General features: G+C 45.0%; 34 protein-coding genes and 1 pseudogene. 15 read left to right on the forward strand and 20 right to left on the reverse strand.

Going from position 1 to position 42,076, the window contains the following annotated elements; translation table 11 throughout:
- Nucleotides 1–106 precede the first annotated feature (106 nt).
- The 4 genes from udp to AB4209_RS20650 form a co-directional block, all read right to left on the reverse strand.
- Nucleotides 107–865 carry a uridine phosphorylase gene (udp, locus tag AB4209_RS20635; protein ID WP_017065292.1) on the reverse strand — a complete coding sequence of 253 codons (759 nt, stop codon included), beginning with the start codon at nucleotides 863–865 and terminating at the stop codon, nucleotides 107–109.
- A gap of 282 nt (nucleotides 866–1,147) precedes the next feature.
- On the reverse strand, nucleotides 1,148–3,505 hold the full coding sequence (locus tag AB4209_RS20640; protein WP_102429146.1) for a zinc/cadmium/mercury/lead-transporting ATPase: 2,358 nt from the start codon (nucleotides 3,503–3,505) through the stop codon (nucleotides 1,148–1,150).
- A gap of 153 nt (nucleotides 3,506–3,658) precedes the next feature.
- Complete coding sequence (locus tag AB4209_RS20645; RefSeq protein ID WP_017065289.1) at nucleotides 3,659–5,122, reverse strand: MATE family efflux transporter; 1,464 nt, start codon at nucleotides 5,120–5,122, stop codon at nucleotides 3,659–3,661.
- Nucleotides 5,123–5,301: 179 nt separating this feature from the next.
- On the reverse strand, nucleotides 5,302–5,718 hold the full coding sequence (locus tag AB4209_RS20650; protein ID WP_017060213.1) for a CBS domain-containing protein: 417 nt from the start codon (nucleotides 5,716–5,718) through the stop codon (nucleotides 5,302–5,304).
- A 302-nt stretch (nucleotides 5,719–6,020) separates the two neighbouring features.
- Here AB4209_RS20650 and AB4209_RS20655 point away from each other — a divergent pair, with 302 nt between their 5' ends.
- Both AB4209_RS20655 and AB4209_RS20660 read left to right on the forward strand, forming a co-directional pair.
- A complete protein-coding gene (locus AB4209_RS20655) occupies nucleotides 6,021–6,254 on the forward strand; it encodes a hypothetical protein (protein ID WP_017060212.1) in 234 nt (77 codons plus the stop codon).
- Nucleotides 6,255–6,421: 167 nt separating this feature from the next.
- Nucleotides 6,422–6,718, forward strand: a complete 297-nt coding sequence (locus AB4209_RS20660) for a hypothetical protein (protein ID WP_372057198.1) — start codon at nucleotides 6,422–6,424, stop codon at nucleotides 6,716–6,718.
- Nucleotides 6,719–6,815: 97 nt separating this feature from the next.
- On the opposite strand, the gene AB4209_RS20665 is transcribed toward AB4209_RS20660, so the two are convergent.
- Nucleotides 6,816–7,802 carry a glycosyl transferase family protein gene (locus tag AB4209_RS20665; protein ID WP_081324522.1) on the reverse strand — a complete coding sequence of 329 codons (987 nt, stop codon included), beginning with the start codon at nucleotides 7,800–7,802 and terminating at the stop codon, nucleotides 6,816–6,818.
- 167 nt (nucleotides 7,803–7,969) lie between these two features.
- On the opposite strand from AB4209_RS20665, the gene AB4209_RS20670 reads away from it, so the two are divergent.
- Together AB4209_RS20670 and AB4209_RS20675 are read left to right on the forward strand one after the other, a co-directional pair.
- Nucleotides 7,970–8,578 (forward strand): TetR/AcrR family transcriptional regulator, encoded by a 609-nt coding sequence (locus tag AB4209_RS20670; RefSeq protein ID WP_017065287.1) that lies wholly within the window; start codon nucleotides 7,970–7,972, stop codon nucleotides 8,576–8,578.
- 123 nt (nucleotides 8,579–8,701) lie between these two features.
- Nucleotides 8,702–9,196 (forward strand): peptidylprolyl isomerase, encoded by a 495-nt coding sequence (locus AB4209_RS20675; protein ID WP_372057173.1) that lies wholly within the window; start codon nucleotides 8,702–8,704, stop codon nucleotides 9,194–9,196.
- A gap of 130 nt (nucleotides 9,197–9,326) precedes the next feature.
- Here AB4209_RS20675 and AB4209_RS20680 read toward each other — a convergent pair.
- From AB4209_RS20680 to AB4209_RS20700, 5 genes and pseudogenes are all read right to left on the reverse strand, one after another.
- Nucleotides 9,327–9,443 (reverse strand): annotated as a pseudogene (locus AB4209_RS20680) (cytochrome c); the annotation flags it as partial.
- A gap of 42 nt (nucleotides 9,444–9,485) precedes the next feature.
- Nucleotides 9,486–10,352 (reverse strand): DMT family transporter, encoded by an 867-nt coding sequence (locus AB4209_RS20685; protein WP_017070442.1) that lies wholly within the window; start codon nucleotides 10,350–10,352, stop codon nucleotides 9,486–9,488.
- 109 nt (nucleotides 10,353–10,461) lie between these two features.
- The gene (locus tag AB4209_RS20690; RefSeq protein WP_017065285.1) at nucleotides 10,462–11,559 is read right to left on the reverse strand and encodes an alkene reductase; all 1,098 of its coding nucleotides are present in this window, start codon (nucleotides 11,557–11,559) and stop codon (nucleotides 10,462–10,464) included.
- Nucleotides 11,560–11,573: 14 nt separating this feature from the next.
- Nucleotides 11,574–11,951: a lactoylglutathione lyase gene (gene gloA / locus AB4209_RS20695; protein WP_017084654.1), complete on the reverse strand. Its 378-nt coding sequence runs from the start codon at nucleotides 11,949–11,951 to the stop codon at nucleotides 11,574–11,576.
- A 236-nt stretch (nucleotides 11,952–12,187) separates the two neighbouring features.
- The gene (locus tag AB4209_RS20700; RefSeq protein WP_371713183.1) at nucleotides 12,188–13,123 is read right to left on the reverse strand and encodes a LysR family transcriptional regulator; all 936 of its coding nucleotides are present in this window, start codon (nucleotides 13,121–13,123) and stop codon (nucleotides 12,188–12,190) included.
- Between the two features lie 157 nt (nucleotides 13,124–13,280).
- Here AB4209_RS20700 and AB4209_RS20705 point away from each other — a divergent pair, with 157 nt between their 5' ends.
- From AB4209_RS20705 to AB4209_RS20730, 6 genes are all read left to right on the forward strand, one after another.
- Nucleotides 13,281–14,531 carry an OmpP1/FadL family transporter gene (locus AB4209_RS20705; RefSeq protein ID WP_372057176.1) on the forward strand — a complete coding sequence of 417 codons (1,251 nt, stop codon included), beginning with the start codon at nucleotides 13,281–13,283 and terminating at the stop codon, nucleotides 14,529–14,531.
- Between the two features lie 674 nt (nucleotides 14,532–15,205).
- Nucleotides 15,206–16,117, forward strand: coding sequence for a hypothetical protein (locus AB4209_RS20710; RefSeq protein WP_372057178.1), 912 nt, complete (start codon nucleotides 15,206–15,208; stop codon nucleotides 16,115–16,117).
- 632 nt (nucleotides 16,118–16,749) lie between these two features.
- Nucleotides 16,750–17,376 carry a magnesium transporter gene (locus AB4209_RS20715; protein ID WP_136979437.1) on the forward strand — a complete coding sequence of 209 codons (627 nt, stop codon included), beginning with the start codon at nucleotides 16,750–16,752 and terminating at the stop codon, nucleotides 17,374–17,376.
- Nucleotides 17,376–18,365 carry an efflux RND transporter periplasmic adaptor subunit gene (locus AB4209_RS20720; RefSeq protein WP_065679596.1) on the forward strand — a complete coding sequence of 330 codons (990 nt, stop codon included), beginning with the start codon at nucleotides 17,376–17,378 and terminating at the stop codon, nucleotides 18,363–18,365. The genes AB4209_RS20715 and AB4209_RS20720 overlap by 1 nt, the downstream gene beginning before the upstream one ends.
- Nucleotides 18,366–18,694: 329 nt before the next feature.
- The gene (locus tag AB4209_RS20725) at nucleotides 18,695–20,671 is read left to right on the forward strand and encodes an alkyl sulfatase dimerization domain-containing protein (RefSeq protein WP_372057180.1); all 1,977 of its coding nucleotides are present in this window, start codon (nucleotides 18,695–18,697) and stop codon (nucleotides 20,669–20,671) included.
- Between the two features lie 194 nt (nucleotides 20,672–20,865).
- Complete coding sequence (locus AB4209_RS20730) at nucleotides 20,866–21,354, forward strand: hypothetical protein (RefSeq protein ID WP_050652302.1); 489 nt, start codon at nucleotides 20,866–20,868, stop codon at nucleotides 21,352–21,354.
- Nucleotides 21,355–21,431: 77 nt separating this feature from the next.
- On the opposite strand, the gene cyoE is transcribed toward AB4209_RS20730, so the two are convergent.
- The 7 genes from cyoE to AB4209_RS20765 all read right to left on the reverse strand — a co-directional run bounded on the left by cyoE (nucleotide 21,432) and on the right by AB4209_RS20765 (nucleotide 31,223).
- Entirely contained in the window at nucleotides 21,432–22,352 is a 921-nt protein-coding gene (cyoE, locus tag AB4209_RS20735; RefSeq protein ID WP_372057182.1) for a heme o synthase, read from the reverse strand.
- Nucleotides 22,313–22,624, reverse strand: coding sequence for a cytochrome o ubiquinol oxidase subunit IV (cyoD, locus tag AB4209_RS20740; protein WP_004736302.1), 312 nt, complete (start codon nucleotides 22,622–22,624; stop codon nucleotides 22,313–22,315). Before cyoD ends, cyoE begins: the two co-directional genes overlap by 40 nt.
- Nucleotides 22,624–23,259 (reverse strand): cytochrome o ubiquinol oxidase subunit III, encoded by a 636-nt coding sequence (gene cyoC / locus AB4209_RS20745; protein ID WP_080967339.1) that lies wholly within the window; start codon nucleotides 23,257–23,259, stop codon nucleotides 22,624–22,626. Before cyoC ends, cyoD begins: the two co-directional genes overlap by 1 nt.
- A complete protein-coding gene (cyoB, locus tag AB4209_RS20750) occupies nucleotides 23,231–25,306 on the reverse strand; it encodes a cytochrome o ubiquinol oxidase subunit I (RefSeq protein ID WP_372057184.1) in 2,076 nt (691 codons plus the stop codon). The genes cyoC and cyoB overlap by 29 nt, the downstream gene beginning before the upstream one ends.
- Before the next feature lie 5 nt (nucleotides 25,307–25,311).
- On the reverse strand, nucleotides 25,312–26,208 hold the full coding sequence (cyoA, locus tag AB4209_RS20755) for a ubiquinol oxidase subunit II (RefSeq protein ID WP_081324494.1): 897 nt from the start codon (nucleotides 26,206–26,208) through the stop codon (nucleotides 25,312–25,314).
- A 786-nt stretch (nucleotides 26,209–26,994) separates the two neighbouring features.
- A complete protein-coding gene (locus tag AB4209_RS20760; protein ID WP_372057186.1) occupies nucleotides 26,995–30,093 on the reverse strand; it encodes an efflux RND transporter permease subunit in 3,099 nt (1,032 codons plus the stop codon).
- An 8-nt stretch (nucleotides 30,094–30,101) separates the two neighbouring features.
- Nucleotides 30,102–31,223: an efflux RND transporter periplasmic adaptor subunit gene (locus AB4209_RS20765; protein WP_372057188.1), complete on the reverse strand. Its 1,122-nt coding sequence runs from the start codon at nucleotides 31,221–31,223 to the stop codon at nucleotides 30,102–30,104.
- A gap of 236 nt (nucleotides 31,224–31,459) precedes the next feature.
- Between AB4209_RS20765 and AB4209_RS20770 the strand changes: the two genes are divergently transcribed.
- Nucleotides 31,460–32,074 carry a TetR/AcrR family transcriptional regulator gene (locus AB4209_RS20770; protein ID WP_372057190.1) on the forward strand — a complete coding sequence of 205 codons (615 nt, stop codon included), beginning with the start codon at nucleotides 31,460–31,462 and terminating at the stop codon, nucleotides 32,072–32,074.
- Between the two features lie 94 nt (nucleotides 32,075–32,168).
- On the opposite strand, the gene AB4209_RS20775 is transcribed toward AB4209_RS20770, so the two are convergent.
- Entirely contained in the window at nucleotides 32,169–32,687 is a 519-nt protein-coding gene (locus tag AB4209_RS20775) for a lipocalin family protein (protein ID WP_017060193.1), read from the reverse strand.
- Nucleotides 32,688–33,007: 320 nt separating this feature from the next.
- Between AB4209_RS20775 and AB4209_RS20780 the strand changes: the two genes are divergently transcribed.
- Nucleotides 33,008–34,756 carry an amidohydrolase gene (locus tag AB4209_RS20780; RefSeq protein WP_372057192.1) on the forward strand — a complete coding sequence of 583 codons (1,749 nt, stop codon included), beginning with the start codon at nucleotides 33,008–33,010 and terminating at the stop codon, nucleotides 34,754–34,756.
- A 99-nt stretch (nucleotides 34,757–34,855) separates the two neighbouring features.
- On the opposite strand, the gene AB4209_RS20785 is transcribed toward AB4209_RS20780, so the two are convergent.
- Entirely contained in the window at nucleotides 34,856–35,344 is a 489-nt protein-coding gene (locus AB4209_RS20785) for a hypothetical protein (RefSeq protein ID WP_017068109.1), read from the reverse strand.
- A gap of 267 nt (nucleotides 35,345–35,611) precedes the next feature.
- Between AB4209_RS20785 and AB4209_RS20790 the strand changes: the two genes are divergently transcribed.
- Together AB4209_RS20790 and AB4209_RS20795 are read left to right on the forward strand one after the other, a co-directional pair.
- The gene (locus tag AB4209_RS20790; RefSeq protein WP_372057194.1) at nucleotides 35,612–36,874 is read left to right on the forward strand and encodes an amidohydrolase family protein; all 1,263 of its coding nucleotides are present in this window, start codon (nucleotides 35,612–35,614) and stop codon (nucleotides 36,872–36,874) included.
- A gap of 157 nt (nucleotides 36,875–37,031) precedes the next feature.
- Nucleotides 37,032–38,282, forward strand: coding sequence for a lipase family alpha/beta hydrolase (locus AB4209_RS20795; RefSeq protein WP_372057196.1), 1,251 nt, complete (start codon nucleotides 37,032–37,034; stop codon nucleotides 38,280–38,282).
- Between the two features lie 774 nt (nucleotides 38,283–39,056).
- Here AB4209_RS20795 and AB4209_RS20800 read toward each other — a convergent pair.
- Nucleotides 39,057–39,899, reverse strand: coding sequence for a hypothetical protein (locus AB4209_RS20800; RefSeq protein WP_017062424.1), 843 nt, complete (start codon nucleotides 39,897–39,899; stop codon nucleotides 39,057–39,059).
- Nucleotides 39,900–40,181: 282 nt separating this feature from the next.
- Between AB4209_RS20800 and AB4209_RS20805 the strand changes: the two genes are divergently transcribed.
- On the forward strand, nucleotides 40,182–41,735 hold the full coding sequence (locus AB4209_RS20805; RefSeq protein WP_017062426.1) for an amidohydrolase family protein: 1,554 nt from the start codon (nucleotides 40,182–40,184) through the stop codon (nucleotides 41,733–41,735).
- Nucleotides 41,736–42,076 lie beyond the last annotated feature (341 nt).

Below are 42,076 nucleotides of genomic sequence, written 5' to 3' on the forward strand. Positions count from 1 at the left end.
TGCTCGGCGCACCAAAAAAATGGCCGCATCATACGATGCGGCCATTTTCAAAATTTAATGTCACTTGAAGACTTAATGCTCTCTAAAACTCAGAGCACTTTAAGACTTAAAGCATTTTACGAGCGGCTTCTACAACCACTTTGATTGAACGTGCTTCTGTTACTTTTAGAGTGTCGTGATCAGGCGTCTCTTTTTGAGTACGGTTGATGATTACACCAGCAACACAACCTGCTTTCAGACCAGAACTTGCACACATAGTTAGCAGTGTTGCAGATTCCATCTCGAAGTTTAGAACGCCCATGTCTTGCCATTCTTGCATAGAGCCTTGGAAGCGCTTAACAACGCGACCAGAGAACGTGTCGTAACGCTCTTGACCTGGGTAGAACGTATCGCTTGATGCCGTTACGCCCATGTGAACTGTTGCACCTGATTCATCAACTGCCGCTTTCATTGCTGTTGCAACTTCAAAGTCAGCCACTGCTGGGAACTCCATAGGAGCAAAGTGTAGGCTAGCGCCGTCTAGACGAACAGAACCTGTAGAAACAATCATGTCACCCACGTTTACGTGAGGTTGGATAGCACCAGTCGTACCAACACGTAGGAAAGTGCGAACACCAAGTTGAGCAAGCTCTTCAACTGCGATAGAAGTCGATGGACCACCAATACCTGTTGAACATACAACAACTGGTTTGCCGTCTAGCTCTGCGCGGTAAAGCGTGTATTCACGGTGACTAGCAAGGAATACTGGGTTCTCCATCTCTTCTGCAATTTTTTGCACACGAGCAGGATCACCAGGGATGATCGCAAGAGTAGCACCGTTAAGATCTGCTTCAGTAACACCTAAGTGGAAAACAGCTTGAGACATAGTTCGCTCCTTTTGGCTTATTGGGCTTTTTACCCTTATTTAAGCTCATAGTAAATTCGTGGGGTACGAACACACTCTAACCAAGCTCATTACAAAATGAAGTGACACATGTCACATGAATGATCGCAACAATAATTCAAGTTTCACAAAAAACCGATTGGCATCACAAAAATAAGCAATCCGCACGCCTATGTTGCATACTAATGAGACAAAAAGCGCCTTTAACGTATTACCGCTAAAGGCGCTTTTATATTAAGAATGCTCTATGTCGGTGAGCTCGATTTAGTCCGCTTTAGATTTAAATCGAAGCAGACGCAATGCGTTCAATGTCACCAATGCAGTTGCACCACTATCCGCTAAAACTGCCACCCACAAACCGGTAATACCTAACAAGCTTGTCACCAAGAATACGACCTTCAAACCAAGCGCAAGGGCTACGTTTTGACGGATGTTGTTCATGGTCGCTTGCGACAGTTCAATCATCGCTGGCAGCTCAGTTAAACGGTTATGAGTCAGTGCTGAATCCGCCGTTTCCAAAGCGACATCCGTACCACCACCCATTGCGATGCCGACATTCGCCGTTTTCATTGCTGGTGCATCATTAATGCCATCACCGACCATCGCCACGTGCGACTGTTGAGATAACTCCTCAACGTAAGATACCTTGTCGCTTGGCAATAGGCTTGCCTTGTACTGCATACCAATCTTGCTACTGATCGCTGCTGCACTGCGCGGATTATCGCCGGTCAACATGATAGATTGAATACCTAATTCATTAAGTCGTTCAATCGCAAGCTTAGCGTCACTGCGTAACGTATCTTGCCAAGCAATCAGACCAATCACCGTCGTAGCTTGCTCTGTTGATTCTTCTTGATCTTTAACCTCAAGAGCAACCACAACCGTCTTGCCCTCACCTTCTAATGCTTCTACCTGAGAAACCACATCGGCACCAAGTTCGAACGTGACTTTAGACGGTGACAGAACCTGATACTTAACACCATCAACATCCCCTTCAACACCACTACCAATCAACGCTTTCTTGTTGTGTGATTCAGGAATCTCAATATTCAGGTCTTTTACTTTAGCGACAAGTGACTGCGCCAACGGGTGAGTAGAGCCAACTTCAATCGCCCCAACCACACGCAGCATCGCGTCTTGTTGCCAACCCGATAGAGGTTGAATATCCGTAACCTGAGGCTTACCTTCGGTCAGTGTGCCTGTCTTATCGAAGGCGATGGTTTGGATTTTGCCAAGCTGCTCTAGCGCTGCGCCGCCTTTAATGAGCGCGCCACGTTTCGCAGCTGCTGCTAAGCCAGAGGTAATCGCTGCAGGAGTCGAGATCACCAAGGCACACGGACAAGCAATCAATAACAGCGCTAGGCCACGGTATACCCATGTTTCCCATGGCTGCGCAAACAACAATGGTGGCGTGATGATGACCAACAGAGCCACTACCATCATTAACGGTGTGTACCAACGGCTGAACTTATCGAGGAATCGCTCTAGTGGTGCTTTACGTGATTCTGCTTCTTCAATCAGATGAAGAATACGATCGATCGCGTTCTCACCCTGTTTTGAAGTGATGGTGATACGAACCACTTTATCGACCACCACAGCGCCAGCCATGATGCTGTTACCTTCGATATGTTCAACAGGAACAGATTCACCGGTTAACGCACTTTCATCAAAGCTTGCCGCGTCTGTAATCAATTGTCCGTCAGCAGGTAAACGAGAGCCCGCAGCCACTTCAATCACATCACCTGGAACCAGTTCACTGACGGCAACTTCTACACGTTCGCCGTTGATGATCTTAGTCGCGTTTTCTGGTACCAATGCCATTAGCGCTTGAACGCCACTTCTTGCTCGAGATGAAGCAAACGCTTCTAAGCGCTCACCAATCAAGAACAACAATAGAACCATCGCAGCTTCCACAGTTTCGCCAAGGTACAAAGCACCCAGCGCGGCAACACTCATTAAGGTTTCAATAGCAAATGGTGTTCCTGAGCGTGCCAACTGAACCGCTTTTTTCGCCACCGGATATAAACCAAGCAGACAAGTTACCGTAAACAAGCCTTCACTTAATTGAGGTGAGGTGCTTTTCACAAGCACTGCAAACAGCATTGCCGCTGCAATCGCGATAATCTGTAAATTAGGTTGGATATGAGCTTGCCAAAAAGTCTCAGGTTGTTGTTTTTCTTTCTTTGAACCGACTTCCGTAAGAGGGAAACCCGTTTTGATAGAGACCTGTTCAATGGTGTCAGCAATGCTTTCATTATCGAATTTCACAACCAGCTTTTCGGTAGCAAAGAGAACCTTCGCTTGAATAACACCGTCAATATTGCTGATCGCGTTTTCTATTTTTCTTGCACAAGCTGGGCAGTCCATTCCGGCAACCAGCCAACTTTTCGAAAATTTGGCATCGAGAGATAAAGTTGAGGACTGACTGTCTTCTTCTCCACTGTCCGACGAGCTACAACAATCATCTCCAGACGATGACGGAGCAGCAGAAGAGCTACAACAACCAGATGAAGTGCCTGCTGCTGTGATGCTTGAAATTTTAGGGCTAGAGCAACTTGCTCCTGCCGCTTGAGGTTGAACGTCCACTTTTGCTGAGCGGCACGCTGCATGTTTTGCGCACATAATGTATCTCCTTAATACTCAAAAGCCTTGAGGTTGTTGCTAACTTACGAGCAACAGAACCTTAAGTTCATCAAAAGTATAAACCTTGGAGGCTACTCCAAGGTCAAGAAGAAGTTTTCAAGAAAACAAAAATATTATGCCAGCGCCGATGGCTTACTGAGATTTAAGCTCCGCACACTCTTCACGGTTAGCGGATACATCATCAATAAGAACCGCATCGTGTGAACAGAATGGCTGAGTGTTCAAGCTGACAATCGACACATCATCTTCCACTGGATCAACTTGAGATCCTTGCATCAGTTCAGCGATATGATGTCGAAGCACCAAGATACCTAAAATTCCGAACAAAACATTACCCAAAGCTTGACCATAGAGAACACCCAAAGCGCCATACCATTGCGAACCTAGATATACGAACGGCAGAGTACCTAACGTCGCTTTACCCAAATTCAATGCTGTCGAGTAAAGCGGTTTACCTAGGTTGTTGAAAGACGTGTTGGCAACAAATAGTGCACCGTTAAAGGTGAAGGTTAACGCCACATAGGTACAGAAAGCCGCCACAATGATTGCTGCATCACCTTGTAAGCTAAAGCCTTGAATGACATAACCTTGAACGAAGTACAACAGAATACAAACAGCGATGGTGTATGCCGTAGTAACCAGCAATGAGTTATTGAGTGTTTCTTTTACTCGGTCCATGCGTTCAGCACCAAAGTTCTGACCAATGATTGGCCCCACAGCGCCAGACAAGGCAAAGATAACCGCAAAACAAACTGGCGTCAGACGACCTATCACGGCAAAGCCCGCGACAAAATCCTCACCATATTGTGCGATACCCGTTGTTACAATCGCATTACCGATAGGCGTTGCGGTATTGGTGATAATCGCAGGCAGCGCAATCGCCAATATTGGTCGAATATTAATGCGCCATTGCACAAAAGAAGGCGGAGCTACCAGCTGATGGCTGCGAATAAGAGGATAAAGCGAAAAGAATAGCACCGAGAAACGAGCGACAACCGAAGCGATAGCCGCCCCTTCGATGTTCCAACCAAAACCAAAAATAAACAGAGGATCGAGAATCGCGTTAACAATGCCGCCAGACAAAGTTGCCCACATCGAACGCTTAGCATCACCTGCCGCTCTTAAGCCCGCACCCGCTGCCATCGCTAACGCCAAAAATGGACCACTAGGTAGCAAAATCTGTAGGTAAGCTTGAGCGCGTTCGGCTGCAATGCCTTTGGCGCCTATCGCGGCTAGCAGCTCTGGAATATAAGCGAACATGATTGCAGTTATGGTTGAACTGATAACAAACGCAGTCAGCATGATACTGGTGCTTAGGTTTCGAGCGTGCTCTTGATTCTTGGAGCCGATGGCTTTGGACACTAATGCGCCCATGGCAATGGAAGTACCGATAGAAACGGAGGTAGAAAAGAAAGTCAGCGTACCTGCAAATCCTACCGCAGCAGCCAATTCAACCTGTCCGAGCATACTGATAAACAGCATGTCGAGCAGATCGACCACAAATAACGCCATCAAACCGACAGAGCCAGCCCCCGACATCACCAATATGTGGCGCATCGTTGAACCTTCAACAAACTTTGCCGTTTGATTTGACATGAAACCTCCAAAAGTTGGAATACCCAAGAGCTAAAGCCTAATCAGCTGTTCAACTGTTCAACTGGCTAGGGATCCAAAAAGAGAGGATCGACCAAGAAAAGCGCTATACGGAAAAAAGGCGCTAGTGCGCCTTTTTTCAATTGAGGGTATTGAGAAAAATAATCGTTCTTAACACGCTACTATACCTGATGTTTGAAGCATTCTTCCAAGTTCTTGCCAATTGCTCTCAAAACATCAGTTCTGGTGATAATACCCACCAGTTTTCGATTATCGATCACAGGGTATGCTTTAGGTTTTCCAACCTGCATCATGTCCGCCAATTCAATAATGGATAAGTCAGGTGACACCGACAGCACTTCTTGGTACATACAGTCACCCACAAGGTGTGTGTCTTGGCAGAAGTAACTGACCTTCACAAGTTTCTCGAGTAAATCCTGCTCTGAAAGGAAGCCAATCACTTGTTCGTTATCATCGATTACGGGCCCACCCATATGGTGGCTACGCATCACTTTGTCTAACGCTAGACTTAACGGCATATCAGGAGTAAATGTCACAACCTGCTGCGTCATGTAATCTTTCACTTTAATAGAATGCATTGCGTTCTCCCTAAATACTTTGCGTCATATATTTTCTATCTTGTTAAGTTAATTGTTGTCTAAAATCTTGATTTTACTAAATGGATTTCAACAATTTTATTGATAGGCAAAACCTAACAAGACAAAAAAGTGAGACAAACAAAGGGTTGAGCACGTTTTCGAACGCCAGAAAAAAGAAAAAAAAGAGCCCTTACAAAGCCTTACTTTCCCTTGCTTAACCTTACTTAGCCGAGCTAGCCTGCGTAAATAAACCCTGTAATCTTCACCTCACTAATAATTAGAAATCCCGTTTTAGGAAGTTTATGCAACACGACAACAACATGTACGCGTATATTTACGCAGGTAACGACGGCACAGAAAACACACTCATCGCCACTATCGATAATCAAGAAAAACCGCTGATATCAAGCTGCGTTGATGAGATAAAACGCATGTCATGCTTAGCCATTGATTTAGCAGCAAAACACGACCTAAAAGTGAAGCTGGTGAAATATCAAAGAGAACAAGAGATCGACTTCGGCCTATTCGTTAAATAGTGAATCCGACACTGATTTGGTTAATCTCTAACTGGCAGCCATAGTAGCATTAGCAAGCGCAATAGCCGTGAATGGCTGCCGAATTCGACCTGACAAGCCTAACGGGTAAAGGCTATAATGATCAGACGGCGCCCTTGCCGATTTTCATTGTCCAAATACGGTTTACTATGTCTTCCCAAACCCCACCTAAAACGTATCTAACGAATTCCTTATCTAAGTTAAAAAGCTACTTTAGTGAGTTATTGGATTTCCAATCACGCATTTGGGTGGTTCATATCTTTGAAGACTCTATTACCGATCAGTCGTTTGTGATTAATGAAGATGGCTTTAAAGAACCGCTAGAGTGGATGAAAAAACGTGATTACCAAGCGGGAATGCTTGATCGTGTTGATAAGATGAAAATCTCACAGGTGATTGAGATTCAGTTCGAAGACAAAATGCATCGCTTGATGCGAGTGAAGTAGCTTTATTGTTTGGGCGTTCACGAAAAGCCCTTGCTAGAAATCAAGTATAAAAAGGCCAGCGCTCGCTGACCTTCTCTCATTGATTACAAACCACCATCTAACGCGCACAATACTCATGCCACAGGCGCACCGCTTTCTGGTATGCCTCAGTTTTATCGTGCGTTTCTGCAAAGAGAATGGCTGTCATGCTGTCGACAACGGTATTCGCCATTAGCGCCATATCTTCAGCCGATGTGCCAAGTACACATTGACTAGGAAGTGGCAGCTCTAGGTTCATCATCTCTTCCCAGTAGAACGATTCGACTTTGTCAGGAGAGCTCATCCATACCGTTTGGCTAACTTTAGGATTATATTCCGACTCACCGTTCATCCCTTTGAATGAAATCACCGAGTGGGATTTATTTCCGATAACATGCTCAACTTCCGCATGAAGTTGTGGAAAGCCAGGATGGAAACTGCCACGCAGACCTAAACGGCCACCACCAGGATTCAATGCTCGAACTACCGTGTTAATTGGTGTTCTCAAACCGTAGCGGTGTTTCCAACCAATCATGGTTTGTGCTTCGGGCGCAAAGTTAGCTAGCGGTAAATAAGCAATGCCGTCTTGTTCAAGAATCGACTTAGCATGTTCAGGGCTCTCAGCACTTTGCACACCGACATCTTGCAAATGGCTTTCAACGTGCGTCCTACCGCTCGGCTTATCCATATAGCCATGCATTAACACTTTATAGCCATTGTCAGCTAAGATTTTTGCCGCCAACAAGTTCCAAGGCTTGCCACTGGCGTTATCGTTACGCTTACCTGCATAACACGGCCAATCAATATCAGCGCCTAAATCTGGCACTCGAGATTGAAACGCTTTTACAAAGCCAGCGATCTCTTCATTGGTTTCATTCTGCACACGAATCAACATCAGTAGCATAGCCATTTGGTCGTCACCGACTTCTCCGCTTAAATACTCATCCATGATGCGGTAGGCTTGTTCGAACGATAAAGGCTTACGCCCTCTTTCTCCTCGTCCAACTGTACGAATACACTCTAAAATACTACTCATTGATTGTTTATTCTCTTCCGTTGATATCAATAAAATTCGAATACACTTTCGATTCTATGATACCCACCGTGCATTGCAAAGCGATTCAGTTGCTCTCGACCGAATTACCAATACGCGGATTGGTGTTCTAAAAGTAAACTTACTGGTGTAAAATTAGCGTATGTAATACTAACCGCGACATATTGAGTAGTATCCCGATGACTGTAAAAAAAACGCTGAGCCAAAGAAAACGTGAATCGATCGTTGCCGCTGCTATCGCAGAGTTTACTGAGCATGGCTACAAGGCCACCAGCATGGATAAAATATCGAGTCGCGCAGAAGTATCAAAGCGCACCGTATACAATCACTTTGCCAGCAAAGAACTGCTTTTAGATGAGATTCTAGACAGCATTTGGAGCAAAACTCTGGCCGCAACGCATTTCCCATATCAAGCAGAACTGCCACTTGAAGAACAGCTTTCCTCGATAGCCAATCAAGAGCTTGAGTTACTTGAGTCTGAAGGCTTCATCGACCTGTCACGCGTGTTGTTCTCAGAGTATTTCCATAACGCCGAACTGGCGCATCAAGCGATGGAAAAATATTCCCAAGCAGAAAGTGGACTTACAACCTGGATTAAAGCCGCGTTGGCAGACGGTCGTTTAGTAGAACTAGACCCACAATTCGCCTCCACGCAGTTCATTGGTCTGCTTAAGTCTTTTGCGTTTTGGCCGCAAATCATTGGTCATGTGCCGTCACCGGATGCTGCGCACAAACAAGTGATCATTACTTCAAGTGTCGAGATGTTCCTTAAACAATATCAGGCGTGATTTTGGTGGTTGATGAGAATTCAACCACAATAAAACCATCACTAGTATCTGCTGTTATTTTCCCTATACTGCAACCCACTTTCGTCATTACGACTCAGTAAAACTTCAACTTTAGGTAACCCTATGATTACTTTCACCACCAACTTTGGCGATATCGAGATTGAACTGAACCTTGAAAAAGCGCCAGTAACGTCGAAAAACTTCCTTAAATACTGCCAAGACGGTTTCTACAAAGGCACGACATTTCACCGTGTTATTGAAGGTTTCATGATTCAAGGTGGTGGTCACACTATCGACATGACAGAAAAACCAACTCGTGCCCCAATCGTCAACGAAGCAAACCGTGGCTTGAAGAATGTGATTGGTTCTGTGGCAATGGCTCGGACTGATGCACCACATTCTGCAACGGCGCAGTTCTTCATCAACCTTGATGACAACGATTTCCTAGATCACACCTCAACAACCAATGCTGGCTGGGGTTACGCGGTATTCGGTAAGGTTTCAGCAGGTATGGATGTGGTAAACAAAATTGCGAAAGCACCAACAACCATTCGCTGGGGACACGAAGATGTGCCTTGCGAAGATATTGTGATTACAAAAGTCACTATTCGCGACTAATTCATTCACGTCCTTTCCCGCCCCTAGTGCATTCGAATTGATGGCATAAAGAAAAGAAGGCTGTGCGATAGGACGATGGTGGTAAGGGTTCGACTTTACCACCTGTATTCAAAGCTCGTTGTTAGAATAGTTACCAGCGAGAACGATAAGTACGGTGACACCCTTTGCACGTCTTATTCGCAGAATTTAACCCTTGCTCTGCACTCGACAAGTCTTGTTCAACACTCGCCTGATAAAGCTCAGAAAAGCACTTGAAGAACAACCCACACTCGGCCTTGCGCCGAGTGTTTTATTTTCGTCTCGACCATTTGATATAGCAAAATAGTGAAGCAATGATCACCGCCCCACCGAGCAGCTTCTGCATCTCTACACTTTCGCCAAGCACACTCACACTTAACAGTAGCGTCCACACAGGCTCAAGAATCATGATCAATGCCGCCACTTCCATGTTCACGGAGTGCTGACCGACCGTTTGTAGCAAGTAACGAATAGACGTTGCGATCACCGCAGAGACAATAAACCAGAAGACTAAGGTTTTGGTGATTTCGAACTCCGGCTGAGCTGTCATAGAAGCAAAGGCTAAACCACTCACACCCACCACAAACAGTTGCACACAGATTGATGCGATAGGCTTGATATTGGTAATCACACGCTTGTTCATCACAAAGTGAACAGACAACAACATCGATGCTAACAAGAAGTAAATCTGACTCTGCTCAACATGCCAGCCGTTGCCCAAAGTCAGCAACAGCATGCCAATAATCGCGATCGGGAAAGACATCCAAAACGCACGATTAGGCTTAACTCGAAACAAAATCCAAGACACAAACGGTGCAATGATCATGGCTAAGCTCATGATGAATGCCCCTTCCGACAAGCTTTCCGTCACCGAAACCGCAAACACCCATACCTGTAATGAGGCAGACAACAACAAACCCACGCCGCAAAGAGACAGAATCTGCTTAAGCGAAAGCTTACGAATATGGTGAATACAAAATGGCAGAAGAATAAGACTCGCGACGAGGAATCGCACACCAATGAACACTGGCCCAGGCATTTCTAATACCACCAGCTTAGATGCAATCCATCCCACCCCAGCTAGCAGGGTGGCAAATAGAAGGTACAGCTCTCCGCGCATCGCTTTCACATTCATCATTTTACTTGGTCCAATAACAAAAAAAGCAACCCGACTCTGCAAGGTTGCTTTTTATAAACATTCAACAGAATCAAGATACTATCTCAATACTCTGCTTCAGGCAGCTGTTTTAGCCTGCGTATTCTGGGTAATCCGTTAAACCTTTTTCAGCACCACCGAACAATGTGTTTGGATCGTGCGCCGCAAGTGGGTAACCATTTTGAATACGAGCTGGTAAATCTGGGTTCGCAACGAATGGACGACCAAAGCCAACCATGTCAGTTACGCCTTCAGCAACGGCTTTTTCGCCACGCTCGCTATCGTATTTACCCGCATAAATAAGGACACCCTCGTAGGCTTCACGAACTGCTGCTTTAAATGCTTTTGGCGTTTCAGGTGCATCGTCCCAATCAACTTCTGCAATGTGTAGGTAAACAATTTTGTATAGGTTAAGTAGTGCTGCCGCCGCTGTGTAAGTCTCTACTGGTGTAGCGTCAACCGTACCATTCAACGATGTGAACGGAGCAAGGCGTACACCAACACGGTCAGCACCAATCGCTTCAACCATAGCTTCAACCACTTCGCCTAGGAAACGTAAACGGTTTTCAATTGAACCACCGTATTCGTCAGTGCGGTTGTTTGCTTCAGAATCGATGAATTGGTTGATTAAGTAACCATTCGCTGCGTGAAGTTCGATACCATCAAAGCCTGCTTCAACCGCATTCAAAGCCGCTTGGCGATACTGTTCAACCACCTCTTTGATGTCTTGTTTCGTCATTTCACGAGGTTCAACCACATCAACAAAGCCCGGTTCATCAGTACCGTTATCGATGAATACCTTTACGTTTTGTGCTTTAAGTGCAGAAGACGAGATTGGCTGTTCACCACCAATGTTGTCTGGGTGTGTTACACGGCCTACATGCCAAAGTTGAGCGAAGATAACGCCCTCTTTTTCATGTACGGCATCAGTCACTTTTTTCCAACCAGCGATCTGCTCATCAGAGTAGATACCCGGAGTCCAAGCATAGCCTTGACCCATAGGTGAAATTTGTGTGCCTTCAGCAATAATCAAACCTGCAGAAGCACGCTGAGCGTAGTAAGCCGCCATCATATCGTTTGCTGAATTACCAGGTTGCGTTGCGCGAGAACGCGTCATCGGTGGCATAACAATACGGTTTTTAAGCTCGATATTACCAAGTTGAATTGGTTGAAATAGTGCGTTTGTCATTGTTATATCCTCGATTAACCTAGTTGAATCAGTTCGATTTGGTAGCCGTCTGGGTCAGTAATAAAAGCGATATGAGTTGAGCCGCCTTTCACTGGACCCGCTTCGCGAGTGACGTTGCCACCTAGCGATTTGATTTTGTCACATGCTGCGTAAATATCTTCTACACCCAATGCCAGATGACCAAACGCGCTGCCCATCTCGTACTCGTTAGTATCCCAGTTGTACGTTAGCTCGATAGTCGTACCGCCTTGCTCGTAGCCAACAAAAACTAATGTGTAGCGGTAGTCTTTGTTTTCGTGGCGTTCAAGTTCCTTCATTCCCAATACCTTGGTGTAGAACTCGATAGACTTGTCTAAATCAGTAACTCGGATCATTGTGTGTAGGAATTTCATATTTCGCCTTTGATACTTTAATCTCAGCCTCGTTCAGAAGCTAAGTAATGTTCGTTTAGGTTGACCTTGAGGCCACCTACTTCTCTGTTGCTAGGTATATTACTGAACACACACAAATCAGTGAAATTATTAAATATTCTCATTTTAATAATTTTTTGTTATTAATATATTGTCTAGTACCAACTAAGCGACACAAAAAAGGGAAGCCAATGCTCCCCTTAGATTTAGACTCTCAATTAAAATCGCAACCGCCTATCTTTAAGCGCCTTCGACATTGAATCTGATGTACTAATGACTTGTTCTCTGAACCATTTATGAGCGGGGTCGCTGTTCTGCTTCTTCAACCAAATCAGGTAGTGAGACATCGGCTGATATTCAAAGGGTGGCTTGAACAGCTGCAAACTTAACTTTTCTTGGAACTGCACGGCCATAGATAAAGGCACCACAGTGATGTAGTCGGATTGGCTACACAGCAAGATATTACTGAACAGCGAGCGTCCATGGAACACGATTTTACGCTGGGACAGATCCAAAGCAGTGTAGTGATTTAAACTGCGAACTTTGCGTCGTGTTCTGTCTAATACAGCATGCTTTTCACTTAGGAACTGAGCTTCGCTGAGTTCACCTTGGATTCGCGGATGATCAGCTCGGCACACGATCACAAACTCGCCTTCATAAAGTGTTTCACTGGCGATACTTGGGTGTTCAGGCACCACAATATCGATCATCGCATCGAACTCTTGAGTCAAAAGATCTTCATAAATGCGCTCATCACTGTCTGGTTGATCAAAGACTTCCAGCGACAAGTTTTGATTAGGAAGCTCCGCGAAACTATTGAGCAGTACCCACTGTAAGTGCTCAGGCGCAGAGATCACAAACTTACGCTCAGAGGATTGCTCATCAAAATTAGCCATCGATTGAAACACGCCATTGAGTTCATTGATTGGCGCTTTAATCTGCTCATACAAGCTTTGCGCATAAGACGTAGGCGCAACGCCTCTTCCTTTACGAACAAAAAGCTCTTGGCCAATCTCTTTTTTTAGGCGAGCTAACGCGGTACTGATGGTCGATTGATTAGTACTGAGTTGATCCGCAGCTTTACTTAAACTGCCCTGCTCCATCACCGCAGAAAACACGGCAAGTAGATTAAAGTTGGGGATGTCGTTGCTCATAGATCATGCCTTTATTCTGGATAGTACTCTCGTGTATCTACAAATCTTATCCTATCGTAAATACGATACTATGAAATGTTAATTCGCTATTTTTCGACCCAATTTGTGAGACTACTATCAGCGCCCTAAAAACTGCTCCCAAAATAGGTTCTATTCCATGAAAAAACACGCACTTGCCATTGTAGTGTCAACGCTTTCAACTCATGCAATGGCGGCTGGCCCATTGCTTCCTGAATTAGGTTCATTGAACGCAAGTACTGCAGGAGCTGGTACCGCAGCTCTAGCAGAGAGTGCGTTAACAGCTTGGACGAATCCGGCCGGCATGTCTCAACTAAAAGAAACCAACGTTACAGTAAATGCTTCTATTTTAGATACGACATTTGATTACTCTGATCAAGGTTCAACAGGCCCCGCATTTTCAAATGGGGAGAACGCAGATGGCGGGACAACAACCCCAACAGGTAGTTTCTACTTTGTCACACCAATCAACGATCAATTCCACGCAGGCCTTTCAGTTGCATCACAGGGTGGTTCCGGCGTTGATTATGGTGACAATTTCCACGGTGGTAATCTATTAGAAAACGTGGAGTTTATTACCGTACAAATTGCACCAGCAATATCGTACAAAGTAACTGACAAGTTTGCTGTTGGTGCTGCCATCAATCTGGAATACTTCTCAGCAAATGGTGAACTCGATGTCTTTCCGGGAGTTCTCCCAACGATTGGAGAGGGCAAGCTTGAGGCCAATGCCGACGATTTTAACGTAGGTTATACACTCAGTGCCTTTTACAAATTCAACGAAGCACATCGTATCGGTTTGATTTATCGCTCTGAAATCGCGCACTACGGTGAAGGCGATGTAAAAACAACGCAACCAGGATTCAAAGGCAATATCGTCAACATGGATGTTGGATTAGATTTCATCATGCCACAACACGTTCAAGCAAGTGGTGTTCATGCCGTTAATCCGCAGTGGGACATGCTTTGGAGTGTGACTTGGTATGACTTATCAACTTGGACAGACCTAACGCTAGACCTGAACAATGCACCAATTGAAATCGTTCAACGTGATTTTGATGATGTATGGAATTTCGCGATCGGTACACACTACCAACTTAATGAACAATGGCGATTAGAAACCGGAGTGAGTTACGAAACCTCACCGCAAGATGATCCGACAAAGGTATACATGGAGCTCCCGGTAAGCGACATTTGGCGCTATGGAATCGGTGCGACCTATCAAGTAAACGACAGCTGGCAAGTGCGTGGTTACTACGATTACATCGACTTAGGTACACCAAACATTGATTACACGCTCGACCTTGCACCTTCGCTAGGTAACCTTAACGGTCAATACAAGAGTTATGCACACTACTTTGGCTTACAAGTGAACTATCGCTTCAAGTAACATTCAGCCTTGAACAACACTAACTCAAATAAGAATTAAATTTAGTCATCTGGCTAAATCTATATTACTTACCTGAAATTTTTAACTAAATATTAAGCTTAGTGCCCTGCGCGCTAAGCTTTTTTATTTGGGCTAAGCATTTCAATTAATTTTCTTTCTGCTCTCAATCGACAAGTCATTTATCGCCGTTTTGATTTGCATTGATTATCAACCTAATAAACCCAACAAACAAGGGCTTATTGTCTCATTTTTCGTGACACTGTTTCACAGTCGCTTTCAGCTACTTAGTAAAGCTCTTTGTCTTTTTCACAGCGCAGGCTGAAAATTGTGCATTTAGCAAAACACTGTTCTTTCAACTAAACCTATTAATTTTCGAGCGTTTTAGGCTTCAGCCCTTATTCAGCCTAATGAAGAGGTTTGGAGGAACGCTTTCTCCGCTCGCTATTTTCCTAAAGAACGACCAGCACATTAGTTCAAAAAGCAGCCCTTTATTTTTATAAAACTCACTACTAATGAATAAAGATCATTAGCTATCGTATTTGCGATGATTACAAAACGAAATATTACGTAGATTCATATTATTCACATCTTCTATATTTCCCGCCAACGAATAAACACTTCATGACTGTGAAGATGAAGTGAATGCCAAACAAGTTATGACTAAGAGTATAGATATGCTTAAAATTAAAAAGAGTTTCCTTTCTGTTGCCATTACTGCAGCAGCATTACTTTCAACAACAGCAAGTGCACAAGAAAAATTATCAGTACAAGAAGCGGCAAAAAAATCAGCAAACCCAGTATCAGATGTATGGATGCTAATTACTCAAAATGATTATACTTTTCTAGAAAAAGAAGATGGTCACCATGAGATGCAAAACCGCTTCAGCTTTCAACCAGTAATGCCTGTACCTATCATGGATGGTGAATGGAACTTGGTGAACCGTTTGGTTGCCAACCACTACAGTTCACCAGGCGATCGTGAAAACGGTGATTTCTTTGAAGGACGTACAAACGGTATGGGAGACACTGTCTTTCTATCAATGGCAGCCCCTAACCGTGATGATGGGTGGATTTGGGGTGTTGGTCCAACGATGATCATGCCAACAGGTACTGATGGTTTAACGCAAGATAAGTGGCAAGTCGGCCCTGCAGCAATGGTCGCTCGCCTTGGTAAAGAAACAGGTAATCCAACCAGTATTGAAAGCTGGAACGTTGGTTTCTTAGCTCAGCAATGGTGGGACGTGGGCGGCAGTGACAGCGTTACTGAGTCAACCAATCAAGCGGACATCCAGTATTTCTTAAACTATCGTGTCAGCAACACCGCGTTAATTGGTATGACACCTAATATTCAAATTGATTGGACAAAAGATGGTTCCGACCAATTTACTGTACCTGTCGGATTAGGCTATATCGATATGTTTAAGGTTGGGCCAATGCCAGTTCGTTGGGGTGTAGAACTTCAATATTACGTAATGAAACCAGACGCAAATGTTAATACAACCAATCCAGCTGAGTATGTGCCATATGCACCAGATTGGAACCTGAAATTCTTTATTGCTCCTGTTAGATTAAACCCGTTCAAATAATCGATTAAAATCCCCCTACAGGCTGGTCTAATTTATTTAATATTTTAGGCCAGTCTTTTAGCACTTTTCATCGACTTCTATGATCCAAACCAAGTTAATGAACAATGTTTTCTATCTGTATATGAGCCTTTTCAAATAAATCGACCTACCGATTTAGAGTTATAACTACTAATCGTAATTACGATATTATCAAATCGTAATTCTGGGTAGATACTGGTCAAAACTCTTCCTATTATCCTGCTAACAAATCAATTCTTAGCCCAAACAGAATGCTGACAAATGTTTTACAACACTATGTCAATTGCCATGGAAGATCCCCTCGACAGACGAGGTTTTACACGTAAAGAAGACAGTAGCTAAAAGAACGAGCCTAATATTTCGTTCAACAGTGCATCGTCATTCAACCTGCGTTTCAGGCTAACAATAAGAATTGATTTGTAGAGGAGCATATTCGCTTCTTGATACCGAGAATCGGTTGTCTGGACTGAGCAATATCACTTTAAATATCATCTGTTACTTTTGTTTATTATGAGCTCCAATCTACCCACATAATAAACATCTACTTTTTAAGATGTCATTAAAGGTGACTTCTAGGCTGCAAATTCTCTCTTCTTATTGATGTAGGTTGAGATATGAACTTTATAAAAATCGTTTTCCAGAAGATCTGGGCCGTTGCTATGGTCTTGATTAAATTCTGCCTGTTTATGGCGGTGATGTTTGCTGGTGCATGGGCTCTTGCACCGTTAGGCACAATCCATTCTAAAGACATCGACATGTCTCAATTCAACAATCATCCCAATGAAATGATGATGAACTTCTTCCAGATGGAGTACTTCTCTGGTTACTTGTTCTCAGTGACCATTGCTGTGGTATTAGCCGGTATTTACGGCATGTGGCAATTACATGAGTTGGGAGTGCATAAAGCAAAAGAGCACAAAAGCGCTCACGTACAGATCGTGTTTGCACTGTCACTTTGTGGACTGTTCATCAGCAAAACATTCTGGGTTATCGCATTGGTTATCGCATTGGCGAACTGGAAACATATTGGTCAATCACTGAGTGATGTTATTCGCCGTGGTGTTCAGCCTAAACAAGATGCGACTAATGGAGCGACAGCCGCTGTCCACGTATCACCTGAACAATCGGTAACAGAGCCGTCTCAAACACTACAGTCTCCAGTAGAACAATCTTCAAAAGAACAGTCTTCAGAAGATAAGGCTCCAACAAAACCATCCCCTACAGAAAAAGAGGTCGCATAATGAAAGAGATGATGATTCCATACATCCTAATTGTATGGTCACTGTTTGCGACAGGTGCACTGAAGAAGAACTTCAAAAACTACACTTGGGCAGCCATTGGCGGTGTTACGATTCTTACAGTCTTAGCGGTTATCTCTCGCTTGTGGGCACCCGTTGATTTAACCAATTCAACCACAGTCAAAGCGCCACACGCGGTGATGTCACCTATCTTTGGCCAGCAGATCGACCAAGTGCTTGTTGAGCACAACCAAATGGTTAAAGAAGGCGATGTAATTTACACCCTCGTCGACATTGAGTCTGCCGCAGACAAAGCAAAGATCGAATCTTCAATAGTTAAAAAAGAAGAACAGATCAAGCAAATGACTCGCGACTTAGAACGTACTGAAACATCACCAGAGATATTCAATGCTCGTGATGTAGAAAAGTACGACTCCGATCTTCGAGTACTGCACGCTGAACTTGTGTCGCTGAAAGCCGATCTACAAAAAGTAAACTGGGCACAAGAAAAGAAAACCGTTAAAGCTGAGTTTGACGGTCAGGTATCGATAGTGAATATCGCTGAAGGTTCTGTCATGGGTAACATGCACCTCTACAACACCAGCAAAAAGTTCCTTGAGATGCGTATCTCAGACCAAACTTACGGCTACGTTCAAGTTGGTGACTTTGCGGAATTCTACGTTGATGCATACCCAGGACACGTGTTCCGAGCAAAAGTACACAGCTTTAATGCCGGTACCGGTGAGTCGAGTATTTCTCCACTTCAGGGGCCACAAAGCGTCGGTCAACACGTGGTAAGAAACGGTAATGGTTTAGGTCGTACTATCGTACTTGAGATCATCGAACCAGAAGGTTACAACATCCCTATTGGTTCAACTGGCGCGGCTTGGATCTCGGCTGAAAAGCCACATCCGTTCTGGGGCTTCATCGATGTAATCGGCGCAGCAACGGTCCGCCTACAATCTTACAAGTCATACTTAGGTGCTTGGTAAGCGCTTAAGCTCTTGGTATACGATTAGCTCTTGGCAAACGATTAAGCATTCAATGATGTGACTGTTATTCACTCGTATAACAGCCACTCATTAGCCTGCTACTAATTTCCAAACAAATGCCCCGAATTTCGGGGCATTTTTATATCTGTTGCAAGCTCATTTACTAATTGATTCAGATCAATATAAATCGTCAATACAATTATTGGGTGAACAAATCATCGAAAAAACGATGAGTTGAAATCTTATTAGCGCGTAGATAACAACCTCCCCCACCTCTATCATTTGGCTCAAGAAATCCAATTCCTGTATCCAAATATAAGGTCACGACCATGACTAATACATTCAAAAAAATGGCGCTTCCTGTTGCTATCGCGAGCGCTCTACTTGCTTCTGGTTTTGCATCTGCAACGCCAACTGTAGAAGCGACATCGAAAGTTGGCCAAGAACTTCAGACGGCAAATGCTGCGCAATACCAAAACATTGACCTTGATGCTCGCTACAAGAGTGAGGTTCTATTCGAACACAAATCAAACATGTTCTGGGGCAAAGGCGAACGTATTCAAGTTGTTTCTAAAACAGGCGATTCTCTAGCTTACACTGCTGAGTCTGACCATGTTCACCCAATCCTCACCAAGCATGGTCGTAAAATGGACCAAGCAATCATCAAAGTAGATGACAACGTATACCTTGGTTACGGTTTCGGTCTAGATACACCCGTCATGATTGAAGGTACGGACGGCATCATCATTGTTGATCCAGGCGAGTCGGTAGAAATGGCTCAATCGGTTAAAGAACAGTTCCGTCAAATCACCGACAAGCCGGTTAAAGCCATCATCTATTCTCACAACCACATCGACCACATCTCTGGTGTGCGTGCATGGGTGACTGACGAAGAAGTGGCATCAGGTGAAGTGAAAATCATCGCAGAAGCAGGCCTAACAGCTGCAGTGGCTAACTGGTCTTCAAACCTAGGTACTCTATTTGGTCACCGTACTTCTTACACAGGTGCTAAGCACGTAGAAGAAGGCGAGCACGGCACAGTAAACGACGGCCTTGGTCCACGCTTCATGCAAGGTGCTATCTCGTTTATTGAACCAAACCTGTTTGTACCAAGCCAAAGCCACATCGAAATCGAAATTTCTGGCGTGAAAATGCACATCGAAAACGTGCCATCTGAAACTAAAGATGAGCTAGTGGTTTATTTCCCAGACCAGAAAATCCTACACGCGGCTGAAGTACTTCAAGGTGAGAACTTCCCTAACCTTCACACCATCCGTGGTACTAAATTCCGTGACCCATCAATGTGGTTCAAGGGCATCGACGTAATGCGTAAGTTCGACACTGAGATCATGATTAACTCTCACGGTCGTCCTGTTGAAGGTAAAGAAGCGGTAGCTGACGTACTAACGGCTTACCGTGATGCGATTCAATACACTCATGACCAAACTATCCGTTACATGAACAAAGGTATGACGCCAGACGAGCTAGTTGAAGTAGTTAAACTTCCTAAGCACCTTGCAGAACACCCTTGGTTAGGTGAACACTACGGTACTGTTGCACACGCCGTGCGTCAGATTTACGTAGGTTACAACGGTTTCTTCGAAGGTGACCCATGGCAGCTAGAGCCAATGGCTTACGAGCAACGCGCTAAAGCATTCGTAGAGATCATGGGCGGTCGTGACAACATCCTTACTACTGCACAAGCCGCAATTAAGGCTGAGAACTACACATTTGCAGCAGAAATTCTTTCTTACCCAATCACGGTAAACAAGCAAGATATGGAAGCTCGCGAAATGAAAGCACAAGCTTACAAAGCATGGGCTGCAGACCAAGTGAACATCAACTGGCGTAACTGGGCGCTCAACGCTGCGGCTGAACTAGAGAACAAACGTGACTTCTCTAACATGATCAGCTTCGCTTCTGTTGACGTTCTTACTGCGCTACCAAGCAAGCAGATCTTCGACATGATGACTTCAACGCTTATCGCAGAAAACTCGTTAGACGTGAACATGATGCTAACGTACAACTTCTCTGATACGAACGAAGCATTCACTATCGAAATTCGCAACGGTATTGCTCAGTTACACGAAGAAGCAGTGAAAGGTGCAGACGTTCAAATCGACACCACTCGTGCAGTACTGAACCAAATCTTGATTGCGGGTCCAAACGCTCAACAAGTGATTGGTACCAACCTACAATCTGGTGCATTCAAGTTCTCGAACGGCGACATCAAAGGCTTCGGTCAATTCATGAGCTACTTCGATAAGCCAATGACTCCAGAAGAGATCATGCTCATCGTTCGCTAATAGTGAGTTCGAACGGTCACTCTTTGGCGATGGCTACTTATCAAACAATCTCGCTAAATAGCTATCAGTCGATTCGCTGGCCGCTTCACATGGACGACAAACAAATACAGGGACCCTTTGTGGTCCCTTTTTTGTCGTCAGGTTCGGCTTCTTCTGTCAGATTCTTCACCCTGCTATAGGTCTCGATAACCATTATGTTAAAACGATTTGCTTTGATTCTTTCACTCACCTCTTCACTCACGTTTGCCTGTGGTCTTCACCAAGATACCGGATTTAGTTTGGTGACAGAGCCCGGTTCACTCGAGGTGTTTGGTAACGTCATCACCGCCAGACAAGACGATGAGTTCAACAACCTCAATAAGCCGGATCACTTTCGACTCTTTGCCATCAAGGCTGCGCTTGCGAAACCCCACCCAAGCAAAATTGAGTTCAACTTATTCGAAGCAATTAAAGGTCATTACAGCCAAGTGAAACTTGAGAAGGGCGTCGATGTGTCAGGCAGAGACACTTTGCCTACAGAGAAAGATCTATTACTGATTACGGAACTCGATGTGTTCGATGCGCTAGCAACTGGCACCATCTCTTGGGATCACGCGACACTAAACGGCTTAGTGATCATCAACGGCCCACAAGATAAACGAGAACAGCTTGAAGATTGGCTTGGTGATATTTTTGAAGGGTAATAGCTTAAAGCAGAACAGATAAAAGGTCGTCAAACCCTCGGACTTCAGAACATTGAGGGTTCAACGACAAACTTAAATCAAAAAAGCGTAGGCAGTGGAATCAACTCCAGTCCCAGCACACCACTGATACTCATCACCACCAGCAGAGAGACCTTGAATACGGTCTTTGACCACTGAATGTAGTTGAGGCAATCAACCTTACGGAACGTCACTTTGGTCCACATAAAGCAAACGCCTGCCGACACGGCTAGGTATTCATAACCCGCCTCTCCGAGTAAAAATAACCCCAGAGCAACCGCACCAAACGCCACCACATAAGCTTTCATGTGTTGATGCGCTTTATCAACGCCCTCTTTCACCGGTAATACGGGAATGCCTGCATCGCGATAATCTTGAATGCGGAACATCGCAATCGCGTACGAGTGTGGCATTTGCCATAAACAGAACATCGCGAACAACAAAACCGCTTCCAAACTAATGTAATTAGTCACCGCCAAGTAGCCCACTAACTGCGGAACGGCTCCCGAAATACTGCCAACTAAAGTGCCGTAAACCGATGTACGCTTGTACCACATGGTGTAGAAAAAGACGTAAAACACATAGCCAAGCAACACCATGACCGCAGAGATCGGATTAGCGAACTGAAACAGCAGCGCTGTGCCTGCTAGCAGTAAAACCAAGGCATAGACGAACGCTACATCTGTATTGATGTTTCCTTGAACCAATTCTCGATTTTGTGTGCGCTTCATCTTTTGGTCGATGTCTCGATCAAAGATGTTGTTCACAACACAACCTGATGCAATCACAAGTCCCACACCCGCTAATGTTGTCAGTAACAACATCGCACTGGCTGGTTCTGTTTTTGCGGCGAGGAAGAACCCCGCCGCAACAGAAATCAGGTTGCCGAAAATGATGCCCGGTTTGGTGATAGACAGATATCTTTTCAGCATACCTTGGCCTACAACTTCATGTTGACGTTCATGTTGTAGATGATCCATACCGAGCCAGCGATAAGAATCAATACAACAATGGCGGTAAACATCAGTGACACCAAGTTCCAACGCCCATCGGAAGATTTCGCTTCCATATGTAGAAAGTACTTGAAGTGCACAAAGATTTGCACCAGCGCACAACCGAACAAGATCACGTAAGTTTCTGTGCTTGGTAACACATGAGCCCACACGATGTAGAACGGAATAATGGTGAGGATCAGTGACGCAATAAAGCCTTTCACATAATCCGTTGCACCACTGTCTAGATGCTGTTCCATTACATCACCCCCATTAAGTACACGATGGTAAATACACAAATCCAAACGATATCAAGGAAGTGCCAAAACAAGCTCAAGCACTGGAAGCGCATCGACATGTTGTCGTTCAAACCTTTGGTTGAAAGCTGGTGATAAGCCACCGCCATCCAAATCAGGCCAAACGTTACGTGCAAACCGTGTGTGCCAACCAAGGTAAAGAACGCAGAAAGGAATGCACTCTCTTGAGGGCCATAGCCTTCTGCAATCAAGTGATGAAATTCATACACTTCCATACAGATAAAGGCTAAGCCCAATACGAAAGTCACTTTGATCCAGCGCTTCAGTCCGGTCACGTCTTTGCGCTTCATCGCAATCATGCCAAAACCGAAGGTGATACTACTGAACAGCAGCATCATGGTTTCGACAAACACGAACGGCAGTTCAAAGATGTCTTTACCTGTCGGCCCTGCAATTGATCCACTCTCAAGCACGGCATACGTCGCGAAAAGCGTGGCAAACAGGACACAGTCACTCATCAAGTAAACCCAGAAGCCAAACAACTTATTCCCCGCAGCTTCGTGGTGATGATCATGCGAGTGTGCAAGATCATAAGTGTGTGACGGAGTATTAGCTTGCATACGTCGTCTCCAAGTCATCTTTTTTGTCGTTGTTATCAGTGTCAGCGCTGTTACCACGACCAGAATGGTCGCCTTTCACTGACTGTTTCTGCGCTTCTGCAAGCTGTGCACGTCGAGCCGCTTCAATCGCTTTGATCTCTTCAACTTCCACGTAGTAGTCCACATCGTCGTTGTAGCTGTGTTGAATACACGTCACCACGATGCCTACTAAGCTTGCAGCCGCTAGCCACCAGATGTACCAGATCATTGCGAAGCCAAATGCCAACGCCCATGCAGACACATAAATGCCTGTCGGTGTGTTCTTCGGCATGTGAATACGTTCGTATTCTTCTTCCTGAGTTGGATCAAACTCACCACTTTGCTTTTGATACCAGAACGAATCGATCTCATCGCCCTTAGGCAATTTTGCAAAGTTATAGAACGGTGGTGGTGACGATGTCGCCCATTCGAATGTACGTCCGCCCCAAGGGTCACCCGTTAGATCTCGGTTTTGGTCGCGGTCACGAACACTCACGTAAATCTGAACGAACTGACACACCACACCCATCGCAATCACGCCCGTACCTGCAGCCGCAACCGCCAATAGTGGGAAGAACTCAGGGTTAATGTCTTGGCTCAAACGACGCGTCATGCCCATAAAACCTAGAGCGTAAAGCGGCAAGAACGCCATCAAGAAGCCGATGATCCAGCAGTAGAACGCACGTTTGCCCCAAAGCTCGTTCAAAGTGAAACCGGTCGCTTTCGGGAACCAGTAACCAATCGCAGCGAAACAACCGAACACTACGCCACCGATGATTACGTTGTGGAAATGCGCAATCAGGAATACTGAGTTATGCAGAATGAAATCCGCACCCGGAACCGCCATCAATACGCCCGTCATACCACCTACAGTAAAGGTGATTAGGAAACCGACCGTCCACATCATTGGTGTGGTAAAGCGGATACGACCTTTGTACATGGTGAATAGCCAGTTGAAGATCTTAACCCCGGTTGGGATAGAGATAATCATGGTAGCGATGCCGAAGAAGGCATTCACATTGGCGCCTGAACCCATGGTAAAGAAGTGATGCAGCCAAACCACAAACGCTAAAATAGTGATAGCCACCGTCGCCCATACCAGTGAGGTATAACCAAACAGTTTTTTGCGAGAGAAGGTTGCAGTCACTTCAGAGAACACACCGAAGATAGGCAAGATTAGGATGTACACCTCAGGGTGTCCCCATGCCCAAATCAGATTCACATACATCATCACGTTGCCACCAAGGTCGTTGGTGAAGAAGTGCGTGCCGATGTATCTATCCAACGTCAGAAGCGCGATGGTTACCGTTAGGATTGGGAAAGAGATGATGATCAGGATGTTGGCACACAGAGATGCCCAAGTGAATACTGGCATCTTCATCATTGGCATAGACGGAGTACGCATGCGCAAAATGGTCGCAAAGAAGTTCACACCCGTTAACGTGGTACCCACACCGGATATTTGCAGTGCCCATATCCAATAATCGACCCCGACTCCTGGGCTCGCCTCAATGCCAGACAGCGGCGGATACGCCAACCAACCCGTACGGCCAAACTCACCTAAGCCAAGCGACATGTTGGTTAGGATAATACCCACCACAAACAGCCAGAAGCTCAAGTTATTCAGATAAGGGAATGCAACATCACGAGCGCCAATTTGCAGCGGCACGATGATGTTCATCAAGCCGATAACCAATGGCATCGCGACGAAGAAAATCATGATCACGCCGTGAGCCGTGAAGATCTGGTCATAGTGATGTGGCGGTAAATAGCCAGTCTCACCCGCTGCAGAAAGCAATTGCTGACTGCGCATCATGACCGCATCGGCAAAGCCACGAACTAACATCACCATCGCGACCGCAATGTACATGAAGCCTAGTTTTTTGTGGTCTACAGACGTAAACCATTCATTCCATAGGTATTGCCACTTACCGGCTTTTGTTACCGCATACACCACTAAACTACCCACTAAAGCGATCATGGTTAAGGTGATCAAAATAATGGGTTCGTGGTAGGGAATTGAGTCTAGAGTTAATCTTCCAAACATGACGATTATCCTTGGGTTTCCGGCAAACAGTTCATTGAACCAGGGTGCTGGGTCACGACATCAGTGAATAAAAATGGTGGGATACTAGAAAACAGCGTCACAGGCTCAGCCACACTTGGCGCGGCCAATGAACGGAACTGCTCCCAATCTTCAATACGATCAGGACTTGCTTTCACTTTCTCCACCCAGTTTAAAAACGCCACTTGATCAGGCATGGCCGATGCGGTGAATTTCATCTGAGAGAACCCTTTCCCACTGTAGTTCGATGCAAAGCCTTTGAAGTCACCTTCGTGGTTTGCAATCAAATTCAACTTGGTCACCATTCCCGGCATCGCGTAGATCTGCGAACCAAGACGCGGGATAAAGAACGCGTTCATGATGTTGTCTGAAGTCAGCTTAAACGTCACCGGAACATCTTTCGGGAACGCAACATAGTTAACCGTCGCAATGTTTTGCTCCGGATAGATGAACAGCCACTTCCAGTCCAGAGAGACCACTTCGATCACCATAGGCTTAACGTCACTCACCAGAGGCTTTGATGGCTCTAATTCGTGTGTTGTTCGCCAAGTGATGGTGGCTAGAATCGCGATGATGATGATTGGAATCGTCCATACCACCACTTCGATCTTGGTTGAGTGCGCCCAGTCAGGTGCATACTCTTCTGTGGTGTTGCTTTCACGGTATCTATAAGCAAAGTAGATGGTCATCAGAATCACGGGGATGACGACGATCAGCATCAGCAACAGAGCCGTAATAATCAGCTCCTTTTCCTGAACGCCAACGCTACCTTTTGGGTCGAGCAATGCGGAGTTACATCCTTCGAGCATCAGGACGGTTCCCACCAAACCAATCCTCGACAGATTTGCTCTCGATAAAATGCGTTTATATCTTGAAGCTTCCATTAACTTTCTCGATGGTTATCCAGCCTCAGAACGAACGCCCGAGTACTGGTTGTCATGGTCATTAGAATATTTATGTGTTGAGCATGTGAAACGCCGCATCTCAAAAAGCAATGCAATAAGGTTCGTTACTGCCGGGTTAAAACCACACAGAAAACATGACTTAATTGTTACACTTTGAAATGCATTGTTACATTTGGCGCATTATGAAGAGTTGAATTTGAAAGCTCACCAAACAAACTTGGAAACTAACCTTCCATTTATGAAGACGAAAACTAAGAAGCAGTAAGCGATTAAGACGCACATCAATAGCGTGCTACACAGATGGAGCCAGTACTGACAAGGGATTTAGAAAAAGTAGATAAACACTCGCTCACAACCAAAGCTCGGGGCAAGTTCAAGGTACATTAGAAAGAGCGAATAAATAGAAGTGTGACGCCCGTCAAAATTGTGAATTCACATACCATTTACAAGGTATTCACTGGTTAGATTATTCAAAACACCCACTCATTCACCAACAAGATAATCAAGCATTCATCGATGCACTAATGTGACGAATTGAAAGAATATAATGACTAACAGAAAGAATACTGTGGCTAACAGAAAGGATAATTTGACTAATTGAGGGCGTAATAGCGGTGAAAAGCACAACAAAATGGTAGGAATTGGGATGAATTTATCGAGAATAACAACACCATAATCGAGCCAGATACGGCTCGATTATGGTCAGTTGAAGAGCAGTTAAATTTAAGAGACGTTAAATCAAAGATGCGTTAAATTGAAAAACAGTTATGCAGCTTGAGTCGCGATGGTTTTTCGCTGATTTTTAGTCATCAAATGATAAACCACCGGCACAAAGTAGAACGAGATAAGCGTGGTTAATACGGTACCGCCCACAATAGCGACCGCAAATGGAGGCCAGAAACCGCCACCAGCAATAATCAACGGCATAAAGCCACCAACGGTTGTGATTGTGGTTGAACTGATATGTCGAGTACACGACATAACGGCATCAATGACTGCATCAACACTCCCAGAGGAAGCCTCCTTGTCTAGCTTCAATTCAGTCAGAATCACGATGGCCGCGTTGATCGCCAAACCTGCAATGCCGAGCATCGCGATGATCACCGTAAAGCCAAACGGATAACCGAAAATCCACACCGACAACAACCCTAACCCACCAGCCAGTCCTGCTACCAAGAAGATGATGCTGCTCATTCGGAATGAGTTGAACGACATCACCACCACCAACACCATCAATACCACCACGACTGCGACATTCGAGATCAGGCTGTTGACTGAATTGTCTCGTTCAGCGGATTCACCACCAAAACCAATCGTATAGCCCGATGGCATCTGATAGTTTTCTAGGCGTTTTTGGAATTCATTGAGCACGGTTTGAGGCAAGACACCTGCTTCAATGTAGCCCTCAATGGTATTCACACGCTGCCCATTTCTGCGGGTAATCGCGCCACGACTGGTGGTCAGTTCAAGCTCGGCCAGAGTCGAAACATTAATCCCCGTTGAGTAGACATCTGAACTGATTGGCAGACGGATATTGCTTAAATGCGCTAAGTTCTCACGCGCCTCATCTGCTACACGAACACGGATTGGCACTGACTCACTGCCTTCAATCACAAAGCCACTTTCACGACCTGTCAGCGTAGTTTGCAGCATACCTGCGAACTGGTTCAATGAAATACCATTCAGCTTTGCGGTGTCTTCATCGACCTTCAACCACACCTTCGGCGTACCTGGTTGCAGCGTTTCCCTTGTGTGCGTCACATGAGGAACACCCGCCAAAATCAATCGCACATCCTCACCAATCGCTTTCAACGTATCGAGGTTTTCACCATACACTCGCAGTTCAACGGGCGCGGTAAATGGAGGCCCTTGGTTAAGCTTACGTACCAAGATTTGTGCTTCCGGCACCTCTTCATCCAACATCTTTTGCAACTGTGGAATTAGCGCATTGGCTTGGTCAAAGTTCTCTGTTTTCACCATGGCTTGCGAGAAGTACGGCGCGTTATTTTGCCTTGCTTGCAGGTTGTAATAGAAGGATGGGAAGTTTGCACCCACGAGCCAATCGATACGCTCCACTTCAGGGTAACGATGAATGATATCGTCGATTTTTTCAGAGGTGTTTTTAGTGGCATAAATGCTCGCTTGCGGCGGCATGTACACCTGGATCTCAAACATGTCTCGGTCTGATGGCGGGAAGAATTGCTCAGTCAGCTGAGACATACTCCAGTAACCGGTAAACGGTACCAATAACACCAAAGCAATCGTGATAATTGGATGCGTGACGCCAAAGCGAACAGAAGATGAGAACCAGCGCGTCAAAGCCGGGATTCTCAAACCCGTCATGTACCAATGGTGCTGCCCTTTCTTGTCGACATCACTGAGTTGTTTCGGCAGTAGCTTAGTCGCTAAGCCTGCGATTAAGGTGTGCGAGATGATGTAAGAGCCGATCAATGAGAAAGAAACGGTAATCGCAATTCCCCCCACAAACTCACCTGATGCACCCGGCATCAAGATAATCGGGGCAAACGCCAACACGGTAGTTAAGGTTGAGCCTAATAACGGCACCCACAAGTGCTTCAATGCATTCATGGTCGCTTCAGCTCGTTGTTGCCCTTTCAAACGATAAGCTTGAATGGTATCAACCATCACCACCGCGTTATCGACCATGATCCCAAGCGCCACAATTAAGCCTGTCACCGACATTTGGTTAATCGGCACACCGGTCATTTTCATGATCGACAACGTCAATAATGAGGTTAACGGTAGAGAAATGGCGACTAAGATCGCAGCACGTACGCCTAAAGTGACAAACAGCACAATCAAAATCAGACCGAAACCGATCATCAAGCTTTTGCCTAAATCGTCTAAGCGAGTTTCGGTATAACCTTGCTGATTAAAGAGCACGGTCACCTTAACGTTACTTGGTAACTCTTGCTCAAATTTACCAATCAGAGCATTCGCTCGCGACGTCCAGTTGTCGACTCGCAGATCAGGATGCATTCTTGCCGCGACAATCACACCCGTCTCACCATCAACAATAGCAATCTGGTCTTGTGGGGTTTTCTCACCACGTTTCACCGAAGCAATGTCTTCCATACGGATGATGTGACCTTTGCTATCAGTGGCTATTGGCACTTGCTTAATGCGTTCAATGGAATCCAGTTCAGATTTAATTTCTAAGCCAAAGCGAGAATAAGCACTGACCAGTTCACCCGCCGAGTTCTTGGCGTCTGCCCCTTCGAGCGATTCAGCGATATTGGCGCTTGAACGCCCTAGAGCAGCGGCATCGGCCGTACGTAAACTGATTTGAATCTCTTCTTGAGGCATCCCGTATTCATCAACGAATTCAGTACCCGACAAAGTTCTTAGTCGCTTGGCGAGCTCTTTGGCATAACGGCCCAGCGTTAACCTATCAGGCTCGCCTGCACCAGACCAAGTTAGAGATGCGATGGTCGTGAAAGCATAGGTATGGTCGCTATCGAGATCAGGCGATTGAGCACCCGCAGGCAAAATGGATTCGATGTCAGATAGCTTGTCGCGAGCTTGAGACCAAACCGGCTCAGGTTCGGTGATGGTGTCATTCAATTCTAAGGTGACAATAGACACGCCCGGCCTTGACGTCGAGCTCACCAATTTAACTTCACTCAGCTCACGCAGCTTGTTCTCGATTACCTCAGTAACCAAGGTTTCAACACGCTCGGCACTGGCGCCGGGGAAGCTGGTTGTGATGTTCGCGTAACGGTTGATGATTACTGGGTCTTCTGCACGTGGCAACGTCATGAACGCCGAAATACCACTCACCATCAGCAGCGCGGTCATCAAGATAAGCAGTCGAGTGTTGGAAATAGTCTCTATTATTTTCATACTATTACCTACTCAGCCGCACTGACTGGTTTCACGATTTGGCCGGGAACCAAACGATGTAAACCACTGGATATCACCTGCTCGCCTTCGCTGATTGCACCACTCACGTAGGCTCGTTGGTTGTTGGCAAACAACACCTGTACGCTTCTACGTTCAACCTTATTATCTTCACCAATAACGAAGATATTCCACACACCACGTAAACCATCGATCAAACCCGTGAGTGGAACCCAGTAACCTTGGTCATCGATTTGCTCATCAAACTTAAGGTACGCAAGTTGCCCTTCTAAAACAGAAGCTTGCTCCGGAAACAGGTAACGTAGGCCAACACTGCGAGATTGAGTATCCACCATCGCCCCCGGATTAAGCAGGCTCACAGCGAAATCGTCTCGCCCGACACGAATACTTGGCGAAGAAAGCGAAGTCACTTTTTGCATTTGATGGGCAGGAATACCAATGAAAGCTTCTTTACCTTCTGAGGCAAGCAGTGTCAGGGTCGGATTGCCCACATTTACAACATCACCTAAAGAGACAAAGCGTGTTGCGATGGTGCCAGAATAAGGCGCAAGCACTGTCGATTTCACTAGCTTCAATTGATTGCCTTTTACTGAGGCATCAATGCGCAGCAAGTTCGCCTGCAATACACGTTGTTCACTAGTAAGAGAATCAATCTCCGCTTCGGCACTGAAGCCTTTCGCTTTCAATGAACGTTGACGTTTAAGGTTCGCTGCCACCAAACTCAATTGAGCTTTGACTTCTTCAGCCTGCGCTTTCAGTTGGCTAGACTCGGTTTCCAAAAGTTGGGTATCCAATCGGATCAATGGCTGACCCGTTGTGACTGTGTCACCGACATCCACCAGAATCTCATTGACCTTACCCGCCAATTCAAAACCCAAATTCGCCTGCTGCCCGGCCTTTACCACACCGACATATTCGCGCTGTACCGCATACGATGGAGAGCGTTCCAAAGCGACAGTTTCTACTGTTAAGACTGTCGACGCTGCACTATTCGATTCCACTGCAGCATTATCTGCATCGGATGCTGTCTCGGCTTGTGTATTTTCACCACACCCGACAAGAAGAGTCGACAACGCCACTGCTACTGCGCTTCCCTTCATCAATTTATACATACTTCCTGTTCCTATGCGGTACTCAATTATGTTCTTTTTTTAGACTAACCAAACCAAACTAGACTGTCTAGTTTGATTATGTTAAAAATAAGTTTCATGGTTAATGTTTGATAAAACCATCACAAAAAGCATAATGCTTAGCGCCAAATGAGACACCTATAGCGGAGTATCAATAGGCACTAAGCAAAGAGACAAGCTAGGTAACGACCCAACACCAAGTAACGAGAAGCAAGCACGTGACAAAAATCATCAAGAGTGAACAGAAGAGATCGCAGATCTTAACCGCAGCAAGTAAACTTTTCTCTGAACATGGCTTCAAGATCAATATGGATCAGATAGCCAAAGCAGCGAACGTTTCCAAGCAAACGGTCTACTCTCACTTTAAAAACAAAGACGATCTTTTCGAAACCTGCATGCAAACTAAGTGTGCCGAGCGTGAACTCAGCCCTTCTGCTTTTGATATGAATGCCACTTTGGAAGACGAGTTGGTGAAATTTGGTGTGAAGTTTCAAGATTTGTTACTTGATGAGCAATCCAGACAGACCTTTCAAAATGCGGTGAGCCAATCCAACACGCACCCAGAGATCGCTTCGATCTACCTAGAAACAGGACCGCAAAAAACTACCCTTTTGCTCGCCGATTATCTACAAAGCAAAGTGGACTCGGGTGATTTGATCTTATCAACGTCAAGCTCACCAGTCATTGCAGCACGCCAACTGTTGCTGATGTTTCACGGCAAATCGGCGTATTGGTCATTCTTCGGTCACGATAGCGGAGAATCCGAAGAAGAAAGGCTTCACTACACTCGCGAATGTGTCGCGCTATTCTTGAACGGCAACCAGCCTCGTTAATTGTAGCTCTATCTTTGAATAAAAAAGGCACAGAGAAATTCATCCTCTGTGCCTTATCAATCATCAGTCACTCTCAGCAATAACAGCGATCGGTTTATTGGGTATGTTCCACAACGATCAGCTCATCGGTATTGAAGCCACGCTCTTTCGACATGGCTTTAAACTTCTCCATCACTTCTGGTGCGACTTCAGGCGTTCTTGCGAGTAGCCATAAGTAATCAGTGTCGGGCCCAGAAACAAACGCGTATTGGTAGCCCTCTTTGTCTAATTCAAACACGACATAAGCGCCGTAGAAAGGGCCAAAGAAAGACACTTTCAAATAGCCTTGTTCAGAGCCCTCAACGAAGTACGCTTTTCCTTCCGCTTCGTTCCACTCACCTTCTTCCGCCGAATAACCACGGTTAATCACCTTCACGCCGCCATCATCACGAAGGCTGTATTCAGCGCTGATGTTGTCTAAGCCACGCTCAAACGAGTGATCCAAACGAGCCACTTCGTACCATTTCCCTAGGTATCGTTCCAACTCAAACTGTTGAACAGGCTTTACCGTTTCGGGCATGCCAACACAACCACCCAATAAGATCACGCTAAGCAGCAATAATATTTTTTTCATCCTAACCTCGACTTGTTTTTATTAGTAATGCGAGTAAGTCTCTTGAAAACATAAACTTACATCCTTGGTAATACGTTAAATCCATTTTTATAGCTCACTTAACTGTAATTTATTCAGAACCTTATGTGAATTGTTTAGTCTGCGAATGGATTCGCAATCCTTTATTGACGAGCTGTATTCCCACAACCACCTCAAAAGGCACTGGAATTACATTCAAACAAGAGAGCAACCAAGGACACTTTATTATTAAAAATTCACGATATGATTCTCGCCACTCGCTTTCTATACTTACTAAACCGTGGAACATGGAAGACATAATAATGAATAACAAGCTCACTCTGCCACGTACTGCATGGATAGCATTACTCACAAGCTTATCGGCCGTAGCGCCGGTGCTTGCACAAGCCAACACTATTGTTCAAACACAAACACCAGTTCAAGCGCAAACATCTGTTCATAACCAAAGTGCTGACCAGATCTTTATCAATGCTGATATATACGGGCATCGTGAGTCGGACTCGATCGTTACCCACAAAGGCAAGATCATCTTCATTGGTAACCAATCACAGGCGCAAACTTTTCAAGGGCAAAGCACTGATGTCATTGATTTAGACAATGCCTTTGTCCTTCCGGGATTTATTGATAACCATAACCATGTGTTTGAAGCCGCCTCAGAGCTGGGTGGCAATTGTGAACTCGACTCTGAAGCAACGTTAGAAGAGCAAATCCCCTACTTAGAAGCGTGTAAGATCAATGCTGATACCGATGGCAGAGGTTGGCTTATGGGCTATGGTTTTTCTTTGGAAGCGATGCTCGATAGCGACTCTGACTACACGCCACTAGAGATCATCGACAGTGTCTTCCCTAATCGCCCCGTGGTGCTTATGGAGCAGACTTCACACTCGATGTGGGTCAACTCAAAAGCACTAAAAATCGCTCGAATCAGCCAACAATCTCCAGACCCACAAGGCGGTGTTTATTTAAAAGACCAAGACAGCAGCAAGCTCAATGGCATCTTGCTAGACAATGCTGGCGATCAAGTGATGGAGATGGCTTGGAATAGCCAAAGTGAACTGTTTGAGCAAAGCTACCAAGGCTTAATGTTCGGGCTTGAGGAAGCGGCAACCCACGGCATCACCACCATTGGCGACGGTCGCATGTATTGGAAACGAGGTTGGTATGACGTTTGGCTAGAGGCCGAGCAAAATCAAGACTTAACTGCGCGAGTATCGCTACGCCCTTGGGTGTACCCATCGATGGTGATGTCTTCTCAATTAGAAGTCTTTGAGAAAATGCATTCCGACGATAAAAGCCATCTGTTACTTGTCGATCAGGTGAAAATGTACAGTGATGGCATCTTTATCAATGGCACCGCCAAAACACTCGCGCCCTACTTAGATACTTATCTACCCCAGTCTCCTAATGGCTTGAACTATATTCCGCCAGAACAAATGAAAGAATGGTTAACTGCGCTCGAGAAAATCGGCTTTAGCGCCCACATTCATGCGATTGGTGATGGAGCGGTTCGTGAATCTCTTGATGCGATAGAAAGTATTCGCAAACAAGGTTCAACCAAACCCTACACCCTAACCCATGTCGAATTAATCAATGATGAAGATGTGCCACGCTTTCGCCAGTTAGATGTAACTGCAGATTTCCAAGTTGGCTCTGATTACATTGCAAGGCATCAACACCAATGGGCCGAAGCTTTCCTTGGTGCTCGCCGTGCCAAAGCCATGATGAACCTCGATGCAATACTCAAGACCGACGCCAATATCACCTTAAGCAGTGATTGGAACGTACACGACATCAACCCATTGGTCGGCATCGCGAACAGCTTAATCATGGGCAAAACCGGCCTAACCGATATCTATACCGCCATCGACGCTTACACGCTCAATGCCGCCAAAAGTCTTGGGATTGAAGACGTAACAGGTTCTATTGAGGTAGGAAAATCCGCTGACTTCGCCATTCTCGACCGCGACATCACCACAGTGTCAGCAAGACAAATCGCCAAAACTCAGGTGTTGATGACGGTGTTACGCGGGAACGTGGTTTACGAAAAATAGAGCCAATTCGCGTATCGAATTGGTTATCGCAACTCAAACGAAAACGAGCCAGCTTATTCAACTGGCTCGTCTGTTATTCACATCTGTATTTTAGTTCTGTTACGCGTTGGTCTCTTTAAGCGCTTTCACATGTGAATCTTGTTTGTCATCCAGAGCAAAGTAGATCTTCGATACAATCACTTCAGCAACCAGAATCGTAAATACCACAGCGAAGAAAGCAACCACGCCGCCCCAAGGTCCTGTAAAACTCACCTTATCTCCGAACAGAAGGTTAATCGCTTCTAGCATCACGAATTTTGAGCCCACCAAGATAATGTAAGTGGTGATTGCTCGGTACACCTTAGGTGCAGTGCCCGGCTTGCTTTTAAAGTGTTCAGCAATCTTGTGCTCTAAACCAATAGAGAGCTTCAATAATAGCTGCAACAACAACGCCGCAATCAAAGATATAGTGAAAGACTCAATGTTGACGAAGTCCCAGTACTCATCGAAGAAGTTAAGCACTACTAAGTCCACCAGCACGGCTAACGTGTAACCTACGAATAGACGTTGTGGTGTGTTGAACCCGTAAACTTTGTCTGATTTAGTCATTCTGTCTCTCTCTAATCTAATTTGATAAGTCGCCTTGATTTGAAATACATCTTAGCGTTCGAATCGAAGCAAAACTTACCATTTCATGACATCGCCAACATTCATTCCTCAAATTAATGATTCGACAATAATCCCCCTTTCCTCTCTTATAGCAATAGCAAAAACACTCCCAATTCATCACTGTCACCAAATGGCCATTCTTCAAATGCTGCGCCCCATAAGATGACTCCATCAGCGACACACACTCATTTCCAAAAGGTGCAGACTATGAAAAAACTAATCACTAACGCGAACGTATTTAACGGTGTTGATAACAACCTAATCGAGAACGTATCTATTCTTATTGAAGACAACTTGATCACTCAAATTGGTGAGGTTGACGCTACGTTAGCCGATGAAATTATTGATGCTCAAGGTGGCACAGTAATACCTGGCTTGATTGATGCCCACGTTCATATCACGCTATCTGCGCCTTTCAATGTGATTGATACTATGACACGTGAAGAAGTAGCGATTCGCTCAGCAAAGATTTCAGAAGAGATGCTGATGCGCGGCTTTACCACCATTCGTGACGTAGCAGGTAACACGCTTGGTCTTAAGAAAAGTATCGATAACGGCTACGCAACTGGCCCACGAATTCTCCCTTCAATGGCGGCAATTTCACAAACCAGCGGTCACTCAGATTACCGCCAAAACCAAGCACAAGAGCGTTTGGCTAATGGGCACGAAGACTCGCCAATGATGAAGCTTGGCGCAATGAAAGTGGCAGATGGCCGTTCAGAAGTATTGAAAGCGGTACGTGAACAACTGTTTATGGGCGCGTCACAAATCAAGATCATGGCTGGTGGCGGTGCATCATCAACTTTTGACCCGCTAGACACATTGCAATTTACGTCTGACGAGATGAAAGCTGCGGTACAAGCCGCTTCAGATTACGGTACTTATGTTGCTGCGCACATTCACACTTCCGATGCAATGCGCCGAGCGGCAGAAGCGGGCGTGATGTCTTTCGAACATGCGACCATCATGGACGACGATATTGCAGAGATCATTAAAGAGAAAGGCATTTGGGTGATTCCTTCTTACTTTACCTCTTCATTGATTGCAGAGCGTAAGATCCCGCTGCCAAATGAAGAGACATACCGCAAGACAGAACGCGTAGGCAAAGCGATGTTCAAGTCAGCAGAACTGATTAAGAAATACGACATCCAGAACATCGCTTTTGGCACTGACTGTGTGGGTGAGACCAACGTTCATGCGACACAATTGAATGAGCTTGGTGCGATTGAGCAAGTATTCGATACCATCACCGCACTTCGCATGGCGACATCAAACTGTGGACGCTTGTTCGAGATGTCGACCTATCAACACCCATACCAAGAAGGCAAGTTAGGTCAGATCGTTGAAGGCGCGTATGCCGACCTATTGATCATCGATGGCAACCCACTGGAAAGTGTTGCTTGTGTCGCTAACACAGAGACACAAAAATTGATCATGAAAGACGGTAAGGTGTACAAAAACACGCTTTAGTGTTCAATATACTCACTAAGTAATGAAACCTCTCAGGCAAGCAAGCGAACTTTATAGTCGTTTGCTTGCCTTTTTATTAAGCGCTGTTTTATTGCTACTATTAAACTCAGGTTATTGATTTATGGATAAATCGGGGTGGGATAAGGATGAAATTAGAATGAAGCTATTACTTACTGCACGCTTAATCAGCACAGTGCTATTACTCAGTTCACTGCTGTCAGGGTGCGGTAACTTTAGAAATCTATCTAATGAGATACAAGCCATCGACTCCATAACCAATCAATACATGGTTACCTTGAATCAACATGCCTCCGGTTCTGCCGTGGTGATTGAACAAATCAAAGACATTAACAAAGGCGAGGTTGATGGCTACGATGGCATCATAGACAGTGACAGTATTCACTTACATGTATCGAATAACATCCACTACCTACTTATCTTTGAAGATAAGAATCAAGACCTTACCCTACAAGCCGATGAAGCTTTCAGTGTAATCAACCTACGTGATCACCAAGACAGATCAACAATAGAAGTCTCACTAACGGTTAATGAGAGTGAAGCCCCAAGAGCGTTTGTTGATCGTTCACTATCTTCACTGTTAAAAATCGAATTGGATTTGATCGACATAGGCACAGTCGTGAGCTTGGAAGCTCCACCTTTTGACAGAAAAAATGGCAAACTCGGCATGTGGCAGCCGCTGACCTTTTTGCTCGAAGATAACGCTGGGCTCTACTTTCTGTCAGAGTTCGACCCAAACAAAACCCCGATCTTGTTTGTGCATGGCATCAACGCCACTGCGTTAGATTTTGCCCCACTGATTGAAAAAGTCGACCAATCTAAATATCAGATCTGGGTCTTTAACTATCCTTCAGGCTTGTCTCTGGCTTTGAACTCCAAAGGCCTGAATAACCTCATGCACACGGTGTTAACGGAATACAAAATCCAACAATTACATGTTGTGGCACATAGTATGGGCGGGCTTGTCGCCACCAACAGTCTTCGCCAGTGCCGTATTGGGCAGCTATGCGATTTTGTAAGCAGCGTAGCCACCATATCTTCGCCGTTTGGTGGTGTCGAGTCTGCTAAACAAGGGGTCGAGTACTCTCCCGTAGTAATGCCGGCATGGGTTGATTTAAATCCAGACGGGAAATTTATCGCTGACTTATTAATTGACAGCAGTAAGATTCACATTCCCCACTTTTTAGCCTTTGGTTATAACTCGGGCGACCTATTTAATACCAACAGCAACGATGGTGTGATCAATTTATCAAGCCAATTGTCGCGCCCAGCCCAACTCCACGCGTCACAAATCCTCGGCTACAACGAAACCCATTTGAGCATCTTAGATAACGATGACCTTTTTGAAGACCTGTCCGAGTTTTGGTTAAGAGCTGAAGAAGCACATTGATTTATGATTCGGTGCACTAGGCGGCGTAGGTAAATCAGATATTAAAATTGGAACGCTTAGGCATTCCAATCTTTTGGGTGAAGCGTAATGTTTTTCTGAATTGAGAGCATTGATATCCTGTGCGTTCGGGCTGATTTCGAACACCCACCCCCTCTAACTCCCCCTCCAATTAAGTTTATCCCCCCTCTAGATTGACGACCGAGGGGGAGAACCTTCTTTAGCGCTGAATGTGTAACTGCACATGTAACGATCTGTATTCAGTTCCTCCCCTTTCTACGAACCACAATGGATTGTAGATACTGATTAAGGGGAGGCTAGGAGGGGATTTTTAGTAGGACTAACACGGATTTGCCCAGAACCTTCTTAAGGCTCAGAGATTCTGTGCGGAAAGGGATTAAAGTGAGTAACCGTGTATCGGGGGTCTTAGCCTGCATGGCTATTGCAGCACCGTTGGAAATACCTAACTGATGCCGTTGAAGAAGCTATTATACTTATGTTGAAATAGACTGAATTACTAGCTGGCGGTTGTAAGCAGGTTAAGTATGTTAGGATAAAGTATAGTTGCCTTAGCCTAAAAATTTATGCAGTAACTTATGAATTTGACACTTGGTTAAAAGTATTACCATAAGTATTACCGCTCTCTTTGCGAGTTTTTTTATGGATATATATCAGAATCTTAAATAAATAAGTCGGATTCCTCACTCACCGCCAAATTTAAGACCGCAGCAGTTCGCTGCGGTTTTTTTATGTCTAATTTTATCCTGCGACCTGTTATCACCAAGGAAGAGCAACAACAGGTGTGATGACCAGTCGAAGTTGATGCTCTATCCCAAACGCGTCAGGGCTTTCAATGTAGTTCCAGTATTGAAGACCAAACTTGATGGGTTTGCCACCAATGAGAGTCGTCTTAGCGAACCCAATACCAATAGGGAATGACAATTTATTTCCACTGCTCGCTTCGTGATTATAGCTCCAAGTTGGTTGCGCTTGAATTTGCCATCCATCGTCTAGATTCGCGGTATAGAAGTACTGTCCACCAGTAATACTCGCGTCGGCGTCATTGCTTCCGCCAGCGTTCCATTGATGGGTAATTAACGCCCCGATAACCCCCCAGCTTTGTACGTAGGCTAAGGCAAACTCTGGACCGAGTAAGAATTGATCGTTACCCAGTTCATCGCTTGTTGCGGTGGGCAGTGTACCCACTATCCCCCCCACGACAATCATGCCGCTCTCAAAGGTATGACCAACGGCCACATCAAAGCCGATATCACCGAGACCTGCATCTGAATTTTCAAATCTATCGCCCTTGTAATAGGGTTGGTCAAATATTAAAGGTATATTTGGTCTGATAAATAAGTTGGTTCGCTCTGCAATTGGCACAGGGAGAACAGGTTGAAAGCTCAAGCGATACCCGTTCTGACTGTTCGCTGAATTTAAGTCGCCTTGATAGTTCGTCCAATCCAAGTTAAAGGACATCGAGCCAAGCGTTGTGTTTGGGTTGGCTAGCTCTTTAGCTACCTCCTCTACATCTTGCCCCTCGTCGGCTAACACTACGATGGGAAGAGTGACAGCAAAGAAGAATATCGCGCTTAAACTTCGTAATTTAAGGTTTGGCATTTTTTTTCCCTGACGAAAACGTTGGTACATAAACGTTTAGCTATGAAGGATTATTTTGTCAAAGTTGCCTTTATAGAGAAGGGCAGCTCTGGAGCGGCAAAGTCAATAGCTGTGGGTGAGATGAGCGTAAAAGTGATTGTTTTTGAGTCACTTTCTCTTGTCACGTTAGATTTGTCTTATCAATGAGCAAAGATGAGGATCAGGTAGATAGCGTGAAATTATTGGTCTAAGATTTTTGACACGTAACACTTATAGTTCATCTCACACACACGGGATAAAATTATGAAACCACTAGAATCATTCATTAAAAAGGCTACGATCGTCGGCTTTGGCCTTATGTCACCACTTGTTATCGCCGCTAATTATGATGTTGTAATTTTGAACGGCAGAGTTATCGACCCTGAAACAAATTTCGATTCTGTTGCTAATGTCGGGATCAAAGATAATAAGATCACAGCAATAACGACCGATAGTATTTCTGGGGATAAAACTATTGACGCTACAGGTAAAGTTGTTGCCCCTGGATTCATCGACGTCCACGCTCATGGTCAAAACATTGGTGACTACAGAATGCAGGCGATGCAAGGCGTTACCACTATGCTGGAACTCGAATCTGGTGTTCTACCTATCAGTGACTGGTATGCAGGACAAGCTGAAAAAGGCTTACCATTAAACTATGGTGCAGCAGCTGGTTGGACTTACGCTCGTATTGCTACATTTAGTGAGACGGAACCCGAAGCGACCGTTGGCTATTTCCAAAAAGCTCAATCACGTAATGATTGGAAGATGGATATAGCAACACCTGAGCAAGAAAGTAAAATCATCAAGCTGATTGAGCAAGGCCTTGATGAAGGTGGCCTAGGTATCGGGATTAACGCTGGCTATGCACCGGGCCATGGTCAAAAAGAATATTATGCATTGGCTGAATTAGCCGCAGAAAGAGACGTAGCAACCTATACTCACGTTCGCTATGCCAGCAATGCCGAGCCACAAAGCTCGTTTGAAGCCGTTAAAGAATTAGTGGGCAATGCCGCTATCACTGGCGCTCATATGCACTTTTGTCATATTAACAGTACTTCATTAAAAGATATCGAAACCATCTTACCTATGGTCAATAAGGCTCAAGAACAAGGAATCAATGTTACTGTGGGCGCTTACCCTTGGGGCGCAGCAAGTACTGTCGTTGGCGCAGCCATGTTTTCTGGTGAAGGCTGGCGGGAACGTATGGGTTCAACCGCTGAAAACTTTCAGCTAGGTAAAGAACGTATGACAGAAGAACAGTTGAAAGACTACCAAGAAAATAAACCTGGTACCTTTATTGTCTGGCACTTCCTAGACGAGCAAAACCCTAAAGATCTTGCTCTATTAGACGCTTCGATTCTAAATCCTAATGTGTTGATTGAATCTGACGAAATGTTCTGGATGCATATGGACGAAGACGGCCACATTGAAAATTATGCAGGTGACGAGTGGCCATTACCAAAAGATCTATTCTCTCATCCTAGATCAAATGGCACCTTTGCTAAAGTACTCAGAGTCTATGTTCGTGAGCGCGGCTTGTTAACGATGACGGAAGCACTACGTAAAATGACACTGATGCCAGCTCAATTAATAGAAGATTTTGTCCCTCAAATGAAAAATAAAGGACGAATCCAAACTAATATGGACGCAGATATCGTGGTATTCGACCCAGAAACTATCGCTGATGTGGGCACCTACCAAGATCCTAACCACCCAGCCGTAGGCGTACATTGGTTATTGGTTAACGGCAAAATCGTTGTCAACAACACACAACTAGATACAGACGTTAAAGCAGGCGAAGCCATTCGACGTTAATTCACCTAATCAATGATAAATCAGACTATAGAAAGCGATACTCAGGTATCGCTTTTTTATCTCACCTCTTCGATAATTTCTTAAAGTGTCACATATAATACTTTTAAATGAATTTTCTAATTGAGGTAACATTTAGATAGATTTGCCAAAAATATTCGACATAAATCACGTTTTTATCATGTCATTGGGCGTAGTTTATTTATAAAAAAGGTGCATAAAAAGGTGCGTACAAAGGGCTTAACACTCCGTTTGATATAAATCCGTACCTATCTTTACTTCCAAACTTCCAACATATTTATATTTTATAGAAGCTAACACTGTTACATAGACAGGATCTTAAG

This window comes from Vibrio sp. 10N.286.48.C11 (assembly GCF_041469805.1).
In the GTDB taxonomy this organism is placed as follows: Bacteria; Pseudomonadota; Gammaproteobacteria; order Enterobacterales; family Vibrionaceae; genus Vibrio; species Vibrio crassostreae_C.

Excerpts from the sequence above, each read along its gene's own strand:
- AB4209_RS20760 (WP_372057186.1), bottom strand. The coding sequence starts at position 30,093 with ATGAAAATAATAGAGACTATTTCCAACACTCGACTGCTTATCTTGATG.
- cyoE (WP_372057182.1), bottom strand. The coding sequence starts at position 22,352 with ATGGATCATCTACAACATGAACGTCAACATGAAGTTGTAGGCCAAGGT.
- AB4209_RS20690 (WP_017065285.1), bottom strand. The coding sequence starts at position 11,559 with ATGACAAACGCACTATTTCAACCAATTCAACTTGGTAATATCGAGCTT.
- AB4209_RS20725 (WP_372057180.1), top strand. The coding sequence starts at position 18,695 with ATGACTAATACATTCAAAAAAATGGCGCTTCCTGTTGCTATCGCGAGC.
- AB4209_RS20670 (WP_017065287.1), top strand. The coding sequence starts at position 7,970 with ATGACTGTAAAAAAAACGCTGAGCCAAAGAAAACGTGAATCGATCGTT.
- AB4209_RS20805 (WP_017062426.1), top strand. The coding sequence starts at position 40,182 with ATGAAACCACTAGAATCATTCATTAAAAAGGCTACGATCGTCGGCTTT.
- AB4209_RS20650 (WP_017060213.1), bottom strand. The coding sequence starts at position 5,718 with ATGCATTCTATTAAAGTGAAAGATTACATGACGCAGCAGGTTGTGACA.
- AB4209_RS20715 (WP_136979437.1), top strand. The coding sequence starts at position 16,750 with ATGAACTTTATAAAAATCGTTTTCCAGAAGATCTGGGCCGTTGCTATG.
- AB4209_RS20640 (WP_102429146.1), bottom strand. The coding sequence starts at position 3,505 with ATGTGCGCAAAACATGCAGCGTGCCGCTCAGCAAAAGTGGACGTTCAA.
- AB4209_RS20645 (WP_017065289.1), bottom strand. The coding sequence starts at position 5,122 with ATGTCAAATCAAACGGCAAAGTTTGTTGAAGGTTCAACGATGCGCCAC.
- AB4209_RS20785 (WP_017068109.1), bottom strand. The coding sequence starts at position 35,344 with ATGACTAAATCAGACAAAGTTTACGGGTTCAACACACCACAACGTCTA.
- udp (WP_017065292.1), bottom strand. The coding sequence starts at position 865 with ATGTCTCAAGCTGTTTTCCACTTAGGTGTTACTGAAGCAGATCTTAAC.
- AB4209_RS20775 (WP_017060193.1), bottom strand. The coding sequence starts at position 32,687 with ATGAAAAAAATATTATTGCTGCTTAGCGTGATCTTATTGGGTGGTTGT.
- AB4209_RS20720 (WP_065679596.1), top strand. The coding sequence starts at position 17,376 with ATGAAAGAGATGATGATTCCATACATCCTAATTGTATGGTCACTGTTT.
- cyoD (WP_004736302.1), bottom strand. The coding sequence starts at position 22,624 with ATGGAACAGCATCTAGACAGTGGTGCAACGGATTATGTGAAAGGCTTT.
- cyoC (WP_080967339.1), bottom strand. The coding sequence starts at position 23,259 with ATGACTTGGAGACGACGTATGCAAGCTAATACTCCGTCACACACTTAT.
- AB4209_RS20795 (WP_372057196.1), top strand. The coding sequence starts at position 37,032 with ATGAAGCTATTACTTACTGCACGCTTAATCAGCACAGTGCTATTACTC.
- cyoA (WP_081324494.1), bottom strand. The coding sequence starts at position 26,208 with ATGGAAGCTTCAAGATATAAACGCATTTTATCGAGAGCAAATCTGTCG.
- AB4209_RS20765 (WP_372057188.1), bottom strand. The coding sequence starts at position 31,223 with ATGTATAAATTGATGAAGGGAAGCGCAGTAGCAGTGGCGTTGTCGACT.
- AB4209_RS20675 (WP_372057173.1), top strand. The coding sequence starts at position 8,702 with ATGATTACTTTCACCACCAACTTTGGCGATATCGAGATTGAACTGAAC.
- AB4209_RS20710 (WP_372057178.1), top strand. The coding sequence starts at position 15,206 with ATGCTTAAAATTAAAAAGAGTTTCCTTTCTGTTGCCATTACTGCAGCA.
- AB4209_RS20655 (WP_017060212.1), top strand. The coding sequence starts at position 6,021 with ATGCAACACGACAACAACATGTACGCGTATATTTACGCAGGTAACGAC.
- AB4209_RS20790 (WP_372057194.1), top strand. The coding sequence starts at position 35,612 with ATGAAAAAACTAATCACTAACGCGAACGTATTTAACGGTGTTGATAAC.
- cyoB (WP_372057184.1), bottom strand. The coding sequence starts at position 25,306 with ATGTTTGGAAGATTAACTCTAGACTCAATTCCCTACCACGAACCCATT.
- AB4209_RS20800 (WP_017062424.1), bottom strand. The coding sequence starts at position 39,899 with ATGCCAAACCTTAAATTACGAAGTTTAAGCGCGATATTCTTCTTTGCT.
- AB4209_RS20705 (WP_372057176.1), top strand. The coding sequence starts at position 13,281 with ATGAAAAAACACGCACTTGCCATTGTAGTGTCAACGCTTTCAACTCAT.
- AB4209_RS20780 (WP_372057192.1), top strand. The coding sequence starts at position 33,008 with ATGAATAACAAGCTCACTCTGCCACGTACTGCATGGATAGCATTACTC.
- AB4209_RS20730 (WP_050652302.1), top strand. The coding sequence starts at position 20,866 with ATGTTAAAACGATTTGCTTTGATTCTTTCACTCACCTCTTCACTCACG.
- AB4209_RS20700 (WP_371713183.1), bottom strand. The coding sequence starts at position 13,123 with ATGAGCAACGACATCCCCAACTTTAATCTACTTGCCGTGTTTTCTGCG.
- AB4209_RS20660 (WP_372057198.1), top strand. The coding sequence starts at position 6,422 with ATGTCTTCCCAAACCCCACCTAAAACGTATCTAACGAATTCCTTATCT.
- gloA (WP_017084654.1), bottom strand. The coding sequence starts at position 11,951 with ATGAAATTCCTACACACAATGATCCGAGTTACTGATTTAGACAAGTCT.
- AB4209_RS20685 (WP_017070442.1), bottom strand. The coding sequence starts at position 10,352 with ATGATGAATGTGAAAGCGATGCGCGGAGAGCTGTACCTTCTATTTGCC.